Raw genomic sequence first — 57,671 nt, 5'->3', positions numbered from 1 at the left:
GCGAACATCGTGTTAGCCGATGAAATTAACCGGGCATCGCCCAGGGCGCAGTCTGCGCTGCTGGAAGCGATGGAGGAGGGCAGGGTCACCGTCGACGGCCGGACTTACCCGCTGCCGGCCCCATTCTTCCTGCTTGCAACCCAAAATCCCTATGAATATGAGGGGACGAGCCGGCTGCCGGAAGCCCAGCTCGACCGCTTCCTCATGAGAATGTCGCTGGGCTATCCCGATATGGAAGGTGAGATGGTGCTGCTGGATCGGAGGAGCAGCAGCGCCATGGCGGATAAATTGAAGCCATTAATGGCAGGTTCCGAGCTGATGGCGATGCAGCAGGCGGCGGCGCGGGTGTTCGTTGATGAGAGCATCAAACGCTACATGGTCAGCGTCGCTGATGCATCGCGCCGGCAGCGGGGAGTGGCGCTTGGCATCAGCCCGCGGGGCACCTTGGCCTGGTACCGGGCGTCCCAAGCATCAGCCTATATGGATGGGAGAATGTACGTCATTCCGGATGACTGCCTTCGCGTTGCCGTCCCGGTGCTTGCCCACCGGATTCATATGAATCATGAAGGACGGGCTGCGGGACTGACTCAGCAGGAGATGGTGAACGCCATCCTTGCCCAGTTCGAGCTCCCGCGCCAGCGCAGCCGGAAAGGCGGCTCGCGGTGAAGCGGGAGCTGGCGGATTGGATGAGAGCTTTGGCCATATGGCTCGTAGCGCTGGGTCTTTATGTTTGGCTGGGGGGCGAAGCTCTCCGGCTGCTGTGGCTCGCGTGCACGCTGGTTCTGATCGGAGGGGCCGCGCTCAGGCTGCTCGGACCGTCCCGGATTACCGTTAGCCGGACATGTACTCCGGCATGCATCTATAGGGGAGACTCCGCTCATGTCACAGTTCGGATTGATTATAAAACCGTGCTGCCGGTGCCTTGGATGATGGTTCAGGATACGATCGGAGGCTGCTCGCATCGGAAACTGCTGTTTCCCGGATTACGCAAAAATCTCACTTACAGCTATCAGCTTGACCGGCTTCCCCGTGGCATCTGGACGGAGGCATCCAGCGAAATTGCTTGGGGGGACCTGTTCGGATGGTTCTGGATCAGCCGTCAGCTTGCCAGTGAAATGACCGGGATCTCCGTACTTCCCCGGCCGGCGGCTGGCCCTGAGCTTCAAGCTGTCCCCCGCGGCGGGTCAGCCGATCGGGAGGATGAACGGACCTTCGCGAAGAGGCGGACGGACATTCGGGGCAGCGGCCTGCGGGATTATATTCCCGGGGATCCGATGAACCGGATTCACTGGAAAAATTCCGCCAAGCTGGGGCGTCTGCAATCGTTCCTGCCGCAGGAAGGGAGCGGCATCCGCCAATGTATCGTGTTGGATACGAAGCGCCAAGGTGTTTTTGGAAGAGAGGGAGGCACGTACGAGGAGGCCTTCGAGGATACGGTTGCTGTCGCAGCCGGGTTCCTCTGTCAGCTTCATGACCGCCGAGTACCTTACAAGCTATGGACAAGCGCGTACCAATCCCTGACGCCTGTGTCCGAATATAGAGGCGATAACGCTGCGCAAAGGCGGGATATCCTCCTTCCGCTGGCATCTGTCCGGATATCGGGCGGGGTGGAAGCGGCTGATCCTTATGAGGAATACGCGCGGATGTCGACGGATGTATTGGAGAGGGATACGGCTTGGACGATCATAACCGGGACCATGAATGAGCAAGCGGCCCTGCTTGGAATCAAACTGCTGAATAGCGGTGTTCGGGACGTTACGATATGCTGCTTGCGCAGCGGGCAGCAGCGGACAGCCATCCGCATTTCCGGGGATGGCGGGCATCCGATTCGTTCGACGGGACAGGAGCGGGCCGAGGAATTTTACCGCCTGGGAGGAAGGCTGGTTATTGCAGGCGGAATACCGGAAGCTCCGGCAGATGGATCGTTGAAGGGAGGGAATGGGAATGGATCCGGTCAGCTTGCACGATAAGGCGGAAGAACGCGTTGGGCCCGGGAGCCATCCCGCCGGGCATTTCCGTTCTTCCCTCGTTTCCAGAACGTTTCCCGGGACCCTGCTTCAGCGTGCGCTCATTACCCTGCCGGTAGCAGGACTGCTGTCGGAGTGGCTGCTCCCGCTGCAGGCCGTTAACGGGGCGGGCGGGGACCTGATTCTGCAAGCACTGGCTCTTCTTGCGGCGATTCTTCTCCTTCAAGGCCTGTCCACCTGGCGTGAATGGGTGTGGCTGCCGCTGAACGCTTTGCTGGTCATTTGGCTGTGCGCCCAATTGTTTAACTACGCCAATCCGCTGGAATGGCTGCACGAATATGCTTCGGTCATCCTTCCAGGGGATGCGGCGGGCGTCATAAACACGCGGGCGTTTACCGGGCTCAGCGAGGAGAGCAGAACGATGGTTCTCTTGATCGGCTGGGGCATCATGGTATCGGCCATTCATATGCTATCCCTTTACCGCCTGTCCGTCTGGCTGTTCGGAGGCTCGACGCTGGTCTATTTGGCCGTGCTTGCCTCCGTGTCGGAGCGAAGCTTGTATTCCGACATGGGGCTGGCTATGCTCTACCTTCTGATGGCTCAAGGGCTGATGCATATTGTGAGGCTGGGCCGGGAAGCCTCAGATGATGAAGCAAACCGGAGACGAGCTGTTCATTCTGATGGAGATGCAAACCAGAGACGAACTGTTCATTCGGGTACTTGTACAAACCTGAGGCCATCTGGTCAGTATGCGTCTCTGCCCATGCTGCGCTGGAGCATGGCCGTGATCGTGACGGCCGTACTGGCAATCGGGGCAGCCCGTCTTGGCGGATCCTTCAACGAGCCTTATGAAGGCGCAGGCTTGACGTTAACGGATCTCGCTGAGCGGATCTCGGGCATAGGGGAGCACGTCCGGGATGCGGCGGAGGATGCACTGCCTGCCGCGCGAATGATCGGATACTCACCTGTGATGGGCGATTTGGGAGGTCCGCTATCGATGAGCGATGAGGTGTTCTTCACGGCGAAGTCTCCGATTCCGACCTATTGGCGGGGCGAAGCCTATAGCTTGTACGACGGCCGGAAATGGGACCAGGATCGCGCCATCCGAACGACTGCTAAGCTGAGGGACAATTTAAGGGACAAGCTCCCCTTCTGGGAGCGGTCAGAAGGACGAACACTGGTGCAGACCCTGCAGTTTGAGGAGCCTTCCCAGGTGAAGCCGCTGCTGGCCGGAGGAATTATTTCCCGGGTATCTGATGTACAAACTGCCGGAGGGAAGCGGGAGCCGGGGCTCTCTGTGGAGCGGATGTCCGAGACCGTCTCCATGCAAGGGGAGGCTGCACTATCCCGCTATACCGTGGAATCCCTATATATCCAGCCGGATATGCAAGGTCTTCGTGCTTCAGCCGGCAAAGATCCGTCGTATATGAAAGAGCTGTATCTGCAGCTCCCTGATTCACTCCCCGGCAGGGTCCGTGATTTGGCGAAGACGGTTACGTCGGATGCTTCGAACAGGTATGAAATGGTCAAGGCTATCGAATCCTATTTGGAGCGGAACTATACGTATACGCTGCAGACGGCCATCCCCCCGGAGGGCAGCGACTTTACCGATCAGTTTCTGTTTGAGTCGAGAGAAGGGTACTGCGCGCATTTTGCAACGGCGATGACCGTCATGCTGCGAAGCGAAGGAATCCCCGCCCGTTACGTGACCGGATTTGCGCCGGGTGAACCGGTGGAGGGGAAGGAGCATACGTACCGCGTTGCCGAAAAGAACGCCCATGCCTGGGTGGAGGTATTTTTCCCCGGAACGGGCTGGGTGATGTTCGACCCTACCCCTGGATTCGGCACCGAGCCTTCCACGCCTCCAGCGACATCGGACGAGATTACGGCTTCGCATCTGCCGTGGTCCGGCTTATGGGATCGTATGCTGGATGCCGCCGCCAACGTGCTGATGCTGATCTCTACCCTTGGGCCTGTTTCTTTTGGAGCAGGGCTTTTGATCCTCGTTCCGACGGCTGCGGCAGCGATCTACTGCATTCCGTCCATTCGGGAGAGGCTTTTCTTCCTGATGCTGTCAAGCCGGATCGCGGTCTCTCCAAGGGAAGGGCTTGTCTCTGCCTCGGCTCCCGTATGGGAGAAAATCCAGCGCAGGTTCGGAGCGTTCGAGAGGGGCCAGACTGTCCGTCAATATATTTCGTCGTTATCGGTTACGGATGAGGCTTTCCGGCTTGAATTAATGCAGTTTGCCTGGCGCTGGGAGAGGGCGGCTTTTCAAAATGAACCGTGGACCCGGACGGAAAAGGTACACTTTTTACGCCAGTGTCTTCGAATTGTCAAAAAACTGGCATGAAAACGAAGGGGCCTCTTTCTTGACGGTATGAATTCGGGTTGCGTATAATTAATTTCATTAATCAAGGGAGGCCCGGTAATGAATAAGCCTAATGAAATCATCGTTGTTTTGGACTTCGGTGGACAGTATAACCAACTTATAGCACGACGGATCCGCGATCTTGGCGTATATAGCGAGCTTTTGCCTTATAATACGTCCGTGGAGAAGATTAAGGAATTGGCACCGCGCGGGATTGTTTTTTCGGGAGGCCCTATGAGCGTTTATTCCGAAAATGCCCCGCATGTCGATCCTGCCATTTATGACCTGGGTGTTCCGATTTTCGGAATTTGCTACGGCATGCAGTTGATGGCCCACCAGCTGGACGGTAAAGTAGAGCGTGCTTCCAAGCGCGAGTACGGAAAGGCTGAGCTGGAATTTAATCCGAACACCACGCTCGTTAAGGGTCTGGAGCAGAAGCAGACCGTATGGATGAGCCACGGCGATCATGTGGTATCACTGCCAACCGGCTTCAAGCTGGATGCAGGTACGGAATCCGCTCCGATTGCTGCGATGAGCAACGAGGACAAGAAGCTGTACGCCGTGCAGTTCCATCCGGAAGTACGCCACTCCGTGCACGGGAATGAAATGATCAAAAACTTCCTTTATGAAATATGTCAGTGCGAAGGCAACTGGAGCATGGAGACCTTTATCGACGACCAGGTTCGCGAAATCCGCGAAGTCGTCGGAGACCAGAAGGTGCTGTGTGCCCTGAGCGGCGGGGTTGACTCTTCCGTTGTGGCCATGCTGATTCATAAAGCGATCGGCGATCAGCTGACTTGCATGTTCATTGACCACGGCTTGCTGCGCAAGGGCGAGGCTGAGAGCGTGATGGAAACCTTCGTCGGCAAGTTCGATATGAAGGTCGTCAAGATCGATGCGCGCAACCGTTTTATGTCCAAGCTTAAGGGCGTGGATGATCCGGAGAAGAAGCGCAAAATTATCGGCAACGAGTTTATTTACGTATTTGACGAGGAATCCAGCAAATTCGACGATTTTGCATTCCTCGCTCAAGGCACGCTGTATACCGATATCGTTGAGAGCGGAACGGATACGGCGCATACCATCAAGTCCCACCATAACGTAGGCGGACTTCCTGAAGACATGAAGTTCAAGCTCATCGAGCCGCTGAAGGCCCTGTTTAAGGACGAGGTCCGCAAAGTCGGCGAGGAGCTTGGCCTGCCGGACGAGATCGTGCACCGTCAGCCGTTCCCGGGACCAGGACTCGCGATCCGCGTGCTTGGCGAAGTGACCGAGGAGAAGCTGAAGATTGTGCGGGATTCCGACTACATCCTGCGTGAAGAGATCGCGAAAGCCGGACTGGACCGCGAAATCTGGCAATATTTCACCGCGCTTCCGAACATGAAGAGCGTTGGCGTTATGGGCGACGCCCGTACGTATTCCTACACGGTCGGCATCCGTGCCGTAACCTCCATCGACGGCATGACGGCTGACTGGGCCCGCATTCCTTGGGATGTGCTCGAGAAGATTTCGGTGCGCATCGTCAACGAAGTGGAGAACGTCAACCGGATCGTGTATGACGTTACGTCCAAGCCGCCTGCAACGATCGAGTGGGAGTAGGAGTACTCCGGGAGATCGAACGATATAAACCGATTCGTTGAAGTCGAGAGACGAAAAGGATGAAAGTGAACACCTCTGCTACCGGGGATATCAGGTTATGATATGCCTTGATGGCAGGGGTGTTTTTTTACAAATAGTTCTGTCGACCCACAATGATTATGGATTTCTCCCCAAATCCCGAACATTACTTTAAATTAACAAGTGTAATATTCGTTTTTGTTATTGACAAGCTTGGGCATCTCGTCCTAGAATATGAGTAGAAATCGACACGACAACAACAAATAACGAGCTTTTTCGTATAATCCCGGGAATGGGCCCGGGAGTCTCTACAGGTCACCGTAATGATCTTGCTACGAAAAGAGGAGCGGCAATATAATGCGGACACGTACTGCGTTTCTAAAGCCGGCTGTCACTGTCAGGAAAGATGCTTTCCGGCAGTGCGCCCGGTTTTCACGAAGCGATTGTTAGCCTGTGTTCCGATGGCTATTGTTTTGCGGCTCTTTTTTCCAAGCAGCGGCCCTGGGGATTTATCCTTAGGGTCTATTTGTTGTTGCGGGTCATTAATTTTAAGGGGGATATCTCTATAATGGAGCGTTTCTTTAAGCTAAAGGAACACGGAACAACAGTAAGAACCGAGATTATCGCTGGCCTTACGACGTTTATGACGATGGCCTACATCCTGCTTGTTAACAACCTGTTTCTCGGTCCTAACGGGGCAGGCATTCCGCAGGAAGGCGTCTTCTTCGCGACTGCGGTCGGTGCGGGACTCGTAACGATGGCGATGGGCTTCTTCGTTAATATTCCGGTTGCGCTGGCGCCGGGTATGGGTTTGAATGCATATTTCATGACCGTCGTGCTGAGCTCGAATGGAGCCATTACATGGCAGGCTGCGCTCGGAGCCGTATTTATTTCAGGTATCGTCTTCATCATTCTGACGGTAACGAAGGTTCGCCAAATGCTGCTGACGGCCGTTCCGAATAACCTTAAAATTGCCATTACGGTCGGGATTGGCTTGTTTATTACCATTGTCGGATTGAAGCTCGGCAATCTGGTTACCGTGTCGATCAACCCGGGTACGGATGTTAGCCAGCCGGTACCGGGAGGCGCGTTTAATATGGGCCTTGGGAACTTCGTTGAGCACAAGGACACGCTGCTTGCTCTAATCGGGCTGTTCCTGATTGCGATTCTTATGGTGATGAAGCTGAAGGGCGCTTTGCTGATCGGTATCGTGCTGACAACATTGATCGGTATTCCGATGGGCGTAACCGACCTGTCCAGTCTTAGCACCGCAAGCTGGATTCCATCCTTTGATAATTTGGCCGTTGGCCAGATGGATCTGAAAGGCGCGCTCGGAATCGGGCTCATCGAGGTCATTTTTATCTTCACGTTCGTTGAACTGTTTGATACCTTCGGTACATTGGTCGGTACTGCAGGCCGTGCAGGATTGCTCAAGAATAAAGAAGAAGGCGAGAAAAAGCTGGGTAAAGCGATGCTCGTCGATGCGGGCGGCGTGAGTGCCGGCGCATTCCTTGGTACAAGTACAATTACGGCATTCGTAGAGAGCACCTCCGGTGTTGCCGAAGGCGGACGTACCGGTCTGACGGCCGTAACGACAGGCGTGCTGTTCATTCTTGCGCTGTTCCTGGCTCCACTTGCTCTGGTTGTTCCTTCTGCTGCTACGGCTCCGGCGCTTGTCGTTGTCGGCGTGCTGATGATGAGCCAGGTTCGTGATATTGAATGGGATGATTTCATGCAAGCCTTCCCTGCATTCCTGACCATCATCCTGATGCCGTTCACGGGCGGAATCGCCAACGGGATTTCGGCGGGGATCATTGCTTACGTCGTGCTTGCCGTATTCGGTAAGCTGACAGGGCGCACCGACACGAAGGTGCACTGGCTGATGTGGATTCTGTTCGTGATCATCTTGGTTCGTTACGCGTTCCTCGGGGCCGAATAATCATTCGTCAATTACGCATAATAAAACCGTCTCTTATATATAGAGGCGGTTTTTCGTTTGTATGCTTTTCAATAAATGTCATCAGGACCGGTTGCTTCTTCGCGCGTTTATTAATTAGCAGCGGTTCGATTCCTAAACGTTTGTTTTGCCGAGACATCACCATACGTTGGCTCTGTCCCCGATCCCGTTCATCATTTAAATAGAAGCTTAGCTGGTGGATGTGCGAACAAATCTTATTATTAATGAAGAGGTCAGGCTGTATTATATGCCGTATGATGAAGCGAAGGACGATTACTAATGATCGTCCATCTAGCCCAGTTGGCGGATTACTTTGTATCGGTATAGGTGTATTGAAACTCTATTTATAATTATTTTAAAAAAATGCTTGCATTCTTTCTTGAAGATGTGTTATATTCTAATTCCGGCCGAGAAAAAGGCAGGGACAACATTTGAATCACAAGCTGAAATGAATGAACGAAAAATTAAATTCAAAAAAAAGCTTGCAAAACTCAAATGGATGTGGTAAATTATAAGAGTTGCTGATGCGAACTAGATTCGCCGGTAACGAAAAGGTTGATCTTTGAAAACTGAACAACGAGTGAGTAAAAACAAACCGCTTCGGCGGGGAGTTACAATAGAGAATTGAACAAATTCTCGTCAGTTTTTCTAAATGAGCTTAATCGCTCTTTCAAGACTCACCAGATTTGATTCACTCATCCGAGTGGAACCCAAATCCGGCGAGGTCGATCGTCCTTCGGACGATCTTTATTGGAGAGTTTGATCCTGGCTCAGGACGAACGCTGGCGGCGTGCCTAATACATGCAAGTCGAGCGGACTTGAAGAGGAGCTTGCTTCTCTGAGAGTTAGCGGCGGACGGGTGAGTAACACGTAGGCAACCTGCCCTCAAGACTGGGATAACTACCGGAAACGGTAGCTAATACCGGATAATTAAATCTGCTGCATGGCAGAGTTATGAAAGGCGGAGCAATCTGTCACTTGAGGATGGGCCTGCGGCGCATTAGCTAGTTGGTGAGGTAACGGCTCACCAAGGCGACGATGCGTAGCCGACCTGAGAGGGTGAACGGCCACACTGGGACTGAGACACGGCCCAGACTCCTACGGGAGGCAGCAGTAGGGAATCTTCCGCAATGGGCGAAAGCCTGACGGAGCAACGCCGCGTGAGTGATGAAGGTTTTCGGATCGTAAAGCTCTGTTGCCAGGGAAGAACGTCTCATAGAGTAACTGCTATGAGAGTGACGGTACCTGAGAAGAAAGCCCCGGCTAACTACGTGCCAGCAGCCGCGGTAATACGTAGGGGGCAAGCGTTGTCCGGAATTATTGGGCGTAAAGCGCGCGCAGGCGGTTCTTTAAGTCTGGTGTTTAAACCCGAGGCTCAACTTCGGGACGCACTGGAAACTGGGGAACTTGAGTGCAGAAGAGGAGAGTGGAATTCCACGTGTAGCGGTGAAATGCGTAGATATGTGGAGGAACACCAGTGGCGAAGGCGACTCTCTGGGCTGTAACTGACGCTGAGGCGCGAAAGCGTGGGGAGCGAACAGGATTAGATACCCTGGTAGTCCACGCCGTAAACGATGAATGCTAGGTGTTAGGGGTTTCGATACCCTTGGTGCCGAAGTTAACACATTAAGCATTCCGCCTGGGGAGTACGGTCGCAAGACTGAAACTCAAAGGAATTGACGGGGACCCGCACAAGCAGTGGAGTATGTGGTTTAATTCGAAGCAACGCGAAGAACCTTACCAAGTCTTGACATCCCTCTGAATCCTCTAGAGATAGGGGCGGCCTTCGGGACAGAGGAGACAGGTGGTGCATGGTTGTCGTCAGCTCGTGTCGTGAGATGTTGGGTTAAGTCCCGCAACGAGCGCAACCCTTGATCTTAGTTGCCAGCACTTCGGGTGGGCACTCTAAGGTGACTGCCGGTGACAAACCGGAGGAAGGTGGGGATGACGTCAAATCATCATGCCCCTTATGACTTGGGCTACACACGTACTACAATGGCTGGTACAACGGGAAGCGAAGCCGCGAGGTGGAGCCAATCCTAAAAAGCCAGTCTCAGTTCGGATTGCAGGCTGCAACTCGCCTGCATGAAGTCGGAATTGCTAGTAATCGCGGATCAGCATGCCGCGGTGAATACGTTCCCGGGTCTTGTACACACCGCCCGTCACACCACGAGAGTTTACAACACCCGAAGTCGGTGGGGTAACCCGCAAGGGAGCCAGCCGCCGAAGGTGGGGTAGATGATTGGGGTGAAGTCGTAACAAGGTAGCCGTATCGGAAGGTGCGGCTGGATCACCTCCTTTCTATGGAGTACCTCGCTTCCGTAGCGAAGCGGTACAAATACGGTCAGCGTAAGCTGCCGGAATAGACTTTACGAAGTAAAGTCAACCAACTCACTCGTTGGTCAGTTTTGAGAGTTTAACCTCTCATTTGATCCTTGAAAACTAGATAACGAAACGAATTTGCGTTTTAGAAATATCCTTTTAGCTGAACTTGTGTCAAAACAAGTTTCAATAAAAGTAGCATAAGGTTAAGCTACTAAGAGCACACGGAGGATGCCTAGGCGCTAGGAGCCGATGAAGGACGTGGCGAACAACGATACTGCCTCGGGGAGCTGTAAGCAAGCTTCGATCCGGGGATGTCCGAATGGGGAAACCCGGCTGGTGTAATAGCCAGTCACTTCTGCCTGAATACATAGGGCAGCTAGAGGCATACCCAGGGAACTGAAACATCTAAGTACCTGGAGGAAGAGAAAACAAGAGTGATTCCGTCAGTAGCGGCGAGCGAACGCGGAACAGCCTAAACCAGAGAGCTTGCTCTCTGGGGTTGTGGGACGTCTCACATGGAGTTACAAAGGTTTAGATTAGACGAACAGGTCTGGAAAGGCCGGCCATAGAAGGTAAAAGCCCTGTAATCGAAAATGTGAACCCTCCGAGACGGATCCCGAGTAGTGCGGGGCACGTGAAACCCCGTATGAATCCAGCAGGACCATCTGCTAAGGCTAAATACTCCCTAGCGACCGATAGTGAAGCAGTACCGTGAGGGAAAGGTGAAAAGCACCCCGGAAGGGGAGTGAAATAGAACCTGAAACCGTGTGCTTACAAGAAGTCAGAGCCCATTATAGGGGTGATGGCGTGCCTTTTGTAGAATGAACCGGCGAGTTACGTTCCCATGCAAGGTTAAGGCGAGAAGCCGTAGCCGCAGCGAAAGCGAGTCTGAATAGGGCGTTTTAGTATGTGGACGTAGACCCGAAACCGTGTGATCTACCCCTGTCCAGGGTGAAGGTGCGGTAACACGCACTGGAGGCCCGAACCCACGTACGTTGAAAAGTGCGGGGATGAGGTGGGGGTAGCGGAGAAATTCCAATCGAACTCGGAGATAGCTGGTTCTCCCCGAAATAGCTTTAGGGCTAGCCTCGGAAATTAGAGTCGTGGAGGTAGAGCACTGATTGGGTGCGGGGCCCGCAAGGGTTACCAAGCTCAGTCAAACTCCGAATGCCATAGACTTATATCCGGGAGTCAGACAGTGAGTGCTAAGATCCATTGTCAAAAGGGAAACAGCCCAGACCATCAGCTAAGGTCCCCAAGTGTGTGTTAAGTGGGAAAGGATGTGGAGTTGCACAGACAACCAGGATGTTGGCTTAGAAGCAGCCACCATTTAAAGAGTGCGTAATAGCTCACTGGTCGAGTGACTCTGCGCCGAAAATGTAACGGGGCTAAACACACCACCGAAGCTATGGCTTGATGCTTGCATCAGGGGTAGGGGAGCGTTGTATGCAGGTTGAAGGTGTACCGTAAGGAGCGCTGGACAGCATACAAGTGAGAATGCCGGTATGAGTAACGAAAAGATCAGTGAGAATCTGATCCGCCGAAAGCCCAAGGTTTCCTGAGGAAGGCTCGTCCGCTCAGGGTAAGTCGGGACCTAAGGCGAGGCCGAAAGGCGTAGTCGAAGGACAACAGGTTGAAATTCCTGTACCACCGTAAACCGTTATGAACGATGGGGTGACGCAGGAGGGTAGTGACGCGGACTGATGGATGTCCGTCCAAGCAGTGAGGCTGATGTGTAGGCAAATCCGCACATCGTTAAGGCTGGGCTGTGATGGGGAGTGAAAATTACAGTAGCGAAGGTCATGATCTCACACTGCCAAGAAAAGCCTCTAGTCAGGTGAAGGTGCCCGTACCGCAAACCGACACAGGTAGGCGAGAAGAGAATTCTAAGGCGCGCGGAAGAACTCTCGTTAAGGAACTCGGCAAAATGACCCCGTAACTTCGGGAGAAGGGGTGCCTCGGTAGGGTGAATAGCCCGAGGGGGCCGCAGTGAAAAGGCCCAAGCGACTGTTTAGCAAAAACACAGGTCTGTGCGAAGCCGCAAGGCGAAGTATACGGGCTGACGCCTGCCCGGTGCTGGAAGGTTAAGGGGAGCGGTTAGGAGGTAACTCCGAAGCTGTGAACCGAAGCCCCAGTAAACGGCGGCCGTAACTATAACGGTCCTAAGGTAGCGAAATTCCTTGTCAGGTAAATTCTGACCCGCACGAATGGCGTAACGACTTGGGCGCTGTCTCAACGAGAGATCCGGTGAAATTTTAATACCTGTGAAGATGCAGGTTACCCGCGACAAGACGGAAAGACCCCATGGAGCTTTACTGCAGCTTGATATTGGATTTGGGTACGATCTGTACAGGATAGGTGGGAGCCTTTGAAGCATGAGCGCCAGCTTGTGTGGAGGCGACGTTGGGATACCACCCTGATCGTATCTAGGTTCTAACCTGGTACCGTGATCCGGTACGGGGACAGTGTCAGGCGGGCAGTTTGACTGGGGCGGTCGCCTCCTAAAGAGTAACGGAGGCGCCCCAAGGTTCCCTCAGAATGGTTGGAAATCATTCGAAGAGTGCAAAGGCATAAGGGAGCTTGACTGCGAGACCTACAAGTCGAGCAGGGACGAAAGTCGGGCTTAGTGATCCGGTGGTACCGCATGGAAGGGCCATCGCTCAACGGATAAAAGCTACCCTGGGGATAACAGGCTTATCTCCCCCAAGAGTCCACATCGACGGGGAGGTTTGGCACCTCGATGTCGGCTCATCGCATCCTGGGGCTGAAGTAGGTCCCAAGGGTTGGGCTGTTCGCCCATTAAAGCGGTACGCGAGCTGGGTTCAGAACGTCGTGAGACAGTTCGGTCCCTATCTGTCGTGGGCGTAGGAAATTTGAGAGGAGCTGTCCTTAGTACGAGAGGACCGGGATGGACGTACCGCTGGTGCACCAGTTGTTCCGCCAGGAGCATGGCTGGGTAGCTACGTACGGACGGGATAAGCGCTGAAAGCATCTAAGCGTGAAGCCCCCCTCAAGATGAGATTTCCCAGTATGTAAGACCCCTTGAAGACGACGAGGTAGATAGGTTGGAGGTGGAAGTGCAGCAATGCATGGAGCTGACCAATACTAATCGGTCGAGGGCTTATCCTAAAAGCTTTCTGAAAGAAAGCTCGCTACGGAAGCATAAACAAACCCACCAAAGTGAAGAAGAGCTTCGAAGCTGATTCCGATTACTTTGGCGGGGCCCGGAAAGATCTGAGGATCTGAAGGGACAATGCTACGGATTCTAAACAACGCAAAGACGTTTCGTATCTAGTTTTCAAGGTTCAAAAAATCTTGAAACGATTTTGAAGCTGCATGCCTTTTCTAAGGCTTGATATTTTGCTGGTGAGCAATCATGAAGCAAAGTGCAGCGCAAAAATCACGTTTGGTGGCGATGGCGGAAGGGTTCCACGCGTTCCCATACCGAACACGACCGTTAAGCCTTCCAGCGCCGATGGTACTTGGACCGAAGGGTCCCGGGAGAGTAGGACGCCGCCAAGCACAACCAACAAGCGCGTTATCGATATGTCGATAACGCGCTTGTTTTTTTGTATGGTTACACGCATAATCGGAGGTTTGCGATTCCTGCCACGTCAAAAGCGTGTGAATGCTCATAAGGTGCTCGTGGCACGCTCTGGGCACGCGCTGTTGAACGAGGGTGTCTGCCCGCTCGCCCGCTCATAATGGAGCTGCAGGCCGTCATGGAGCCTCCAGGCCACCATTTCGTAGCTGCAGGGGACGACGTATCGAAGACAGGACCGGATTTAGGGCATAGCCTTGTCCGGTCCTGTTTTTTTATTTATTCGGTGAATATCAGCGTATTACATCACTCCAAACGATCAAGGGCATTGCGGGAAACGTGAAAAGGCTTAGAATGAAAGGGTAAACAAAATCAAAATCTGAACCTTTGAAAGAGGAGGGATATAAATGGCATCAGCGGACGAAAATAAAGGGTGGCACACGGCGGAGGATCGCGAGCCGGGGATTCAGGAAGACACATGGCCTGAAGCGAACGATGAAAAGAAGATGAAGCTGCTGCACTACCAGAAGCTCAATCGATTGGCCCTGAAAGGGCAGGTGGTGATGGTGGGCTCATCGCTGATGGAATTTTTCCCGATCAATGAGCTGCAGCAGACGCTGGCACTCCCATATTGCATCTACAATCGCGGGATTGCGGGCTATGTCACTGCGGAATTATTAGCGTCGATGGAAACTTGTGTTTTTGACCTTGAGCCTTCCAACATCTTCATCAACATTGGGACCAATGATATCAGCGCGCCTGATTATAAGCTGGAGCGTCTGCTTGCAAACTATGACGAGATTTTGACCCGCATCGCTACAAGGCTGCCCGATTGTAGGGTATTTGTCATGGCCTACTATCCCGTTAATGCCAAAGACGACTTTCCGTTTGTGTCCAGAGCTTCGATGGAGGAGATTTTTCAGAGAAGAACGAATGAGGCGATTCGGGAAGCAAACGATGCGATCAAGCAGTTGGCGGCCAAGCACGGGTATACCTTTATTGACGTAAATGACGGGTTGACGGATGCCGAGGGCCATTTGTACAAGGAGTATGCCATTGACGGCATTCACATGTTTCCTGACGGATACGCGGTCGTGTTACAAAATTTGAAGAAATATCTTGAACATCTCGACGTCCCGAAGGACGGTTGACGCCCTTGCGGATAACCTTGATTTTCAGGAAGGGGAGTTCTAATGGCGCCTATCCAAATAAAATTAGTACCAAGTCCTAATACTTGGTGTTATAATAGACGTAAATAAAAATGGAGGTGTCATCATGAATCAATCCAAGTCAAAAATAACGGCCATCGGGACGTATGTTCCCGACCGCGTCCTGAGCAATGCGGATTTAGAAAAGATGGTGGATACGAGCGACGAATGGATCGTTCAGCGGACGGGGATGAGAGAGCGCCGCATCGCTGCGGAGGATCAATTTGTATCCGATCTGGCAATCAAGGCCGTGGAAGATATGGTCAATCGATACGGTGTTACCGTGAAGGATGCGGATATGATTCTTGTGGCAACCAGCACGCCGGAGTATTCCTTCCCGAGCACGGCTTCGAGAGTCCAGTCCAAGCTTGGCATCGTCAGTACGGGCGCCCTTGATGTGAATGCGGCATGCGCCGGCTTCGTCTATGCACTGCAGATGGCGGACGGGCTTATATCCGGCGGTGCCTACTCGAAAATTTTGGTCATTGGCGCCGAGACGCTCTCCAAAATTACGGATTACACCGACCGAACGACATGTGTCCTGTTCGGAGACGGGGCCGGCGCGGTGCTGCTGGAAGCGGATGAGAGCCGGCCGGGCATTCTGGCGTCCACGTCCGGCACATTCGGCGAAGGCGGCATTCATCTATATAAAACCGCGCTGTCCGAAAAGATGGACGGCGAGGAGCTAAAGAGCGGCTGTCTCGTGCAGAACGGCCGCGAAATTTATAAATGGGCCGTCCGCAATATTCCGGACGGCGTCCGCGAGCTTCTGGATAAAGGAGGCATGTCGCCGGAAGACATCGACTGGTTCGTCCCGCATAGCGCCAACCTCCGAATGATCGAAGCGATATGCGAACGTGGGCCGATGCCGCTCGACCGGACGCTGACAAGCGTCGAATACCGCGGGAACACATCGGCCGCATCCATCCCGTTGGCGCTGCAGCTGGCTATTGACGAAGGCCGGCTGAAGAGCGGGGACAACGTGCTGCTCTACGGCTTTGGCGGCGGCATGACTTATGCGGGATCCATCATTCGATGGATGATCTAAGGCGATGGCCGACAGTGAACCTTTTTTATTCGAGAAACGCAGAGTTAAATAGCTAGAGCTTTCCATAAATCCGTCAAGAAAATTCAAGTCAGGATGATTCGGTCCTGGCTTGTTTTTTTATTTGCCCAACCTCATGTTTACCTTGGTTTTACATAATTATTACACTGCATTGACCCTTGCGACCCAGCAACAGGCTAGACTGATTTCATATAGGGAAGTTGGGGAAACAGTGTCTTCGGAGCTGTGGAATACAGCACGTTTTTCCGGTCTTGATGCATGGCAGACAAACGACCGGTAGTCCCCGAGAGGAGATTGTTTGATGAAGAAGATTTGGCTGCTCATGATTTCGCTGGTTGTGCTGGTGGCAGCGACAGGCTGCGGAACGAATGGCGGTGCGTTACACGTAGCAGGGGCAGGGGCAGGCCCAAAATCCGAGGGCACGATAACCATCGCCTGGCTTCAAGGCGAATCCGGGGCCGTGGTGAAGGAAGCCCGTGATGAGCTGGGCAAAGTGATCGAGAAAGCGACGGGTAAACAAGTCGAGCATGCCATCTTTACGGAGGATACGGATGCCATCGATGCGATTGTGAACGGACAAGCCGATCTGGCATTCATCGGGACAGAGGGCTATGTCAGAGCGAACGCCGCAAATCCGATGGTCCAGCCGCTGGTCGTCGCAAGCGGGGAAACCGGAACGCTCGAAGACGCTTTCTATTTTAGCTGGGTGAGCGTGCGACAAGGCGAGGAGGGGGCGTATAAACGCGGAAACGGTTATGCTTTGGAGCCTATCGCCGGTAAAAAAATATCATTTGTGTCCGAAACCTCCATGTCCGGGTTTAAGATACCTGCCCATGAAATGATCGGATCTTTGGGCAGGATGGACAAGTATCAGGATTTGACAACGGATGACTTGCTTCAGGGCGGTAAGGATCAGGTTTTTCGTGAAGTGCTGTACGGGGGAACGCATCAGGGCTCGCTTGAGAATTTATTGACAGGTAAAGCTGATGCAGCGGCCTTCTGCGATCGATGCGTGTCTGACGATATCGAGCTGTCATCCGGAACGGCGAATATGCCAGGGGCCGTGTATAAGGTCAAGACAGATGCCGCAGAGCCCCTTCATGCGCTGGCCGGCAAAGCGTTTACGATTATATCGGTCACACCCGTGCTGAATCCTCCCTTTGCGATCAATACGGATACCGTTAGCAGCGAGGATCAGCAAAAGCTGCTGGATGCCTTTACTTCCGATGAAGTCAGCGGGAATCCGCACATTTTCCTGCCGGAAGACGCGGAGGGATCGGGACTGTTCAAGCAAACATCTGGAATGGAGCGATTTCTTCCCGTCGATGATGCATGGTTCCACCCGATTCGGGAGCTAATCGAATGAGGGAGGAAAGGATTGTGTCTCCCGGATTCTGGAGCTGTACCAATACGGCAAGAGGTAGCGTGGTTTCACAAAATGCGGGAACTGTCCCAAATTGGAAGCCAACGTGAACCCGCCAGATTCTATAGCCGTCCCGATCAGAGCGGGCGGTATTAGCAGTTGAAACAAGAAACCCAATCAAGACGTTATGCCTCTAGAGTGCATAAGGTCTTTTTTGTCGTGGATGAATTTCTTCCGGTTATCGAACTGAATCGTAATAAATTCAACCTGAATTCGGAAGTTTGCCTCCTCAAAATGTCGCCCGTCTCCCATTAGACTAAAAAAGAAAATAAGTTACATGAGAGGGGTAAAAGCATGAGTAGATTCAAAACATGGAGCGCCTTGCTCCTGAGCATCATCATGGTCTTCTCACTGGCTGCCTGCGGTGGCGGCAATTCTGCGGAATCGCCAGGAGGCGGTACCAACCAAGAGGGAGGAGGCAGCACGAACGAAGGCGGCTCGAACGAAGGGAACTCGAATGAGGGCAGCTCTACAGAGAAAATCGAGCTTTCCTTCTGGTCGCTGGGTACGACCAACTATGAGGATTTGGCCAAGGAGTATACGAAGGAGCATCCGAACGTCACCGTGAAGTTCCAGAACACGTCCGATCAGACGGCCCATCATAACAATCTGACGACAGCATTGTCCGCCGGCTCGGGCGCGCCTGACATTTTCATGCTTGAAATCGCCTTCATGGAGCGCATCATTAACAACCAGGACAAGTTCCACAACCTCTATGATCTCGGCGCGAAAGACATTGAAGGCAACTATCTCGACTGGAAATGGAAGCAGGCAACATCCGTGGACGGCTCCTTCCAGCTCGGCCTTCCAACGGATATCGGCCCTACGGTCGTGTATTATCGTACGGACCTGGCTGAGCAAGCGGGGCTGCCGACGGATCCGGAAGCCTTCAGCGCCGCAATCGATACGTGGGATAAGTTTGCAACCGTGGCGAAGCAGTTCAAGGATAAAACGGGCAAGCCGTTTGCCGACCTGACGGATCTGGTTTATAACGGCGTTCGCGACCAGTCGCCGGATCAAATCTATTTCAATAAAGAAGACGGCAGCTTTATCGGCGAGACCAACCCGCAAGTGAAGAAGGCCTATGATTTCACCGTCAAGGGCATCCAGGAAGGCTGGATCGGCAACTGGATTCTGTGGTCTCCGGAATGGCAGAAAGCGATTAATGACGGCGATTTCGGGGTCATGCTCGGCCCGGCTTGGATCGCAGGCACCATTCGCAATGCTGAGGACAGCGCAGGCAAGTGGAAAATCGCCCAATTGCCTGAAGGCGCAGGCAACTGGGGCGGCTCGTTCCTGACGCTGCCGAAGGAAGGGAAGCATCCGAAGGAAGCCTATGAATTCATCTCTTGGCTCGTCAGCAAAGAGAACCAGCTGAAATCGTTTAAAGACAGCGGGTTGTTCCCATCGATTCCGGCCGTTTACGACGAACCGACGTTCAAGGAAGACCAGGACGAATTTTTCGGCGGCCAGGTGATTGCGGAAGCTTACGCCCAATCCGCGGAGCGCGTCAAGCCGGTATACTACGGACCGCTGCATGACCAGACGGACACGATTATAAAAAATGCGCTCAAAAACGTGCTCGAGAAGAAGGCTGACCCGCAAAAGGAATGGGAGAGCGCCATGCAGCAAATCAAAACATTGGTTGAGCGCAGCTAGGGCAGCGGGAGGACTACCCACTCCCAACGCATGACAACCATATGAAACTTAAAGCGTCCGAATTCGAGAGGGGATCTTCTGAAGCATCCTCTCCCGGATTCGGATTTATCACTTACTTCCTGGAGGTGCATCCATGGCGGATACCGCTACAGCCGAACGGCCGCAGCCGCTGCCGCAAAAAAGGCGGTTTTTGACCGAGACCCGGCGCAGCCGTTTTACGGCGTATACATTCATTTCACCATTCTTTATTTTGTTCTCCATCTTTGGATTGTATCCCATCGTGTTTACCATCTATTTGTCATTCTATAAGTGGGACGCGCTGGGTCCGATGAAATATGTCGGCCTCAAAAACTATGAGTTTGTCACCGGGGATCCAACGTTCTGGATCGCATTCGGCAACACGCTGCTTATGGCGCTTATGGGTACCGTACCGCAGCTCATCGTGGCCTTGTTCGTTGCGGTCATGCTGAATTCTGCGCTGAACAAGTTCAAGAATACGTTCCGCGTCCTATATTTCATGCCGAATATTACGTCCATTGTGGCCGTTACGCTTGTCTTCAGCACGATGTTCGGCAACAACGGGATGGTCAACTGGATGCTGAACACGTTCGGCATGGAAAGCGTTCCGTTCAATTCCGGCTGGTGGGGCGTCAAAATCGCCATTTCGACCATGGTCATGTGGCGCTGGATGGGGTATAACGCCATTATTTTCTTGTCCGGGCTGCAGAGCATCCCCACCGACATTTACGAAGCCGCGAAGATCGACGGCGCCAGCCGCCGCCAGCAGTTTATATACATTACCATGCCGCTGCTTCGTCCTTTTATTCTATTCGTCACCCTGGTGTCCACGATCGGCGCGCTGCAGCTGTTCACGGAGCCGTATGTGTTCCTGGGGCAATCGGGTACAGGCTCCACGAGGCAGGAAGGGGTCACGATGGTCACCTATTTATACAATGAGGCGTTCAAGAACGGCTTCTTCGGAACCGCAGCTGCTACGGCCGTCCTTTTGTTTATCGCAACGATTGTGTTCTCCGTCCTGAATATGATGCTGTCGAGCCGGATGGGCGGAGATACGGGGAGGAAAAAAGCATGAGCACACTTTCAGTCACCCGCAAAAAGCCGGATGAACCCGGTATCGTCGCCAAGACGTTATTTTACGTATTCCTGATCCTCGGCGCCCTGGTTTCGATATTTCCGTTCTACTGGATGTTCGTCGTCGCAACCAACGGCAAGGATGCGGCCTTTCAAATTCCGCCGCTGCTTACGCCGGGAACGGCCTTTTTCGATAACTTCGCACGCGTGCTGGAGCGGACCGAGTTCTTCCGGGCGCTGCTCAATTCGGTCGTCGTATCGACGGCGGTTACCCTTTCGGTCGTATTTCTGTGCACGCTGGCCGGCTATGCCTTTGCCAAATATGAGTTTCCGCTGAAAAAAACGCTGTTCGTGTTCGTCATCGCGACCATGCTTGTGCCTGCCCAGCTCGGCGTCCTGCCGCAATATGTCATCATGGCCAAGCTGCAGTGGATCGACAGCTATAAAGCGCTGATCGTGCCCGCCATGGTCAACGCCTTCGGAATCTTCTGGATGCGGCAGTATATCGCCTCGGCCGTCCATACCGAGCTGATCGAGGCGGGCCGGATCGATGGCGGCGGCCATTTCCGCATCTTCTGGAACATAGCCATTCCGGTCGTTACGCCGGCGATGGCAACGCTTGGCATTCTGAACTTCATGAACGTGTGGAACGACTTCTTCTGGCCGCTCGTCGTGCTCAAGAACCGGGAAAACTATACGATCCAGATCGCGCTTCAGCAATTGTTCACGAACAAGGACGGCCTTGATTTTGGGATGATCATGTCCGCGACCTTCACGGCAACGCTGCCGCTACTGATCGTGTTCCTGCTGTTTAGCCGCTGGGTTATCGCCGGCCTGACATCAGGCGCCATAAAAAGTTAATCGACAAGAGGGCATTCGACAAGGAATGCCGCCCGGCGCGAAGAATAATAGAGATAGAGATTGGGGGGAGAACCGGCCATGAAGCTCCGCCGAAAAATATTGCTGGCTATTATTCTGCTTGTCTTCATCCCCGTCATTGCGCTGGGCGGCGTATCCTATTACAGCTTCTCCGCAGCCATGGAGAAGAAGTCGAACGATTTCTATTCGATATCGCTCTTGGAAACGGACAGCAAGCTGAAATTCGCATTAAGCGAGATTACGACGATTTCCAATTCGGCGATAACCCAGCAGACCGTTCAGCAGATGCTGAAGCAGCCGGATTATCCGATCACATACGAGCGGCGGCAGGAGATCAATAACCTCGTCAATCATCCGATGATTGCGTCGTTTGCGCTGTATTCGAACGAACAGCTTGTCTATCATACAAGCGGAGGCATGCCGCTTGCCGAGCTGAGAGGGCAGGATTGGTATAAGGCGGTCGGGGAGGCGGAAGGGCGCCCGCTGTGGGTCGGGCCCGGCGAGAACGGCTCGGCCGAATCGGGTGCCCCGGTCTTGATCCAGGCCAGGATGATCAAAGACTATTACTCGCTGGAGGATATCGGAACCTTCGTGATTTACGTGAAACCGGATCTGCTGGATCAGGTGTTCTGGGAAGCGGCAACGCTGAAGCAGGGGGACATCCTGCTGGTTAACAAGCAGGGCCGGATCGTCTTCAACAAGTCCGGGGAGCATATCGGGGAACGGGCGGAGTTTCCTTTTCTGGCCGAAGAGGGCGTGAACGGCAAAGGGCATTACGTCGACCGCTACTTAGGCGAGAAGTCGCTGATCACGTATATGCCTTCCCATAATAAGGACTGGTTTCTGGTCGCGATTACGCCGAGCAAGCTGATCGCCGCCGAATCGGTGTCCATCCGCAACCTTGCGCTGATCCTGGGGCTGATTTCATTGGTATCGGCTTTTTTATTCGACCGTTTTTTTGTCCGGCGCATGGTCCGAAGCATCATCAGCGCGGTGAACGGCATGAAGCGGGTGAAGCAGGGGATTTTCGTCCCGATTCCGCCGCATCACGGGGCGCAAGACGAGACGGGGCTCTTGATCGACGGCTTCAACCGGATGAGCACGCAGATTCAGGAGCTGCTGGCTCAAGTGGAGACCGAGCAGGCACGTAAGAAGGAAGCGGAGCTGCAGGCGCTGGTGGCGCAGATCAATCCGCATTTTATATACAATTCGCTGGAGTCGATTAACTCGATGGCTGTTCTGCAAGGAAACAAGGATATCAGCAAAATGGTGATCTCGCTCGGCAAGCTGCTGCGCATCAGCATCAGCGAGCACCATGAGCTCATTCCGCTCAGCATGGAGCTGGAGCATGTCCGGCATTATATGCGGATCCAGAAGTTCCGGTTTGAGGAGAAATTCGATTACGAGATCGAGCTTCCGGATTCGCTCAGGCACTTTGTCACCCAGAAGCTGATCGTGCAGCCGATTGTCGAGAACGCGCTGTATCACGGCATTGAGCCGATGGAGGAAAGCGGCTATATCAGCATCAAGGTATCCGAGCAGCGGGACGATATCGTCATTGATGTCACGGATAACGGACCGGGCTTCGACCCGGAAACGCTGATCGAGCTGTGGAACAAAGACCAGGGGCAGCTGAAAAAATACCGCGAGAACGGCGTCGGGCTCAAGAATGTCCACGAACGGCTCCGCATTCGGTTCGGAAGCCGATACGGCCTCATGATCTGCTCTTCGGCCGGCTACGGATCGATGATTCGTATTCGGATTCCGAAAATACTCACATGAAGGGGGAGCTCCACTTGAGATGGTTTTGGAATTGGGGCTGGATTGTTGTGTACGCCTCTCTTTTGGCGCTCTCCGTCGTGTGGATTACACTGCGGCAGCATGAGCCGGCACAGGAAGCCGCACCCGAGAAAATAACGCTGACGTTCCGCCACTTCTGGAACAAGGAGCATGACAAGCCGGTGCTGGATATTTTCGAATCCATCGTGCGCACGTATGAGAAAGCGCATCCAAACGTGAAAATAAACTTCGAGAGCATCGATCAGACGATCCACCGCGAGCAGAAGCTGAAGAGCGAGATGGTGACGGGAACGCCGCCGGATATGTTCGTGCTGTTCGGAGGTGCAGAGATCATCCCTTACGCGAGATCGAACCGGCTGATGGATTTGACGGACTTTTTAAAGGAGAACGGCCTCGCGGATCAATTTAAGGATCTTCATCACTGGACGCTGGACGGCAGGGTGTACGGTCTGCCGTTTGAAGGCCATGCGGAGCCGATTTATTACAACAGGACGTTGTTTCGGAAGCTGGGGCTTGAGCCTCCGGAGACGATGAGCGACTTGAGCGAGGCGATCCGGGTGCTGAGGGAGAACGGGCTGATTCCGTTTGCGCTAGGGAACGAGGACCGCTGGCCGGCCGGGATATTCGCGCAATATTTCATGGATCGCCATGCGGGTCCCGGGCTGATCGGCAGGCTGGTCGAGGGACAGGATGGGGTGAGCTTTCATAACGAGCCCTATCTTCAGGCGTTCCATGACCTTGAATCGTGGATCGGGCAAGGCGCTTTCAGCGAGGGAGCCAATGATCTTTCCACGGAAGAGGCGATCGCTTTGTTTACCGAAGGAAAGGCGGCGATGTATTTGAACGGCAGCTGGGACATCACGCTGTTTCAGAATGAGGACCGCCCTGAATTTCAGCAGGAGGTCGGCGTCATTCCGTTTCCGTCGCTCCGCCCGGGCGAAGCCCGCTCCTTGGCCGGCGGATATACGATCGGAATCGGTCTGTCCTCTAATCTGGATGAGCTGAAGAAGCAGGCAGCGCTGGAGCTGCTGCAAATGTTCTATACGCCGGAGGTCCAGACCCGCCTAGTGTATGAGGGACTGCGCGTCCCTTCGATGAAAATTACGTTTGACGCCAACGAGACGGGGCCGGTCTTCGCCCAGGTGATCGAGCTGATGGAGCAGTCGCCCAGCACCTTCATACCTTATGACAACCAGCTGTCGCCGGAGGTTACGCGGACCTTTCTTAAAGTGGTCGAGGAGATGATCGGCGGACGGATGGATGCTGCGGCGGCGCTGGAGGAAATTCAGGCGTCCTCGGTGCGGTATTGGCAGCTGCGAAGAAATGCGGTAATCGAATAATAGGGGGCAAGGGGGGACGGCTATGGGAGGGTCGGACGGAAAATTCAGAGTGATGCTGGTCGACGATGAACCGATGATACTGCGCAGCCTGAAGGCGGCGATTCCTTGGGATGAGCTCGACCTCGAGGTCGTTGGGGAAGCGAAGAGCGGTGACAGTGCGCTGAAGCTCGCGCGCGAGCTTTCGCCGCATTTGGTCATTAGCGATATCCGCATGCCGGGCATGGACGGGATTACGCTGATGAAAGAGCTGAAGGCCGACCAATCCAGGCGCCTCATTATCTTCATCAGCGGTTACGGCGAGTTCGAATACGCAAGGGAAGCACTCCGTGAGGGCGCCTTCGATTACTTGCTGAAGCCGATCGATCATGAGGAGCTGACCGAGACGATTGCCAGGGCCGCCAAGACGCTGGAGCGGCAAATGGCCGACGACCGGATGCTGCATTCGGTTAAGGTTCTGTCCTTGCTTGCCCGCGAGCGGATGCTGACGGAATTCATCGAGGGCAGCCGAAGCCCGCTCCAGCATATGCAGTGGCTCGAAGACAGCGAGCTCGAGGACGGCTATACAATGGCCGTGATTCAGCTGGATCACTATCCGCGGCTGAACCAGCAGTGGTCGATGGACGAGAAGCGGCTGTGGCTGTTTGCGGTGCGCAATGTGCTGGAGGAATGGTCGGTGATGAATGGAGGCCTAACGGTATTTCCGTTCCGCAGCGGGGAGTGGGTGCTGCTGCTCCCAAGCTTGACCCGCGACCGGCAGGAGACAATCGGGCGGGATCTGGTCGGGCTGATCAAGCGATATACGAAGCTGTCCTGCTCCGTCGGCTTCAGCGGCGGCATGGCCGGTATCGACCGGCTCGGCGTGGCGTACGAAACGGCGGTGAGGGCTTTGTACCGGCGGTTTTATACGGGAGCGGAGGGCGTGTTCCCGGGAGGAGGGGAATCCGAAGCGGAGCAGTCAGGCGGATTGAAATATCCCAAGCAGCTGGAGTCGCTCATGGTGGAAAGCATCCGTACGCTCAACAAGGAGCGTCTGCTTGAGCTCTTGGACGAAACCAAGGCGTATATCGGCGAGCATGCCATCAGCCGCGAAATGGCGGAACGTTTGCTGTTTGAGCTGAGCGTCGTGCTGTATCGGCAATTCGAGCATATGAAGGTGACGTTCGAATGGTCTCTGGAGGAACTGCTGCAGCAGTTCCAATCATCCCAGACGCTGCAGGAGCTGATGGATGTCATGAAATCGCGTTTCGGCCAATGGATGACCGATAGCCGAACCGGCCACTCCCGGGACAACGTCCAGGCTGTCATCGGCAAAGCCAAGGCGTACATTGCCGAGCATTACCAGAAGGATCTCAGCATCGAGGAAGTATCCGAGCTGTCCGATTTGAGCATTGGCCATTTTTGCACGCTGTTCAAGCAGACGACGGGGTATACCTTCCTGGAGTATTTGACGGAGTGCCGGATCGAGAAGGCCAAGAGCATCCTGCGTAATACCAATGTTAAGGTGTATCAGGTTGCGCCGCTTGTCGGCTATCAGGATCCGAGGTATTTTACGCAGGTGTTCAAGAAAATAACGGGCAAGACGCCTTCCGAATACCGTGAGGAGGCCACAACGGCTATGTAAGTCGGGGCTTCAGGCGGCTGTAACGAAGTATGGTGTAACGAAGTATGGTGTAACGAAGTATGGTATGAAGAAGTGCGGTATGAAATAGAATGCGAGGGTGCATTAACAGGTGTGTTTTTCCTAACGATAAGGGAGGGGCACCTGTTTTGATGTTTATGTTGTTAATATGGATGCCTTTTACACCGAATATATCTTTATTTTATAAATCTTAAAATTAAGACTTGACGTTCATTCCTTTTGGGTCTAAACTGATTCCACAAGCACCTCAAAACTCAAATAAGAGCAAGGCGTTGTTTCGAAGGAGCCGGGCGTCAATTTTACAACGGCATCGTTACGAGTCAAGGAGTCGTTCCGTCCCGCGAACCGCAAGGCTGAACGAACAGGAGAACCGCTGAACCTGTCCCGAATTCACGGCAATCAAGATCAAGCCAGATCACCCAAGGAGGTAATCATCATGGAGTTTAAAGGCATTCACCACGTTTCCGCACTGACCGCGTCGGCTTCCAATAATTTTGACTTTTATACCGAAATTATGGGGATGAGACTCGTCAAGAAGACGGTCAATCAGGACGACGTGTCGGTATATCATTTATTTTACGGCGATGAGAAGGGGAATCCCGGAACAGAGCTTACCTTCTTCGAAATTCCGATGGCGGGACGGACGCGTGAGGGAAACAACAGCATTTCCGCCACTTCGCTGCGGGTGCCGAGCGATCAAGCGCTGACCTATTGGGCGGAGCGTCTGGATCAGCACGGCGTTGAGCGCGAGGACGTGAAGGAACGCGCCGGGAGACTTACCTTGGCGTTCAGGGACTTTGAGGGACAGCGGATCATACTTGTGTCCGATGAGAACAATGAGGGCGTAGCCGGGGGCCGTCCGTGGGCAAAAGGGCCGGTGCCGCCGGAATACGCGATTATCGGCCTGGGTCCCGTTCAGCTGACCGTACCGAACGCGCAGCCAACGGTGCAGGTGCTCACAGAGCTGATGGGCTTCCGGCGCAAAGGCCAGTACGCCTCCCCGGCCCAGGGTCAGCCGGACATTGTCGTATTCGAGACCGGAGAAGGGGGGACCGGTGCCGAGGTTCATGTGGAAGAGCGGACTGACCTCCCTCGGGAGCGCCTCGGACGCGGGGGCGTTCACCACGTAGCCTTCCGGGTAGAGGACGAGGAGGAGCTGAAGGCATGGATTCAGCAGATCGGCGCCGTCGGTTTCCCGAATTCGGGATATGTCGACCGATACTACTTCCGTTCCCTGTATTTCAGGGAGCCGAACGGCATCTTGTTCGAAGTGGCTACCGACGGCCCGGGATTCGATACCGATGAGCATGTCGACCACCTGGGAGAAACCCTCGCCTTGCCGCCGTTCCTCGAAGGGAAGCGTGAAGCGATCGAAGCGAATTTAAAGCCGTTAAACACCAAACGATAAATTCATGCCCTATCATATTGACCCCATAAAATGATCCTCTTAAAACGCCGGCCGCTCTCTGTTCATCGAGAGTCGGCCGGCTTTCGTCTTGCCCATGCCTTTACTCGTACAGCCGGCATATCGCTTTCGCGGCCGAGCTTACATGATCGCGGAGCTCCTGAGGGGCGAGCACTTTAATCTCCGCGCCGCAGCTTAACAGGAAGGCCGAAGCGGATTCCAGCGTTTCAAGCTCCAGATCGGCTTCGATCCAGCCTTCCTGTGCGAGGGGCTCTTGATGGAGGATTTTGACATACCGCTCTCTTTCAAAGCGCTTGATCAGGGACTTCGTCATCTCGACCCGTGCGGTGTAGCTGGGCAAATTCCGCTTAAAGCTCGCGACCGACTCTTCCCAATAACGACCGAGATCGAAGCCCTCCGGCCGGATGAACGTATCCTCAAGCACCAAGGCATCGGCTATTCTTGAGACGCGGTATGTCCGGAGTTCCTCCTGCGTTTCGGCCGCAAGATACCAGGTATTTCGTTTGGCGACAAGGCCGAGCGGATGTACGATGCGCTCTACCTGTTCGTCTCCCTTCATATAATGGATCCGCAGTTTGCGGTTCTCCCACAGCGCCTCCTGAATGACCGTTAAGTATGGATGCGATTGATTGAAGGAGTGCCAGCCAGCGCCATCGATATGGATTTTCTCCCGGATCATCTCGGCGTCCTGCCGAATGGACCGTGGAGAAGACGCCAGCAGCTTCTGATAGGCGGCATCAAATTGCTTGCCGATCTCCAGGTCGCCGATCAGCGGGCTGTGGCTTGATATGAGAAGCGAAATCAGCTCCTCCCGCGTCATCCCCGTCAGATTCGTCCGATAGCTTTCCTCGAGCATCCATCCCCCTGCCTGGCCCCGCTCGGCATATACCGGAATGCCGGCTGCGCTAAGGCTCTCCATATCGCGGATGATGGTCCGCTCCGAAACCTCCAGCTGCTCGGCCAGATAACGCGTATTCTTTTTCCCCCCGTTCTGTAGCATCAGCATGATCGACAGCAGACGGTCAGCTCGCATGAAGGCGTCACCCCGATTTCGATAATTTCATTCATTGTAGCATGGATATAAGACAATGGATGTCATATATGAAGGATAAAATAATGGCCGTAAGCATGCGAATTTCGAAATCAAACATGCGGGAGGTATTATCCATGGAAACCTTGGAAACGAAGCCATTGAAGGGGAAGGTTGCGGTCGTAGCAGGCTCAACCCGTGGAGCGGGCCGGGCGATTGCGGTTATGCTCGGAGCAGCGGGAGCGACCGTTTATTGCACCGGCCGCAGCGTCCGAGGACAGAAATCGGACATAAATCGTCCCGAGACCATTGAGGATACGGCGGACATGGTGACGGAGCGCGGCGGCGTCGGCATTCCGGTAAAATGCGACCATACAGTCGAGGCGCAGGTAAAGGCTTTGTTTGAGCGCGTGAGCGAAGAACAAAACGGTCAATTGGACATTCTCGTGAACGATGTATGGGGCGGCGAGCATCTGACGCATTGGAACGTTCCCTTCTGGGAGCAGTTCCTGTCGGACGGCCTGCTTATGCAGGAGCGGGCCGTTACCTCCCATCTCATGACCAGTTATTACGGCGTGCCGCTTATGGTCCAGCAAGGGAGCGGACTTGTCATTGAAATCACGGACGGCTCCACTTATCGTTACCGGGGCAATCTATATTACAGCCTTGCGAAAATATCGGGCATCCACCTGGCGGAAGCAATGGCGGCCGAGCTTAGTCCCTATAACGTGACGGCGTTGTCGGTTACCCCGGGGTTCCTCCGATCCGAGCAAATGCTTGCGCATTTCGGGGTCGGCGAGGATAATTGGCAGGATGCCGTGGCGAAGGATCCGCATTTCATCGAGTCGGAGACGCCCTACTTGATCGGACAGGCGGTGGCGGCGCTTGCCGCAGATCCGAAGGTGTCGGAGAAGAGCGGGAGAGCGCTGACCAGCTGGGATTTATCGGATGAATACGGCTTCTCCGATATCGACGGCCGCAAGCCTCATTGGGGGAACTACGCTAAGAAGCACGGATTGCCCCTCCCCTAAAGGAGTGGACTTCAATCGCAGCAAAACAGGGTGCCAAGCAAGCTGAAGGCTTGCGGCACCCTGTTTCTGCATCTTTTAACGTATACCCAATATTGAAGGGCTGGAGCTATTCATTGGTCCCTTATGTTTGCACGCAAAGGAACGTTCTCCATGCCCGCGCCAATGGGGTTTAACCCGAGGCAAAGATTAGGAACGGTTACGTCTCATCGAGCCCATGATCAGGCTGACGATAAAGACGAGCACCACGGCACCAATCAATGCAGGCACGAGGTAGAAGCCGCCCATCTCAGGGCCCCACTCGCCCAGCAGCAGGCCGCCGAGCCATGCGCCGACAAAGCCGGCGATGATGTTACCGATAATACCGCCAGGGATGTCTCTTCCCATAATCAAGCCCGCGATCCATCCGATAATACCGCCTACGATTAATGACCACAGAAAACTCATGTTTATCACCTCGTATAAGTTATAGTTGTTTGTGCCTTACTATTAACCAAAGAAGTGACTTTTAAACCGGGTAACCCCAAAACTCGAATGTATTACTTTATTCCAGCAGCCTCAACCTTTGGGAGTACTGCTTTGAAAAACGGACGGGAATTGATATCCTTGAAATGTTGCAGCGGGCTTAGGCTAATAAAAGGAGATGGAGTTAAGGCTATGGTAGAGAAATGGACCGAGACGTATACGATTCAATCCGTGGATGCGGATTTCAGGGGAGACTGCCGCTGGTCATCGCTGCTGAGCATTATGCAAAGAGCGGCGGACAAGCATATCGAGGCGCTGGGAATCGATCGCGAGGAGATGATTGAGCGGGGACTCGGCTGGATGCTCATTACGCTTGAAGCGGATATGACAAGCATTCCACGCGATATGGAAACCATACATGTGGAGACCTGGAGCCGCGGCTCCAAAGGGGTGCTCTGGCACCGGGATTACCGGATTATGAACGATCATGGGGAGCAGGTGGGCGGCGCCCGTTCGGTATGGACGCTGGTGGATATTCAGAAACGGAAAATTTTGCGTCCATCCATGTTTCCGTATGACGTTCCCATCGGGCAGGATTCCGTAGGGGAGCTGCCGAGCAAGGCGGTATTGCCGGAAGGCATCGAGCTCGGGGAAGCCTATACGACCGTGGTCCGATACAGCGGAATCGACGTGAATGGTCATTTGAATAACGCACGCTATGCCGACTTGTGCATGGACGTGCTGGATGAGCCGGAGCTGCAGGGCGATAAGGTCACCGGATTCAAAATTACCTACAACCACGAGGCAAGGCTGAAGGACACGATCATCGTCCGGCGCTCCGGCGAAACCGGAGGGCGGATTTTTGTGCAGGGCGTTTCCCCGGAGGGAACAAACTTTTTCGAAGCCGCGCTCGTTAAAAGGAAACAGTAAAAGACGAAACAGTAAAAGACGAGGTGAAGCGATAATTACGCTTCTGGCCTTGCATGCCATGAGGGGGAAGGATGATGTACAAAATCATGATCGTGGAGGATGATCCGAAGCTGGCGGGTTTGCTTGAATCGCAGATCGCAAGGTACGGAAATGAAGGCATCATCATCCGGGAGTTCGATCATGTGCTTGAGCGGTTCCGGGAAATCAAGCCGCATCTCGTATTGCTGGATGTCAATCTGCCCAGCTATGACGGGTATTTCTGGTGCCGCCAGATCCGGTCGATGTCCACGTGCCCGATTATATTTATTTCCGCAAGAAACGGAACCCCCGACCAGCTGCGGGCGCTGGAGAACGGAGCCGACGATTACATTACGAAGCCGTTCGCGTATGACATCGTCATTGCCAAGATCCACAGCCAGCTGCGGCGGGTATACGGCGACTATGCCCCCGGCTCCGGCGAACGAACGGTGGAGAAGGAAGGGCTGGTCCTTTACCCTGAACGGATGGAGCTCCAGCTGAACGGACAAACGTCGCCGCTTACGAAGAAGGAAACGATCCTGCTGGAGACGCTGCTGGCCCGGAGCCCGCGCCTTGTCACCCGCGAGACGATCCTGGAGAAGCTGTGGGACGATACATTCGTGGATGACAATACGCTCAGCGTAAACATTAACCGGGTACGAAAACGGTTGATGGAGCTGGGCATCGAAGGCGCGTTAGAAACGGTACGGGGCTCCGGGTACAGGCTGCATCCCGTCTGGCAGAGGCCGCAATGAAGAGGCTGTTCTGGCGCGAGCATCTGCCGCTGATCCTGTTTACGGCCGCGGAGCTGTTGGTGGTGCTCCTCGTATTCTGGTACGACGGCTATGATCATCCCGTGACGGCCTCGTACGCGGTGCTGCTGGGGCTTTCCGTGATGGGGGGATATTTGGCATTCCGGTTTTACACCCACCGGGACTTCTATGAGCGTTTATCGCAGCCCCTAATCTCGCTGGAGGAATCCATCAAGCACAACGAATCGGCCCCGCTGCCGACCGCTCTCAGCGAGCTCATGGAGGAGCAATACCGCCAATACCGGAACCAGATGGAGGAATGGGAGCGCCGGCGGCGGGAGCATCTCATATTTATGAACCAATGGGTGCATCAGATGAAAACGCCGCTCTCCGTCATCGAGATGATTACCCAGGAGGACGACAACGACGGCTACAGGAGCATCTCCGAGGAGTCCGACCGCATTCGGCGCGGCCTGGATATGGTGCTGTACATGTCGCGGCTGGAAACCTTCGAACAGGATTTCAGCGTGGAGCCGGTCAAGCTTCACCAGGCTGCGGTGGACGCAGTGCATGAGAACAAGCGCTATTTCATTCACAGCCATGTCTACCCGGAGGTGATCATCGATCCCGCTCTCACTGTTCAGACGGATGCAAAATGGCTCCGCTTCATTCTCATGCAGCTGCTGTCCAATGCCATCAAGTATTCGTCCGGTTCCGGGCTAAAGGTTACGGTCCAGGCGTTCTACTCCAAGGATCGGCGCCAAGTGGTGTTGGAGGTGACGGACCGGGGGATGGGCATTCCGAAATCCGATATCAAGCGGGTATTCGATCCGTTCTATACGGGGGAGAACGGCAGGAAGCTGAAGGAGTCGACCGGGATGGGCCTTTACCTGGTCAGCGAGGTCGTTCGGAAAATGAACCATCGAATCGAGCTGGAATCCGAGCCCGGGCAGGGGACGACCATAAGGCTCCTGTTTCTGCAGTGATTCGGATTATAAGGCGGAAGAAGGATCCAGCCGCGAACCTTATCCCGATGATCATGATGATCCCCCTGCGGACATCTTGAACCCGGCGATAAGGTTTTTTTGTGTCCGCAAGGCGTTCTTGAACGTTGTGCCGGGATGATGCACGGGCACTAAAAACGAATCTTACATCGATGTAAGATTCGTGAAAGACGGATCGATAGGAGCTTAGAGGGGCATGCGCTACACTAGCCTTACGAGCGAAAGCCAATTTTTGAAAGCGAGGTTTATTTCATGGAAATTCTATCCGTGCGCAATCTGGGCAAAGTCTATAAGGCGGCCGTGTCCCACGAAGCGCTGTCGAATATTAATTTAAGCATCGAGGAAGGGGAGTTCGTCGGCATTATGGGGCCGTCTGGCAGCGGGAAAACAACCCTGCTCAACATGATCTCGACGATCGACCGGCCTACCTCCGGAGAGATCCGGATCGGCGGAGAAGATCCGTTCCGGCTGTCGCAGGATCAGCTGGCGATGTTCCGCCGCCGCGAGCTCGGTTTCGTCTTTCAGTCCTTCAATCTGCTCAATACGCTCACGGTGAAGGAGAACATTGTGCTCCCGCTTGCACTTGACGGTATCGAACTTGAGGAAATGAACCGCCGTGTCGAAGTGCTGGCCGATAAGCTCGGCATTACCTCCATCCTGAACAAACGGACCTACGAGATTTCGGGCGGGCAGGCGCAGCGGACGGCCGTCGCCCGCGCGATGATCCACGTGCCGAAGCTGGTGCTCGCGGATGAGCCGACCGGCAACCTGGATTCCAAGTCGGCGCGGGACGTGATGGAGATCATGGACCGCCGAAACAAAGAGGACAAGGTCACGATGCTCCTGGTCACGCATGACCCGGTAGCGGCGAGCTATTGCAATCGGGTCATTTTTATCAAGGACGGCCAGCTGTATAACGAGATAACGAGCGGGGACAATCAGTCCGCCTTTTATCAGAAAATTATTAATGTGCTGTCACTGCTGGGAGGTTCGGGACATGAATTTTCGCCAGTTCGCCATTAATAACGTTCTGCGGAGCAAGCGGACCTATATTGCGCATTTTCTGAGCAGCGCCTTCTCCGTGATGATTTTCTTCACCTACGGCCTGCTAGCGTTTCACCCCGAGCTCAAGGACGGGATCGTTTCCTCCAGCGGCACGATGAGCGAGCTCGGAACGATAGGCATGACGGTGTCGCAATATATCGTATTCATCTTTTCATTCTTCTTCCTGCTGTACTCCGTCGGGGCCTTCATCAAGGTCCGCAAGCGGGAGTTCGGGATTCTGCTGATCCTGGGCATGTCCCGGAAGCAGCTGAACCGGATGCTGTTCATCGAGAACCTCCTGATCGGGGCGGCGGCGATCGTGGCAGGTATTGGAACCGGCGTGCTGTTCTCCAAGCTCATTCTGTTGATTAGCGCCAAGGTGCTGGCGGTGGATAACGGGCTGCCGTTTTATTTTCCGCTAAAGGCGCTCCTGCTGACGGCGGCGGCTTATGCGGTGCTGTTCCTCCTGATCGCCTTGTTCTCCTCGGTCATGCTTCGAAAGGGAACGCTGCTTGCGCTGGTTAAGGCGGAGGAGAGTCCCAAGCCGCAGCCGAAGGCTTCGCCTTGGCTGGCTGTCCTGGCGGTGCTGCTGATCGCTGCAGGATACGGCGTGGTTATGGCGTTTGCCGTACTGCAAATCTTCAACTTCCTGCTCCTGTTCGGTGGGGTAGCGCTGGTCATTCTGGGAACGTATTTCCTCTTCACCCAGTTCAGCGTTTATTTTATGCGGTATCTGCAGAAGAAGGAGAGATTTTTCTTCCGCAAAACCAATCTGCTGACCATTTCCGAGCTGATGTACCGGATCAAGGATAACGCCGTCATGTTCTTCCTCGTGTCGATCATCTCGGCTTCAGCCTTTACGGGAATCGGAACAACGCTGGCGATCGGGGATCCGGGGCTGTCGGCCATGGAAAATCCATATGCTTATACGTATCCCTATTTCGAGGAGGAAGCGAAGCTTGGGAATCAGCATTTGTCGATCATCAGGGAGGAGCTGGAGAAGGGCGGATTCGACTATAACGAAACGTCGGTGCAGCCGATTTTCTCGGCGAACGGCATGAAGCTGGTCAAGCTTAGCGAGTATAATGAGCTGATCCGATCCCTCGGGTACCCGGCGGAGACTTTAGGCGAGCATGAGGCGATTCTGACGCCCAGCACCGTTACGGAAAAAAACAGCTACAGAATCCATGGGCCAGCGTATGAGGAGATCGAGCTTGAGACCGGCAAAGAGGCGGTCACGCTTCAGATAGCCAAAGCGGAAACGTTTATCGCCGTGCCTCAGGGCTATGGCGAGCAGTTTGTCGTATCGGACAGCCTGTACGAGAAGGTGAAAAAAACACAGGAGGAGCAGGGGGAGTACGGCTTCGTCATCTTCCATGCGTTTTACGTTAAAAACTGGAAGGATACCGGGGATGCGACAAGAGCGATGGTGGAGCGGTTCAACGAAAGCGGCGATTACAGCTATTACCTGAACTCCTTGTACATTGATTGGAAAAGCGCCCAGCAGAAAAACGGCATTTTGCTGATGGTCAGCGGCCTGGTCGGCATCGTCTTCTTCACCTTTGCGGCAAGCTTTGTTTATTTCCGTCTGTATGCCGATCTGGCACGGGATGAGCAGCAGTACCAAATGATCGCGAAGGTGGGATTGAGCCGTAAGGAGCTTGGAACCATCGTGACCAGGCAGTTACTGATCATGTTTTTCCTGCCGATGCTTATCGCGCTTATACACAGCGGGGTTGCGTTCGTCGCGCTTCAGCAGCTCGTCGATTTCTCGATTGTGGGCCACAGCCTCAAGATTTTCTTGTTCTTCCTGACCGTCCAGATCGTGTATTTCTTTATAACGCGCTGGCGTTATCTGGAACGATTGAACAAAATCATTCAATAACCGCTCCCTTCTCACGTTGAAATGCGCGAAAACGGGTATGTTATAACCAAGAGCGCATTAACGGAAAAAAGGAGGCGTTAGAAGCATGAACGAACACAGCATGCTGAATACAGGAGCGGTGGATACCGAAGAGGTGCTGCCCGATCTTATCAATCTTCGCACGATGATCGTCAATCTTCAGATGGTCGGTTCGCCCGGCTCGGGCGACTGGGTGCTGGTGGATACCGGCATCGGTAATTTTGAAGGCTCGATTGCCGAGGCGGCGGAGAAGCGGTTTGGGCGGCCGCCTGTAAGTATCGTGCTAACGCATGGCCATTTCGATCATGTCGGCAATGTGAAGGAGCTGGCGGACCGCTGGGATGTGCCCGTTTATGCCCATGAAATAGAGCTGCCGTATTTGACAGGGCGCGAAGACTATCCTCCCGGCGATCCGAGCGTAGGCGGCGGCTTGATGGCGCGGTTAGCGCCAATGTATCCGAACCGGGCGATCGATCTCGGCTCGCGGATCCACCCGCTGCCGATGGACGGCACGGTGCCAGGCTTGCCGGAATGGCGCTGGATTCCTACGCCGGGGCACAGCCCGGGGCATATCTCGCTGTTCCGCGAACGGGACCGTACGCTGATTGCGGGAGACGCGATCATTACGGTCCAGCAGGAATCCGCGCTGGCGGTGATCAGCCAGGAGAAGGAGCTTCACGGACCGCCGATGTATTTTACCCCGGATTGGGATGCGGCAAGGGAATCGGTGCGCCGGCTGGAAGCGCTGAATCCTGCACTTGCGGTGACGGGGCATGGGGTGCCGATGTCGGGAGATGAACTGTCGGTATCGCTGAAGCGCCTGGCCCGGGATTTTGACGAGCTGGCTGTGCCGGAGCAAGGGCGTTACGTGGAAGAGAATCAGAAGCAATAGAGGAACCGATAGGACGAAAAATTCTCCTAACCTAACTCTTCATGAGGTTAATCGTTAACGGGCTGGTGTAATATCGGCTAGCCTTGGATGTTATCAGAGCTTGTCCTTGCGATTGCAGGACATGAGGAGTATGGGGTTAGCGAAGTATCGGATAAGTGATATGAGGCCGTTTTGCTGCCGCCTTAAGGTGGAGCCAAAGCGCGCCTCTTTTTTTGTGGAAAATACGGGGAGGAGGTTATAATAGGGATACAGAGGAAGGGGAGAGCTATGAAAGTATTGGTATTGGCGGAGAAGCCGTCCGTGGCTAAGGAAATTGCCCGGGTGATGGGCAGCCGCGAGAAGCATAAGAGCTATTTCGAAGGACCGAAATACGTCGTAACCTGGGCGCTCGGGCATTTGATCGGCCTGGCGGAGCCGGAGGACTATGATAAAAAATATCAGACCTGGGCGCTGGAGGATTTGCCGATTCTGCCGGATTCCATGCGGCTTAAAGTGCTCAGAGAGACCAGCCATCAATACAAGAACGTGCAGCATCTGATGAAACGCCAGGATATCGGCGAGCTGATCATTGCGACGGATGCCGCCCGCGAGGGCGAGCTGCTGGCGCGCTGGATTCTGAAAATGGCGAAGTGGAACAAGCCCTTCAAGCGGCTGTGGATATCATCCCAGACGGATAAGGCGATCAAGGAAGGCTTTGCTTCCCTGAAGCCGGGCCAGCAGTTCGACCGCCTGTACGAGTCGGCGCGGTGCCGGGCGGAGGCGGATTGGATGGTCGGGCTGAACGTGACGCGGGCGCTGACCACGAAATTTAATGCCCAGCTCTCGGCGGGCCGGGTTCAGACGCCGACGCTTGGCATGATTATGGACCGGGAGAAGGAAATCATAAACTTCCGCTCCCAGGAATATGAGACGCTGCAGGTCGATCTCGGCAGCTTCGAGGCTTCCTGGCGGGCAGCCGGGGGAGACGGCCGTCTGTTCGAGAAGGAGCGCGCAGCGAAGCTCAAGCAGAAGCTGGAGGGCGCCTCGGGGAAGATTGTCAGCGTGAAAAAGAGCGAGAAGAACGAGCCGCATCCGTTAGCGTACGATTTGACCGAGCTGCAGCGGGATGCGAACCGCCGGTTCGGCTTCTCGGCCAAGCAGACGTCGAACGTCCTGCAGCGGCTGTACGAGCAGCATAAGCTCGTGACCTATCCGCGTACGGACAGCCGTTATTTGACCTCCGACATGGTCGGAACGCTGAAGGAGCGGCTGTCGAGCATCGCGGTGGGGCCCTATGCGGCGCTGGCCCGTCCGCTGCTCCGCAAGAGCCTGTCGCCGGGCAAGCGGGTCGTAGACGACAGCAAGGTAACGGATCACCATGCGATTATCCCGACGGAGCAGACGGTGCTGCTGAACCAGCTCACGGCGGATGAGCGTAAGCTGTACGACCTTATCGTCCGCCGCTTCATCAGCCTGTTCTATCCGCCGGCACGGTACGATCAAGTCGCCGTCACCGTTCAGATCGAAGGCGAGACGTTTCATGCGAAAGGGACGACGGTCAAAGACAGCGGGTGGCGCGAGGTGTACGGCGGCGATTATGACGATGACGCTGATGGCGAGGATGACGACGCACAAGGTTCGGCTCCGGGAGGCAAGCTGCTGCCCGAGCTGAAGGAAGGCCAGCCGGTGAAGGTTGCCCGCTGCATCCTGAAGCCGGGGCGCACCCAGCCGCCGAAGCGCTACACGGAGGCGGCGCTCCTGTCGCAGATGGAGAAGCACGGCCTCGGCACGCCGGCGACGCGGGCGGACATCATCGAGAAGCTGGTCAGCTCGGATACGATCGAGCGCCAGGGCTCGTCCCTGCATCCGACCGGGAAGGGCAAGCAGCTCATCGAGCTGGTGGCGCCGGAGCTGCGGACGCCGGAGCTGACCGCCCGCTGGGAAGCCGAGCTGGAGCGGATCGCGAAGGGGCAGGGCAAGCCCGAGCCGTTCCTGCGGGGCATCCGGGATATGACGAAGAAGCTGGTAACCGAGGTCAAGGGAAGCGATGTGGAATACAAGCCGCATAACGTCTCGAACAGCCACTGCCCGGACTGTGGCACGCGTCTGCTCGAGAAGAAGACGAAGCGCGGCAAGCTGCTCGTCTGCCCGAGCGAGGACTGCGGCTACAAGCGCTCCGGCGAGAAGCGGCTGTCGAACCGGCGCTGCCCGCAGTGCCATAAGAAGATGGAGCTGAAGGAAGGCAAGGCCGGCATGTATGTCCAGTGCCTTGGCTGCGGCATTACCGAAACGCTCAAAAAGGACGCGAAGCATGTGAACAAGCGCGAGGAACGGAAGCTGCTCCAGCAATACAGCAAGCCGGAGTCGATCGGCTCGAACCTCGGCGAACTGCTGAAGGCTGCGCTTGAGCAGAAGGGGAAGGAATAGGTACGGAGCGCAAGGCACGGCAAAACGTATTTCGTTAATCTTTGCTCCTGTCCGCATAACCTCCGGGACAATAGCCCATTCTACGGACAGGAGGTGAAGGGCATGCCGAACCATAAAGCAAGAAAAACGGAGAACCAGCAAAACAAGGCAAGCATTCTCGAAGAGAGCAAAACCTTGAAACCGAAGAAGGCTGCGGACTATGTTCCGAGCCTGAATGAGATTCCGAAGGGTGAATCGTAAGCTTTGGGACGGGACAGACCCTTTAATCATTCTTTTTTTGCCGTCTTATAAGAAGGCCCGGCGCTTTATTCGGCCGGCGTCGCTCTTATGGGCGGCTTCTTACGCTTTTCGTCTGCATATCCCGCCAAGGAATTATGCGATCGCTGCGACGGCATGGATCTTCAACACATGCGATCGTGTCACAACGTCACACACGCTATCCCTCACTCACCAAGGAGGGGAGTTTTCCGGTGTACTTCTATATCATGCAGATTTATAATATGGTGAGAACGTTAGTATACAGGCCGGGGTCGTGCGTAAAAGACCGATTGAACCGGCTGGTCATGGGGGGCGGGAGCATTCGTGAGAACCGCGTTGATTGTATGGTTTATATTCATTAATGCGGTTGCCTATCTGGTGATGTCCGAGGACAAGCGGCGTGCCAGGCTGGGACGGGACCGCGTTCCGGAACGGACGCTGTTTCTGCTGGCTGCGGTCGGCGGCGCTTTAGGCGCATGGATAGCGATGTATCGGAAGCGTCATAAAACAAGGCATTTATCGTTCAAGATCGGCATACCGCTGCTGTTGTTTTTGAACGCGGTGCTGTACGGGTATTTCTGGAGGTAATCTTAGTCGGTTCCTACATACGAGATTACACTTAAAGCAAGTTAGACGGCTCGGTTCAAACAGAGGCATTATGGGTAAATAAATAATATTACAGTAGGTCTTCAGTCTTATCACATAGGAAAGAGGTGGCCTGTATGCTGTTTACGAACATTCTACTGGCTTACGACGGCTCCAAAGCGGCAAATAAAGCACTCGGACGCGCGGTCGAGCTGACCCAGGCGAATCCGGACGCTACGCTGCATGTGGTTCATGCTTATGATTTTCCGCGTTTTTTTGTCGGGGAAGGACTGGCTCCGATTCCGGCTTCACTGAATAAAGACGTTTACGATATTGCGGTGCAGACGACAGAAGAAATCAAGGAGCGCATCGAGCATTCGGGTGTGAACGGCCAGGTCAACATGATACAGGGAGCCCCTGCCGAAGTGATTCTGGAATATGCCAAACAGAACGACATCGATCTTATCGTGATCGGCAGCCGCGGCTTAGGCGGCATTCGCGAGTTCGTGCTCGGGAGCGTAAGCCACAATGTTGTCCAGCATGCAACCATCCCGGTGCTTGTTGTGAAATAGAGGCTGGTTCAATCAAATGTGAGACATACAATAATAGAGGCACTCTAGCAGATCATGGATCTTGCGAGAGTGCCTTCTTTTTTTCATTTGAGATGCGAAGTGTTGTTATGTGGGCGTTCCTCCCGATGGCTTGTGGTCGGTATGCATGGTTCAATCCCCGCGCAGGGATTCTGTTTACATGTTAACGCAGCCATGATGATATGTTTGGTTAAATACGAACATTATATTTTCAATATTTGAGAATGTTCGGGTTTAGGTTGACATGGGGTGTTAGAGATTGATAAACTGAGGATGTTGAGGTTCAAAAGAACTTATTTAGTGTGATTAATGATTGAGCAAGATTAATGAAATTGTGGGTTTTACAAAAATTCTAGAATTAAATATTTCTCGTATAAAGCCGGGGATATGGCCCGGAAGTCTCTACCCGGAAACCGTAAATTTTCGGACTACGAGGGAGTACACACGGTGCGGCAGGATGAGCGGGCCAGGGCTTCAAAGCTTGATGACCGCTTCTTGGGCGGGTCAGCTTGATCGTTAAGCTCGTTTTCCCACCATGTCTTTTTTGACATCGGGCGGCAGCGTCGTATTCCTTGATTGTCCGAGACCTGCACAGCTTTGTGTTTACGGGATCGGACTTTTTTCATCTGTATCGAATGCGCGTGACTGGCTTCCCGCAAAGATTTTCGAGGAAACAGCGGTTAGCGCCGGAGGCTTTGCAGGGAATTTCAATGTTACCGAGATTAATCATGAGAAAGCGGGGGTACTCATGGCAGCACAAGTTGGAGTCATTATGGGCAGCAAGTCGGATTGGGCGACGATGTCCGAGGCATGCAAGGTGTTAGATGAATTGGAAATTCCGTATGAGAAAAAGGTCGTATCCGCGCATCGCACGCCGGACCTGATGTTCCGGTACGCCGAAGAGGCGGAGGGCCGGGGAATTCGCGTCATTATCGCCGGCGCCGGCGGCGCGGCGCATCTTCCGGGAATGGTGGCCTCGAAGACGGTGCTGCCGGTCATCGGCGTGCCGGTGCAATCCAAATCGCTGAACGGACTGGATTCGCTCCTGTCGATCGTGCAGATGCCTGGTGGCATTCCCGTCGCTACCGTCGCGATCGGTACGGCGGGTGCCGTCAACGCAGGGCTGCTCGCCGCGCAAATATTGGGCGCTTCGGATGCGGATATCCGTGCCAGAGTGCAGGCACGCCGGGATCGGATTCGCGACGAAGTACTGGAAAGCGGCGATAGCCTATGACGGAGCGTCAGACATTGCAGCAGACGGCTGCCGGGAGACGGCTTCTGCCGGGCTCGGTGATCGGCGTCCTCGGCGGCGGCCAGCTGGGCCGCATGATGGCGCTGGACGGAGTCAAAATGGGGTATTCGTTCGTCACCCTCGACCCGACTCCAAATTCGCCGCTCGGACAGATTTCCGAGCAGATTACGGCAGGCTATGACGATGTGGAAGCCGCACGCAAACTAGCGGAGCAGGCGGATGTCATTACGTACGAATTCGAGAATGTGGATGCGGGCGTGGCCAAGCTGCTGGAGGAGCAGTCTTACGTGCCCCAGGGCAGCAAGCTTCTGTATACGACGCAGCATCGGCTGCGCGAGAAGGCGGCGATTGAAGCGGCAGGCGTGCCGGTCGCCCCGTATCGTGAGATCAACAGTTTGGAAGATTTACAATCCGCAGCAGCCGAGCTTGGACTTCCATGCGTGCTAAAGACGGCTACCGGAGGTTATGATGGTAAGGGGCAAGCCGTTCTTCGCAGCGAGGAGCAATTGCAGCCGGCGTACGAGACGCTGGCGGTCGGCGGGGCTGAGCTTGTGCTGGAGAAGTTCGTGAAGTTCGCCTGCGAGATTTCCGTTATCGCGGCGCGCACGCCAAGCGGCAGCGTCAAGAGCTTCCCGCCGGCGGAGAACGTGCATGTCAACAATATACTGCATCTATCCATCGTCCCTGCGAGAGTGCCAAGCGATATTCAGCTCAGGGCCCGCCAGCTTGCCGAACGCGTGGCAGAGGGCTTGAACGCGGTAGGGCTCCTGGCCGTGGAGATGTTCGTGACGGAGGAAGGGGAGCTGTACGTGAACGAGCTTGCGCCCCGTCCGCACAACTCCGGCCACTATACGATGGAGGCCTCTGCAACGTCGCAATTCGAGCAGCATGTCAGAGCGATCTGCGATCTGCCGCTAGGTGATACGACATTGCTGAGCCCTGTGGTCATGGTGAACGTGCTGGGTCAGCATTTGGAAGCAGCGGTGCAGCGCTTCGGCGAACATGACGAGCTCGCCGAGTCGCTTGGCGTCGTGCCGAAGCTTCATCTGTACGGCAAGAGCGAGGCAAAGGCCAATCGCAAGATGGGACACATCAACCTGTTATGCGGGGATGTCAGGGACGCCTTGGAGTGGGTAGAGAAAACTAATATTTGGAGGCAGGATTAAACGATGATTGAACGTTACAGCAGACCGGAAATGCGGGCGATCTGGACCGAGGAGAACAAATTCAGAGCATGGCTGGAGGTTGAGCTTTGCGCATGCGAGGCTTGGGCCGAGCTCGGGGTAATCCCGAAGGAAGATACGGTGAAGCTTCGCCAGAATGCATCCTTTGATATCGAACGGATCTATGAAATCGAGCAGGAAACGCGGCATGACGTGATCGCCTTTACCCGCGCCGTATCGGAGACTCTTGGCGACGAGCGGAAATGGGTTCATTACGGGCTGACCTCCACGGACGTGGTGGATACCGCGATGGGTTATCTGCTGAAGCAGGCAAATGAAATTCTGGAGCAGGACATTCTTCGGTTTATCGGTATTTTGAAGGAGAAAGCCATTGCCTACAAATACACGCCGATGATGGGCAGAACGCATGGCGTTCACGCAGAGCCGACCACGTTCGGTCTGAAAATGGCGCTGTGGCACGAGGAAATGATCCGCAACCTGGAGCGCTTCCGCCATGCTGCCGACGGCGTGCAGTACGGCAAAATTTCCGGAGCGGTCGGCACCTATGCCAACATCGACCCGTACGTTGAGGAATTCGTCTGCCGCAAGCTGGGCACAAAGCCTGCGCCGATCTCCACGCAGACGCTGCAGCGTGACCGCCATGCGGAATATATGGCGACGCTGGCGCTGATCGCGACATCGCTGGAGAAGTTTGCAACCGAAGTGCGCGCGCTGCAGAAGAGCGAGGTGCGTGAGGTGGAGGAAGCTTTTGCAAAAGGGCAAAAGGGCTCCTCGGCTATGCCGCATAAGCGCAACCCGATCGGCTCGGAGAACATCTCCGGTCTGGCTCGCGTGATCCGGGGCCACATGGTATCCGCTTACGAGAATGTGTCGCTGTGGCACGAGCGGGATATTTCCCACTCCTCCGTGGAACGCATCATCCTGCCGGACGCCACGATGCTGCTGAACTATATGCTGAACCGTTTCGGCAATATCGTGAAGAACCTGACGGTCTTCCCTGAGAACATGAAGCGCAACATGGCCCGTACGTACGGCGTGCCATTCTCCGGCCGCCTTCTGACGAAGCTGATCGACAAGGGCTTCAGCCGCGAGCAGGCGTACGATACCGTACAGCCGCGTGCCATGCAGGCATGGGAGGAGCAGCGTCAATTCCGCGAAATCGTAGAGGCGACTCCCGCTATTACGGAAGTGCTCAGTCCCGAGGAAATCGAGGATGCCTTTAATCCAAGCTGGCATCTGAAGCATGTCGATACGATTTTTGCCAAGCTCGGCCTGGAATAGTTTAAGGCGCGGATTTATCCGCTTTTTACAATAAGCATGGAGAAGATCGATTTCTGCAAATCAGAATGATTTAGAAGTGCAGCAGTCTCCTGAATAAAAGCCTTCCAAACGGAATGCTGGCATTGCAAGCATAGGCCGTCCCCGGATTTCAACGAGCAATTGCGGGAATCCGGGGACTGTGCCCCGAAGCGCTGGAAACGAATTTTGCAAGATCGTGTAATAAACAGGCAGACAATCTGTAGTCTAATGGGAGGATCCTATGACATTACCGGCATTATCGACCGCCGCCCACCTGATCAACGCACCGCTGCTTTATAAGGGCAAGGTCCGTGAGCTTTATGATTTGGGTGAGCATGTACTCATCGTAGTAACCGACCGCATTTCCGCTTTTGACTATGTCCTGGAGCCGCCCGTACCGGCTAAGGGAACCGTGCTGAATAAGCTGAGCGCCTTCTGGTTTGAACAGACGAAGGACCTGATCGCCAACCATATGGTGCATACCGACGTGAACCGGCTCGGGGATGCCGTGAAGGACAAAACGCTGCTGGACGGACGGATCATGGTATGCCGCAAGGCCGAGCGCATTGATATCGAATGCGTAGTCCGGGGATATATTACCGGCGGTGGCTGGCGGCAATATCAGTCCACGGGCGAGGTTAACGGCATTAAGCTGCCGGAGGGCCTGCGCAAGAACGAGGCGTTTCCGGAGCCGATCTTCACGCCGGCTGCGAAGAACGATGTCGGTCACGACGAAGACATCTCGCTCGGCCGGATGAAGGAGCTTGTGGGTGAGGAGCTGGCTCTGCAGCTGCAGGACAAAAGCTTGATGCTCTACACATTCGCCCGCGACTACTGCCGGAAGCACGGCATCATTCTTGCCGATTGCAAGTTCGAGTTCGGATTGATCGACGGCGAGATCGTCCTGATCGACGAAATTTTCACGCCGGATTCCTCCCGTTTCTGGGATGAAGCGAACTATGCGCTGGACATTGAGATCGACAGCATGGACAAGGAGCCTGTACGCACGTACCTCGCTTCTTCCGATTGGGACAAGAACAGCGAGCCGGATCCGCTTCCGCTGCATGTGGTGGAGGAGACGATACGCCGTTATACCGATATTTACCGCCGGCTGACGGCAGCAAGCTTGTAATACGAGCAGTCCTTTATACCATTTATTATTTCGAGGAGGAGCAGGAGAACATGTTGAAAGCTAAGGTCTACGTCACGATTAAACAGAGCGTTTTGGATCCGCAAGGGGTCGCGGTGCAGGGGGCGCTTCATTCGATCGGCTACAAGGAAGTGGAGAGCCTGCGGATCGGTAAGTATATGGAGCTTGAGCTGAATACGGATAACCGTGAAGAGGCTGAGCAGCGCGTCAAGGAAATGTGCGAGAAGCTTCTGGCGAATACGGTGGTCGAGAACTACCGTTATGAATTGGAGGGCTAAAACCATGAGATTTGCAGTGCTGGTCTTTCCTGGCTCCAATTGTGATATTGACTGTTACAAAGCGGTGGAAGAGACAATCGGGCAGCCGGTGGATTATGTATGGCATACGGCAACGGATTTATCCGCGTACGATTGCATCTTGGTGCCCGGCGGGTTCTCCTATGGGGATTACCTGCGGTGTGGTGCGATTTCCCGGTTCGCCCCGGTTATGAACGAGGTGGCGAAGGCGGCAGAAGAGGGCAAATATATTCTTGGCATCTGCAACGGATTTCAGATTTTAACGGAGGCGGGGCTCCTTCCGGGGGCGCTGCGCCGCAACGAAACGATGAAATTCCGCTGCCATGACAGTGTCCTGAAAGTGGTCAACAACTCAACGCCGTTCACGCGCGAGTATGCGGAAGGTCAGGAGATCGTCATTCCGATCGCGCACGGCGAGGGCAACTATTACTGTGATGAAGAAACGCTGAAAAAGCTTCGGGACAACCGGCAAATCGTATTTACGTATCAAGATAATCCGAACGGCTCCGTCGCGGATATCGCAGGCATCTGCAACGAACGCGGCAACGTGATCGGCATGATGCCGCATCCGGAGCGGGCGGTAAGCAGCCTGCTCGGTTCGGAGGACGGCAAGGCAATGTTCACATCCATATTACAGGCATGGAGGGATACTCATGGCGCAGCAAACGTCCGTTAAGGAACCGACGGCAGAACAGATTGCAGAGCATCAGATTTACAAACAGATGGGAGTTTCGGACAGCGAGTACGAGTTGATCTGTTCCTTCATGGGACGCAAGCCAAACTATACCGAGATCGGCGTGTTCAGCGTCATGTGGTCCGAGCACTGCGCATACAAAAACTCCAAGCCGCTGCTGCGCCGCTTCCCGACCAGCGGACCACGCGTTCTGATGGGACCCGGCGAAGGCGCGGGCATCGTCGATATCGGCGACAACCAGGCGGTTGTATTCAAAATCGAGAGCCATAACCACCCTTCGGCCGTTGAGCCATACCAAGGCGCTGCTACTGGCGTGGGCGGCATTATCCGCGATATTTTCTCCATGGGTGCAAGACCTGTTGCGATCCTGAACTCCCTTCGCTTCGGCAAGCTGGAGAGCGATCGCGTGAAGTACTTGTTTGAGCATGTTGTATCCGGGATTGCCGGCTACGGCAACTGCATCGGAATTCCGACGGTCGGAGGCGAGGTTGTCTTCGACGAGAGCTATGAAGGCAATCCGCTGGTCAACGCGATGTGCGTCGGCATTATCGATCATGACAAAATCCAGCGCGGTGTAGCTAAAGGGGTCGGCAATCCGGTCTTCTACGTCGGACCGCCGACCGGACGCGACGGCATTCACGGGGCAACGTTCGCTTCCGTCGAATTGACGGAGGAGTCCGAAGCGAACCGCACGGCCGTTCAGGTTGGCGATCCGTTCATGGAGAAGCTCGTCATGGAAGCCTGCCTTGAGCTGATCGACTCCGGCATCGTGCTCGGCATTCAAGATATGGGCGCGGCAGGCCTGACCTGCTCCAGCGCGGAAATGGCAAGCAAAGCGGGTAACGGGCTTGAGCTGTATCTGGATCAAGTTCCGCAGCGCGAGGAAGGCATGACGCCTTACGAAATGATGCTGTCGGAATCGCAGGAGCGGATGCTGTTCGTTGTCGAGCCTCAGCATGAAGCGCAGGCGCGTGAAATTTTTGAACGCTGGGGCGTGATTTGCGCCAAGGTCGGAAAGGTGACCGATGACGGCCGTCTGAAGCTGTTCCACCACGGCGAAGTCGTCGGCGACATGCCGGTTACGGCTCTCGTCGACGAGTGCCCTGTATATAATAAACCGTCCGAGGTGCCTGCTTATTACAAAGAGCAAGCCTCGGTCGACACGCTCCGATATGACGAAGTGAAGGATCTGGGAGGAGCGCTGAAGCAAGTGCTCGGCTCGCCAAGCCTTGCAAGCAAAGCATGGGTGTATAACCAATACGATTATATGGTCCGTACCAGCACCGCCGTTCGTCCGGGCTCGGATGCGGCCGTCGTGACCGTTCACGGCACGCGCAAGGCGCTGGCGATGACAACAGACTGCAACGGACGTTATGTATATCTTGACCCAGAGCTCGGCGGCAAGATCGCCGTCAGCGAAGCGGCGCGCAATATCGTATGCTCCGGCGCCGAGCCGCTGGCGATCACGGACAACTTGAACTTCGGAAGTCCGGAGAAGCCGGATATTTTCTGGCAGATGGAGAAGGCCGTGGACGGCATGGCGGAAGCCTGCCGCGAGCTGGGGACGCCGGTGATCGGCGGCAACGTTAGCTTGTATAACGAGAACGCCAAAGGCGCGATTTACCCGACGCCGGTTGTCGGCATGGTCGGCCTGATCCACGACACGGATCATATTACGACGCAAGGCTTCAAGAACGAAGGCGACCTGATTTATGTACTCGGCGAAACCTATGCCGAGCTTGGCGGCAGCGAGTTCCAGGCCGTGGTGCATGGCGTGTCCGAGGGACGGCCGCCGCAGCTCGATTTGGAGAAAGAAAAGAAGCTGCTTAGCGGCGTGCTGAAAGCGATCCAAGCCGGCCTCGTTCAATCGGCGCATGACGTGTCGGAAGGCGGACTTGCCGCAGCGCTTGCGGAGAGCTGCATCAGCGGCAATGTCGGCGCGACGATCGAATGGTCGACCGACCTTCGCAGCGATATCGCTCTCTTCAGCGAAAGCCAATCCCGGATCGTATTGTCCGTATCCCCGGACCATAAAAATGCGCTGGAGAACCTCCTTCAAGAGTCCGGCGTTCCATTCCACGCGCTTGGCGTTGTTGGCGGAAGCAAGCTCAGCATGAACATTAACGGTGCTTCTGCGCTGAATGAATCCGTGGAGGCTTTGAAATCCGTCTGGGAGGATGCCATTCCATGTCTCATGAACTGATACCCGAAGGATTATGGACAGGGGATTACTACAATGAGGGAACAGGTAAGAGCGATATATTCGATACACTAAAAGAAGAGTGCGGCGTATTCGGAGTGTTTGGTCATCCCGATGCCGCCTCCCTATCCTATTACGGGCTGCATGCCCTGCAGCACCGGGGAGAGGAAAGCGCAGGCATCTGCGTGGCCGACGGGGACAGTTTCAATTATCACCGCGACATGGGCCTCGTGAAGGAAGTATTCGACAAGGATAAGCTGGAATCGCTCAAGGGAAACATGTCGATCGGGCATGTACGTTATTCCACCAGCGGAGACAGCCGGATTACCAACGCACAGCCCCTTGTCTTCAAATACCGGGAAGGCAATCTGGCGATTGCCACGAACGGCAATATCGTGAATGAGCCGATGCTCCGGCGCGAATTGGAGAAGGCAGGCTCGATCTTCCAGACGACGAGCGATACCGAAGTCATTGCGCACTTGATCGCGCGTTCGCCGAAGGATTTCGTCGAAGCGGCGAAGGACGCGCTGCAGCGTCTAGTCGGCGGCTTTGCATTCCTGCTGATGACCAATGACAAGCTGCTGGTTGCCTCCGATCCAAACGGACTGCGTCCGCTGACGATGGGACGCCTCGGCGACGCGTATATTTTCACATCCGAGACGTGTGCTCTCGAAGTGATCGGCGCGGAGACGATTCGCGATGTCGCTCCGGGGGAACTGCTCATTCTTGACCGCGAAGGCTTGCGTGAGGAGCGTTATACGGCGCCGGGCCGCAAAGCGCTGTGCGCGATGGAATACATTTATTTCTCCCGCCCGGACAGCGACCTGAACGGCTCGAATCTGCATTCGGCCCGCAAGCGGATGGGAAGCCGGATGGCATTGGAGTCTTTTATCGACGCGGACGTCGTGACAGGCGTTCCCGATTCCAGCATATCGGCAGCCATCGGCTACGCCGAGCAGACCGGCATTCCTTATGAGCTGGGTCTGATCAAGAATAAATACACGGGCCGGACGTTCATCCAGCCGAGCCAGGAGCTGCGGGAGCAGGGCGTGAAGATGAAGCTTAGCGCCGTGCGCCGCGTGGTCGAAGGCAAACGGGTCGTCATGATTGACGATTCGATCGTGCGGGGAACCACCTCCCGCCGGATCGTCAACCTGCTTCGCGAAGCGGGGGCAACCGAGGTGCATGTCCGGATTACTTCGCCGCCGTTCAAAAATCCCTGCTTCTACGGCATCGACACGCCGGACCGCAGGGAGCTGATCGCTTCTTCCAAGAGCATCGAGGAAATTTGCCAGGAGATCAATGCCGACTCCTTGTCGTTCCTTAGTGTGGAGGGGCTGATCTCGGCCATCGGCGGTTACGACGAGCAGAGCTATAAAGGCGGTTTATGCCTTGCTTGCTTCGACAATGATTACCCGACACCAATTGATTTTGACGGGGAAGAGAAGATGGGCTGCAGCTGTTAAGGGTTAGCTGCTAAGTACTAAGTGCTGAGTTAAGTGCTATGAGCTAGAGTGCTGTGAGCTCAGTGCTCAGTGCTCAGTGCTCAGTCTTGGGCCAAGTGCTATGAGCTATGAGCTATGAGCTATGAGCTATGAGCTAAGTGTTCAGACTGCGGTTGCTAAGGGGGGCGTCACTAGCCTTCATGGCCAACGATAACAATCCTATCTTCCTCCTGTCTTTTCTTTCTTAGTGGCGTTCTCGGGAAGCGGGACCTCATGAGCCGACTTTTCGTACAAAACCATGGAGATACCTGGTATGAGGCCCAAGATACGTCACGTCATTCCTATTGAGTATCGACGCAGGGACTTGAGACCAAGGGGAATGGCGAACAGGACTTATCTCCGTATTTGGCTGTTGTGTTGCACCGTTTAGCGGATGATTGATTAAGGCCATAAATGATTAGTGCACTGATTCTTTCTTTTAAATGAAAAGGAGTGTTAGACGCGTGTCGGATACTTACAAACAAGCAGGCGTAGATATCGCAGCAGGCAACGAAGCGGTAGAGCGGATGAAAAAGCATGTCAAAACGACATTCAGACCTGAAGTCATGACGGATCTCGGCGGTTTCGGCGCCCTGTTCAAGCTGAATAAAGAACAATATGAAGAGCCGGTACTCGTCTCGGGCACCGATGGCGTTGGCACGAAGCTGAAGCTTGCATTCGCGATGGACCAGCATGACACCATCGGAATCGATGCGGTAGCCATGTGCGTGAACGACATTGTGGTGCAAGGCGCGGAACCGCTCTTTTTTCTCGACTATTTGGCCTGCGATAAGGTGATTCCTGCCAAAATCGAATCGATCGTCAAAGGCATTGCCGATGGCTGCAACCAAGCCGGCTGCTCCCTGATCGGCGGGGAGACGGCGGAAATGCCGGGCATGTACAGCGAGGGGGAGTATGACATTGCCGGCTTCACGGTGGGCATTGTCGACAAGCCCAAAATGATTAACGGCTCGAATATCGCGGCGGGCGATACCGTGATCGGCCTGGCTTCCAGCGGGGTGCACAGCAATGGGTTCTCGCTCGTGCGGAAGCTGCTTCTGGAGGATTCCGGGTACTCGCTGCAGCAGGAGATTCCCGAATTGGGGGGACGCCTTGGCGACGTGCTGCTGGCACCGACCAAAATCTACGTCAAACCGCTGCTGGGCTTGCTGAAAGAGATCGAAGTGAAGGGCATGGCACATATTACGGGCGGCGGATTCATCGAGAACATTCCGCGTATGCTGCCGGATGGCGTCAATGTCGACATTGAGTACGGAACCTGGCCGATTCTGCCGATCTTCAAGCTGATGCAGGAGAAGGGCAGCATCTCCAATAAAGACATGTTTACGACATTCAATATGGGGATCGGCATGGTTCTTGTCGTGAACGAGAGCGATGCGGATCAAGCGCTGGCGTATCTCCGCTCGGCGGGTGAAGAGCCTTACGTGATCGGCCGCGTTACGGAAGGCGAGCGTGTCGTCACCTTTACGGGGGCTAAAGTGTAATGAAGGCCAATCGGATTGCGGTATTCGCTTCCGGGAGAGGCAGTAATTTTCAGGCTTTGGTGGAGGCTCAGCGAAAGGGCTTGCTGGGAGCGGAAATCCGGCTGCTAGTCTGCGACAAGCCGGAGGCTCCCGTCGTAGAGCTGGCGAAGGCAGCGGATGTTGACGTGTTTGTTTTTCAACCGAAAGCTTATGCCTCGAAGGAAGCGTATGAGCGCGAAATTGTGACGGAGCTGGACCGCCGGGACGTGGATTTGCTCGTGCTTGCCGGATACATGCGGCTGCTCAGTCCATCGTTTGTCGAAACGTACAGCGGGCGAATCGTCAATATCCATCCGTCCCTGCTGCCGGCTTTCCCTGGCAAGGATGCCATCGGCCAGGCAATCGAGTACGGCGTGAAGATGACGGGGGTAACCGTGCATTTTGTAGACGGAGGCATGGATACAGGTCCCGTCATTGCCCAGCGGGCTGTCGAAGTACGGGAAGGCGATGACGCGGCTGCGCTGGCGGAACGGATCCATGAGGTCGAACAGAAGCTGTATTATGAAGTCGTATCGTGGTTCGCCGAGGGCCGGGTTTCGCTGAACGGGCGGCATGTGACTATAGCTGATAAAGTACAGGAAGTCGAACATTAGGTTGCGTAAAATCTAACTTAGGGCTAGTAAATCTAGTATGTTGGTATTCTGGCAGGTTCGCTGTAGGCTCGCTACAGGTTCGTGCAGGTTCGATGCCGATGATTTGTTCCTTTAACGCGAGTGCTGACGGATATGGATGGATTATTTCCGGGCGGTTTTCTTCTAAAAGAGGACAAGCTTGCACAGCCAATCGACATGTTCGATATTTCTCGGGAAATAATTTGGAATTATCGTGTATCGACAGCATCTTCGGATTCAAGACAGGCCGTTTTTGCAGAACGAGGCGACAGAAAACGTTGTGTTGAGTAGGACAGGCATTTCTCGGACCGCGCAGCGGGGCGAGGTGAAGAGTAGCCGCCAACAAGACCCTTTTAAGTACTTGTTGGGCCGAAAAGGAGCCGAAAGCCGCCAACAAGTCCCTTTTAGGCACTTGTTGAGTCGAAAAGGCACCGAAAACCGCACACAAGACCCTTTTAAGTATTTGTTGAGCCGAAGTCGCAGTGCGGCTAGGATGCGACGGACGATCCCTTTTTCAAGGGGAAAAAGGGATTGAGCAGTTTCTCGCAAGATGGCGGATGTCGTAAGGTAAGAGTTTTTTTCATTCAAATGAGGGGGTATGGACGTGGGTATCAAAAGAGCATTGGTCAGCGTTTCGGATAAAACCGGCATCGTGGAATTTTGCCGTGAGTTGTCTTCATTGGGTGTAGAGATTATTTCGACAGGAGGAACCAAGAGTCTGCTCGCCAAAGAAGGCGTTCCTGTCATCGGCATTTCGGATGTGACAGGCTTCCCTGAAATTTTAGACGGCCGCGTAAAGACGCTCCATCCTGCGGTGCACAGCGGGCTGCTCGCGATTCGCGACAGTGAAGATCATCAGCGTCAGATGAAGGAGCTGGGCCTGGATTACATTGACCTCGTGGTCGTGAATCTGTATCCGTTCCAGGAGACGATTGCCAAGCCGGATGTCGAGTATGAGGATGCCATCGAGAATATCGACATTGGCGGACCGACGATGCTGCGCTCGGCTGCGAAAAACCATGCATTCGTAAGCGTTGTTGTCGACGCAGCGGACTACGGCCAGGTGATCGAGGAGGTCCGTGCAGGCGGAGATACGACATTGGAAACACGCAAACGGCTTGCAGCCAAGGTGTTCCGCCACACGGCCGCTTACGACACATTAATCTCCGAATATTTGTCGAACGTAACCGGCGATCCGCTCCCTGAACGCTTCAGCGTCACTTATGAAAAAATCCAGGATCTTCGTTACGGCGAAAATCCCCATCAAAAGGCGGCATTTTACCGCAAGCCGCTGGCACCTGCCGGTACGCTTACGACAGCCGAGCAGCTGCACGGCAAGGAGCTGTCCTACAATAACATCAATGACGCGAACGCCGCGCTGCAGATCGTTAAGGAATTCGACGAGCCTGCGGTCGTTGCCGTGAAGCACATGAATCCGTGCGGCGTCGGAATTGGCGCAAATGTATTGGAAGCTTACAAAAAAGCGTACGACGCGGACCCAACCTCCATCTTCGGCGGGATCGTAGCCGCGAACCGGACGATCGATGCGCCTACGGCCGAGCTGCTTAAGGAAATTTTCCTTGAAATTATCCTGGCCCCGGATTTTACGCCGGAAGCGCTCGAAATTCTGACGAAGAAGAAAAACATCCGCCTGCTGAAAATGGGCGAGTTCGGTTCGGCGAAGGAGCGTCAAAGCACGCTCGCCGTTACGACGATTGAAGGCGGCATGATCGTTCAGGAGAGCGACGTGCATTCCCTGGATCCGGTTGACCTGAAGGTTGTGACCGACCGCGAGCCGACCGAAGCGGAGCTGAAGCAGCTGCTCTTCGGATGGAAGGTCGTAAAGCACGTGAAGTCCAACGCCATCGTATTGGCGGCAGACGATATGACCGTGGGCGTCGGCGCAGGACAAATGAACCGCGTAGGCTCGGCGCGCATTGCGGTTGAGCAGGCAGGCGAGAAAGCAAAGGGCGCTGTCCTGGCATCGGATGCGTTCTTCCCGATGGGAGATACGGTTGAACTGGCCGCGAAAGCAGGAATTACCGCCATCATTCAGCCGGGCGGCTCCATTAAGGATGAGGAGTCCATCAAGGCTGCAAACGAGCATGGCATCGCGATGGTATTCACCGGCGTAAGACACTTCAAACATTAATAACACCAGGAGCCCGGGCCCATCGCTGCTCGGGTTCTCACATCATTTGTGGGATAAACGATTTACGGAGTGAAATGATACGAACTTGTGTGGGATAACGATACCGTAGTAGATGATACGGACTCGTGCGGAGTAGACGATTTACCCAGTGAACCGATAGGGGCTTTTCCAAAATGGATAGGAATATGAGGAGGGGTAGCATGGATATTCTGGTCATCGGCGGCGGCGGCAGGGAGCATGCCATCGTATGGGCACTGGCGAAGAGCCCGAAGGCAGGCAAGATTTATTGCGCGCCCGGCAATGCAGGAATCGGCCAGTTGGCCGAGTGCGTGCCGATCGCTGTTTCGGAGTTTGACAAGCTGACGGCTTTTGCGGTGGAGAAGCAGGTGGGTCTCGTTGTGGTAGGACCGGACGACCCGCTGGCGGACGGCATCGTGGATGCGTTTGACAGCACGGGCATCCCGGTATTCGGTCCGCGCAAAAACGCCGCTGAAATCGAGGGCAGCAAGACGTTCATGAAGGATCTGCTTCATAAGTACGGCATTCCGACGGCAGCTTATGCGAAATTCGACGACTACGAGGAGGCGCTGGTCTACCTGCGCCGCCAAGGGGCGCCGATTGTGGTGAAAGCCGACGGGCTCGCAGCCGGCAAAGGCGTAACCGTGGCACGGACGCTGGAAGAAGCGGAGAAGGCGCTCAGCGACATTATGCAATCCAAGGTGTTCGGGGAAGCTGGCAGCCGGGTCGTGATCGAGGAGTTTCTTGAGGGCCAGGAGATGTCGATTTTGGCTTTTGTCGACGGGGAAACCGTCAAACCGATGTCTGCCGCCCAAGATCATAAGCCGGTATATGACGGCGACCAAGGACCGAATACCGGGGGCATGGGGACCTATTCCCCGCTGCCGCATATCGATCCTTCCATCATCGAGGAAGCGGTCGAAACGATCATCAAGCCGACGGCGAAAGCGATGGTAGCCGAGGGTCGTCCGTTCCGCGGCGTATTGTTTGCCGGCTTGATGATTACGCCGGACGGCAAGCCGAAAACGATCGAGTTCAATGCAAGATTCGGCGATCCGGAGACCCAGGTCGTGCTGCCTCGCCTCCAAACGGATTTGCTCGAGGTGTTCCTTGCGACCGTGAACGGAAAGCTTGCCGATCTGGAGCTCGAATGGAGCGAAGACGCAGCGGTATGCGTCATCCTGGCTTCCGGCGGATATCCTGCATCCTATCCGAAAGGCCTTGCCATCACTGGCCTGGACGAAGAGCAGGAAGGGACGATTGTATTCCATGCAGGAACCTCCCGCGATACCGATGGAACCTGGAGAACGAATGGCGGGCGTGTGCTCGGCGTGGTCGGTCTTGGAGCGGATATCGCTGCGGCACGGGCGAAGGCTTATGCACGGGCGGAGTCAATTGCGTTCGAAGGGAAGCATAACCGGACGGATATCGCGTTGAAGGCGCTGGTATAGAGCTTCTTTACAGTTGCTTGTTACAACATCATATGAGCAGGATCAAGAAAGGAGTCTTCGCGTATGAAGACTCCTTTTGCAATTCCCGGAGATTTAAAGAAGAACTCCCTCAACATTAATTTACGCGTTGTTCAACTCCTGTTTACCTAATATTAACTTTAAACAGGTAGGATATATTTATTAAATGGAAATTTAACCCTATTTCTTCTGACAAATTCAAGTGCAAGGAGGGATTACGATTCTAAGTGTATGGAGAAATTATGAATTCAGATGTAAGAAGTGATCATAAATTCAAATAAAAGGAGGGATTATGAAAGCATGAGCAAATAATCCCAATCGCTAGGTTCTGCTTTTCCTACGTCGAGCAGTGTGGCAGCAATTCCTGCAGCTCCTTCAAGAAGCCCGGCTTTGGTAAGCCATCGCATACGATTTGCCGTCCCTGGTTCCGCATCTTTATAGCCAAGAGGGGAGCTGGAGTCGAATCGTTGAAGCAGTCCGGCCATGAGCTGATCGATTAATGGCTCGATTCCCGGATCTTTGGTGGAGCTCCCCATTCGCAAGCACATAAGGAGAAGCCCGGACAGACCATGACATAACGAAGGGGAATCCATGCGATTCCTTTCGCATTCGTAGGAGACCGCATTGATAAAAGATTGGAGGGCAGTCTGTGCTAGGGTCGGGTTATTCAGGCTAATGGAAGAAAGATATAAGGCAGATGCTACACCAGGTGTTCCATAACACCAGGCTTCTCTTTGGCGAAGCAGCTTGTTATCGGTCATTAGCTCTTCGAAAGGAATGATATGCGGCCAATAGCATCCCCATTCATCCTCTAATTGTGAATCTAGTAACCATTCGGTGATATATTCGATTGCACGGTACTGCCCTGACACTTCAATTCCGTTGTTGTAAGCGACGGATAACAACGCTAGAGGCCCCGGAATCCCGTGTGCCATTCCACAGTTGAAGCTGCCTACTGGAAAATTGCGCTTATTGCCGGCAGAGGAGTCGAATTTAATGGGGGTAAACCAGCCTGGAACAATCTTGCCATCTGCACATATGGGTTCCGTAAGCTCGACAAGAAAGCGAAGGATGGGTTCAATTAACGGAACGATAATAGGGTCCGTTGCGTTCTTCAACAAGTATCTTCCAATGCCGCTCGCACCTGATATCGTGTCGTACAGCTCGACAGGTACCCCGTTCTTCTGATGCAGCAATTCCGTGCTTTCTCGCAGCCACCGCTCGACGACAGGTGACATCCAGCGATGGATCTGATTCAGGAATTGATTATAAAATTCTCCATGGTTCGAAGCAGCGAATACAGCAGATGCGATTCCAGCCCAGCCGCTATAGAGGGAAATATCTTGTGTTCCGTGCCTGGCAAGGTATGACTGGATTTCAACCAAATTGGAATGGATTGCCTGATTCCAATTTCCGGATCTATCGATGGTACGCCATAGTGATAAAAGATGAATATTGCCCGGGTAGCCGTGCGATAAGGAAACGCCTCCCCAAGGGAAGAATTCGGTGTCCGTCATAACGTTGTCTGCCGTATGAACAGATTCATATACGAATTTGGGATCACTCAAGCGAATCGCAATTTCTTTGCTGATCTCCATTCCCTTTTCATTTATGTACGATGAGCCTTGCTCTTTGACAAATAACATATCTTCTTTCACGCGCGTCTCCTCCTTATTGTTGCCTCAGAATTTTGCAGAATCCACACCTATCTAAATTATCGTAGAAGGTTCGATTGCCTGTCCTTAAAATCTATTTAATTATTCATTAATAATCGTTAAGGAGAGTCCAATAAATAAAGTTATATTTAAGATAATTATAAAGATTATTTAATATATGGATTGATATTATTTAATTGTAAATTAAAGGAGGTGAGATGATTGAACAACCAATTCGATCTGGACCTGCAAGTTGCGCAAAATGAGGTTGCACCAAATGAAGTACAACCTGCCAGCGGTCTTATTTGTACGCCATCATGCCTGACAGGAACATTGAATTGCAAAATCAGCTTGTCTTTCTGCAGAACCTGTTAATCATAGCATACGGGCAACAAAAGACACGGTTATTTTAAACCGTGTCTTTTCTCACGTATTTATATTTGAAGGGAGA

42 protein-coding genes, 3 rRNA genes and 2 riboswitches (1 of these 47 running past the window's edge) are annotated in these 57,671 nt (G+C 54.4%); of the genes, 42 read left to right on the top strand and 3 right to left on the bottom strand.

The genetic code is table 11. The annotated features are described in order from the left end of the window. The 18 genes from NST44_RS01145 to NST44_RS01060 form a co-directional block, all read left to right on the top strand. Positions 1–666 carry the 3' portion of an AAA family ATPase gene (locus NST44_RS01145; protein WP_085978431.1) on the top strand. The gene continues 342 nt to the left of window position 1, outside the view, so only the last 666 of its 1,008 coding nucleotides appear in the window; its start codon lies off the left edge, out of view; its stop codon occupies positions 664–666. Continuing rightward, positions 663–1,970 carry a DUF58 domain-containing protein gene (locus tag NST44_RS01140; RefSeq protein ID WP_340897419.1) on the top strand — a complete coding sequence of 436 codons (1,308 nt, stop codon included), beginning with the start codon at positions 663–665 and terminating at the stop codon, positions 1,968–1,970. Before NST44_RS01145 ends, NST44_RS01140 begins: the two co-directional genes overlap by 4 nt. Then, complete coding sequence (locus tag NST44_RS01135; protein ID WP_340897417.1) at positions 1,945–4,317, top strand: transglutaminase-like domain-containing protein; 2,373 nt, start codon at positions 1,945–1,947, stop codon at positions 4,315–4,317. The genes NST44_RS01140 and NST44_RS01135 overlap by 26 nt, the downstream gene beginning before the upstream one ends. Before the next feature lie 78 nt (positions 4,318–4,395). Beyond that, complete coding sequence (gene guaA, locus NST44_RS01130) at positions 4,396–5,934, top strand: glutamine-hydrolyzing GMP synthase (protein ID WP_007133021.1); 1,539 nt, start codon at positions 4,396–4,398, stop codon at positions 5,932–5,934. A gap of 274 nt (positions 5,935–6,208) precedes the next feature. Further along, positions 6,209–6,307: riboswitch (purine riboswitch) on the top strand. A 213-nt stretch (positions 6,308–6,520) separates the two neighbouring features. Then, entirely contained in the window at positions 6,521–7,891 is a 1,371-nt protein-coding gene (locus NST44_RS01125; RefSeq protein ID WP_007133020.1) for an NCS2 family permease, read from the top strand. A gap of 765 nt (positions 7,892–8,656) precedes the next feature. Then, a 16S ribosomal RNA gene (locus tag NST44_RS01120) occupies positions 8,657–10,210 on the top strand. Between the two features lie 225 nt (positions 10,211–10,435). Further along, positions 10,436–13,363 (top strand): 23S ribosomal RNA (locus NST44_RS01115). 276 nt (positions 13,364–13,639) lie between these two features. Beyond that, positions 13,640–13,756, top strand: a 5S ribosomal RNA gene (rrf, locus tag NST44_RS01110). Together the 16S, 23S and 5S rRNA genes form the textbook arrangement of a ribosomal RNA operon. 426 nt (positions 13,757–14,182) lie before the next feature. Then, positions 14,183–14,926 (top strand): GDSL-type esterase/lipase family protein, encoded by a 744-nt coding sequence (locus tag NST44_RS01105; protein WP_007132758.1) that lies wholly within the window; start codon positions 14,183–14,185, stop codon positions 14,924–14,926. 124 nt (positions 14,927–15,050) lie between these two features. Next, the gene (locus tag NST44_RS01100) at positions 15,051–16,031 is read left to right on the top strand and encodes a ketoacyl-ACP synthase III (RefSeq protein ID WP_007132757.1); all 981 of its coding nucleotides are present in this window, start codon (positions 15,051–15,053) and stop codon (positions 16,029–16,031) included. Between the two features lie 319 nt (positions 16,032–16,350). Beyond that, the gene (locus tag NST44_RS01095; RefSeq protein WP_340897410.1) at positions 16,351–17,415 is read left to right on the top strand and encodes a PhnD/SsuA/transferrin family substrate-binding protein; all 1,065 of its coding nucleotides are present in this window, start codon (positions 16,351–16,353) and stop codon (positions 17,413–17,415) included. 351 nt (positions 17,416–17,766) lie between these two features. Then, positions 17,767–19,131, top strand: a complete 1,365-nt coding sequence (locus NST44_RS01090) for an ABC transporter substrate-binding protein (RefSeq protein ID WP_340897409.1) — start codon at positions 17,767–17,769, stop codon at positions 19,129–19,131. A 133-nt stretch (positions 19,132–19,264) separates the two neighbouring features. Then, positions 19,265–20,224: a carbohydrate ABC transporter permease gene (locus NST44_RS01085; protein WP_007132754.1), complete on the top strand. Its 960-nt coding sequence runs from the start codon at positions 19,265–19,267 to the stop codon at positions 20,222–20,224. Next, complete coding sequence (locus tag NST44_RS01080; RefSeq protein WP_007132753.1) at positions 20,221–21,084, top strand: carbohydrate ABC transporter permease; 864 nt, start codon at positions 20,221–20,223, stop codon at positions 21,082–21,084. Before NST44_RS01085 ends, NST44_RS01080 begins: the two co-directional genes overlap by 4 nt. A 78-nt stretch (positions 21,085–21,162) precedes the next feature. Continuing rightward, a complete protein-coding gene (locus tag NST44_RS01075; protein ID WP_077569770.1) occupies positions 21,163–22,884 on the top strand; it encodes a cache domain-containing sensor histidine kinase in 1,722 nt (573 codons plus the stop codon). Positions 22,885–22,898: 14 nt separating this feature from the next. Then, positions 22,899–24,242: an extracellular solute-binding protein gene (locus NST44_RS01070; RefSeq protein WP_340897406.1), complete on the top strand. Its 1,344-nt coding sequence runs from the start codon at positions 22,899–22,901 to the stop codon at positions 24,240–24,242. Positions 24,243–24,264: 22 nt separating this feature from the next. After that, positions 24,265–25,863, top strand: coding sequence for a response regulator transcription factor (locus tag NST44_RS01065; RefSeq protein WP_007132750.1), 1,599 nt, complete (start codon positions 24,265–24,267; stop codon positions 25,861–25,863). Between the two features lie 454 nt (positions 25,864–26,317). Beyond that, a complete protein-coding gene (locus NST44_RS01060) occupies positions 26,318–27,289 on the top strand; it encodes a ring-cleaving dioxygenase (RefSeq protein WP_007132749.1) in 972 nt (323 codons plus the stop codon). A gap of 100 nt (positions 27,290–27,389) precedes the next feature. Here NST44_RS01060 and NST44_RS01055 read toward each other — a convergent pair whose 3' ends face one another. Then, entirely contained in the window at positions 27,390–28,340 is a 951-nt protein-coding gene (locus NST44_RS01055; RefSeq protein ID WP_340897404.1) for a helix-turn-helix transcriptional regulator, read from the bottom strand. A 134-nt stretch (positions 28,341–28,474) separates the two neighbouring features. On the opposite strand from NST44_RS01055, the gene NST44_RS01050 reads away from it, so the two are divergent. Continuing rightward, on the top strand, positions 28,475–29,368 hold the full coding sequence (locus tag NST44_RS01050) for an SDR family oxidoreductase (protein WP_007132747.1): 894 nt from the start codon (positions 28,475–28,477) through the stop codon (positions 29,366–29,368). A gap of 186 nt (positions 29,369–29,554) precedes the next feature. Here the strand turns inward: NST44_RS01050 and NST44_RS01045 are convergent, their stop codons facing one another. Continuing rightward, complete coding sequence (locus NST44_RS01045; RefSeq protein ID WP_007132746.1) at positions 29,555–29,812, bottom strand: GlsB/YeaQ/YmgE family stress response membrane protein; 258 nt, start codon at positions 29,810–29,812, stop codon at positions 29,555–29,557. A 210-nt stretch (positions 29,813–30,022) separates the two neighbouring features. Between NST44_RS01045 and NST44_RS01040 the strand changes: the two genes are divergently transcribed. From NST44_RS01040 to purD, 22 genes are all read left to right on the top strand, one after another. Then, on the top strand, positions 30,023–30,760 hold the full coding sequence (locus NST44_RS01040) for an acyl-[acyl-carrier-protein] thioesterase (protein WP_028406389.1): 738 nt from the start codon (positions 30,023–30,025) through the stop codon (positions 30,758–30,760). 74 nt (positions 30,761–30,834) lie between these two features. Beyond that, complete coding sequence (locus NST44_RS01035; RefSeq protein ID WP_251537871.1) at positions 30,835–31,533, top strand: response regulator transcription factor; 699 nt, start codon at positions 30,835–30,837, stop codon at positions 31,531–31,533. Then, the gene (locus tag NST44_RS01030) at positions 31,530–32,516 is read left to right on the top strand and encodes a sensor histidine kinase (RefSeq protein ID WP_028406387.1); all 987 of its coding nucleotides are present in this window, start codon (positions 31,530–31,532) and stop codon (positions 32,514–32,516) included. The genes NST44_RS01035 and NST44_RS01030 overlap by 4 nt, the downstream gene beginning before the upstream one ends. A 270-nt stretch (positions 32,517–32,786) precedes the next feature. Beyond that, positions 32,787–33,557 carry an ABC transporter ATP-binding protein gene (locus NST44_RS01025; RefSeq protein WP_007132742.1) on the top strand — a complete coding sequence of 257 codons (771 nt, stop codon included), beginning with the start codon at positions 32,787–32,789 and terminating at the stop codon, positions 33,555–33,557. Then, positions 33,532–35,463, top strand: a complete 1,932-nt coding sequence (locus NST44_RS01020) for an ABC transporter permease (RefSeq protein WP_028406386.1) — start codon at positions 33,532–33,534, stop codon at positions 35,461–35,463. The genes NST44_RS01025 and NST44_RS01020 overlap by 26 nt, the downstream gene beginning before the upstream one ends. An 85-nt stretch (positions 35,464–35,548) precedes the next feature. Next, complete coding sequence (locus NST44_RS01015; RefSeq protein WP_340897398.1) at positions 35,549–36,373, top strand: MBL fold metallo-hydrolase; 825 nt, start codon at positions 35,549–35,551, stop codon at positions 36,371–36,373. A 267-nt stretch (positions 36,374–36,640) separates the two neighbouring features. Then, positions 36,641–38,779, top strand: coding sequence for a DNA topoisomerase III (locus NST44_RS01010; protein WP_007132739.1), 2,139 nt, complete (start codon positions 36,641–36,643; stop codon positions 38,777–38,779). A 102-nt stretch (positions 38,780–38,881) separates the two neighbouring features. Beyond that, positions 38,882–39,019: a hypothetical protein gene (locus NST44_RS01005; RefSeq protein WP_007132738.1), complete on the top strand. Its 138-nt coding sequence runs from the start codon at positions 38,882–38,884 to the stop codon at positions 39,017–39,019. Positions 39,020–39,361: 342 nt separating this feature from the next. Next, on the top strand, positions 39,362–39,625 hold the full coding sequence (locus tag NST44_RS01000; protein ID WP_007132736.1) for a DUF1294 domain-containing protein: 264 nt from the start codon (positions 39,362–39,364) through the stop codon (positions 39,623–39,625). A gap of 134 nt (positions 39,626–39,759) precedes the next feature. Continuing rightward, positions 39,760–40,194 carry a universal stress protein gene (locus tag NST44_RS00995; protein WP_007132735.1) on the top strand — a complete coding sequence of 145 codons (435 nt, stop codon included), beginning with the start codon at positions 39,760–39,762 and terminating at the stop codon, positions 40,192–40,194. Between the two features lie 367 nt (positions 40,195–40,561). Next, a riboswitch (purine riboswitch) is annotated at positions 40,562–40,663 on the top strand. 297 nt (positions 40,664–40,960) lie between these two features. Next, positions 40,961–41,446, top strand: coding sequence for a 5-(carboxyamino)imidazole ribonucleotide mutase (gene purE, locus NST44_RS00990; protein WP_007132734.1), 486 nt, complete (start codon positions 40,961–40,963; stop codon positions 41,444–41,446). Then, complete coding sequence (gene purK, locus NST44_RS00985; protein WP_007132733.1) at positions 41,443–42,630, top strand: 5-(carboxyamino)imidazole ribonucleotide synthase; 1,188 nt, start codon at positions 41,443–41,445, stop codon at positions 42,628–42,630. Before purE ends, purK begins: the two co-directional genes overlap by 4 nt. A 3-nt stretch (positions 42,631–42,633) precedes the next feature. Continuing rightward, positions 42,634–43,929: an adenylosuccinate lyase gene (gene purB, locus NST44_RS00980; protein ID WP_007132732.1), complete on the top strand. Its 1,296-nt coding sequence runs from the start codon at positions 42,634–42,636 to the stop codon at positions 43,927–43,929. A gap of 259 nt (positions 43,930–44,188) precedes the next feature. Continuing rightward, positions 44,189–45,079, top strand: a complete 891-nt coding sequence (locus tag NST44_RS00975) for a phosphoribosylaminoimidazolesuccinocarboxamide synthase (RefSeq protein WP_007132731.1) — start codon at positions 44,189–44,191, stop codon at positions 45,077–45,079. A 50-nt stretch (positions 45,080–45,129) separates the two neighbouring features. Next, a complete protein-coding gene (purS, locus tag NST44_RS00970) occupies positions 45,130–45,375 on the top strand; it encodes a phosphoribosylformylglycinamidine synthase subunit PurS (RefSeq protein WP_007132730.1) in 246 nt (81 codons plus the stop codon). Positions 45,376–45,379: 4 nt separating this feature from the next. Continuing rightward, positions 45,380–46,069, top strand: a complete 690-nt coding sequence (purQ, locus tag NST44_RS00965; protein ID WP_007132729.1) for a phosphoribosylformylglycinamidine synthase subunit PurQ — start codon at positions 45,380–45,382, stop codon at positions 46,067–46,069. Beyond that, the gene (gene purL, locus NST44_RS00960; protein ID WP_007132728.1) at positions 46,047–48,290 is read left to right on the top strand and encodes a phosphoribosylformylglycinamidine synthase subunit PurL; all 2,244 of its coding nucleotides are present in this window, start codon (positions 46,047–46,049) and stop codon (positions 48,288–48,290) included. The genes purQ and purL overlap by 23 nt, the downstream gene beginning before the upstream one ends. After that, complete coding sequence (gene purF / locus NST44_RS00955; RefSeq protein ID WP_007132727.1) at positions 48,275–49,753, top strand: amidophosphoribosyltransferase; 1,479 nt, start codon at positions 48,275–48,277, stop codon at positions 49,751–49,753. The genes purL and purF overlap by 16 nt, the downstream gene beginning before the upstream one ends. A 482-nt stretch (positions 49,754–50,235) precedes the next feature. Next, positions 50,236–51,276: a phosphoribosylformylglycinamidine cyclo-ligase gene (purM, locus tag NST44_RS00950; RefSeq protein WP_007132726.1), complete on the top strand. Its 1,041-nt coding sequence runs from the start codon at positions 50,236–50,238 to the stop codon at positions 51,274–51,276. Then, positions 51,276–51,908 (top strand): phosphoribosylglycinamide formyltransferase, encoded by a 633-nt coding sequence (purN, locus tag NST44_RS00945; protein WP_007132725.1) that lies wholly within the window; start codon positions 51,276–51,278, stop codon positions 51,906–51,908. Before purM ends, purN begins: the two co-directional genes overlap by 1 nt. A 622-nt stretch (positions 51,909–52,530) precedes the next feature. Beyond that, on the top strand, positions 52,531–54,078 hold the full coding sequence (purH, locus tag NST44_RS00940) for a bifunctional phosphoribosylaminoimidazolecarboxamide formyltransferase/IMP cyclohydrolase (protein WP_007132724.1): 1,548 nt from the start codon (positions 52,531–52,533) through the stop codon (positions 54,076–54,078). A gap of 200 nt (positions 54,079–54,278) precedes the next feature. Beyond that, the gene (gene purD, locus NST44_RS00935) at positions 54,279–55,547 is read left to right on the top strand and encodes a phosphoribosylamine--glycine ligase (RefSeq protein ID WP_340897391.1); all 1,269 of its coding nucleotides are present in this window, start codon (positions 54,279–54,281) and stop codon (positions 55,545–55,547) included. Between the two features lie 308 nt (positions 55,548–55,855). On the opposite strand, the gene NST44_RS00930 is transcribed toward purD, so the two are convergent. Next, a complete protein-coding gene (locus NST44_RS00930; RefSeq protein ID WP_340897390.1) occupies positions 55,856–57,223 on the bottom strand; it encodes a lanthionine synthetase C family protein in 1,368 nt (455 codons plus the stop codon). 219 nt (positions 57,224–57,442) lie between these two features. Between NST44_RS00930 and NST44_RS00925 the strand changes: the two genes are divergently transcribed. Next, positions 57,443–57,595 carry an FDLD family class I lanthipeptide gene (locus NST44_RS00925; protein ID WP_220686521.1) on the top strand — a complete coding sequence of 51 codons (153 nt, stop codon included), beginning with the start codon at positions 57,443–57,445 and terminating at the stop codon, positions 57,593–57,595. Positions 57,596–57,671 lie beyond the last annotated feature (76 nt).

Source organism: Paenibacillus sp. FSL W8-0919, from assembly GCF_038003785.1.
In the GTDB taxonomy this organism is placed as follows: Bacteria; Bacillota; Bacilli; order Paenibacillales; family Paenibacillaceae; genus Paenibacillus_AQ; species Paenibacillus_AQ lactis.
Note: the sequence above shows the minus strand (reverse complement) of the source record. Positions and strands in the feature narration are given on the sequence as shown.

What these genes read in the sequence shown, in the direction of transcription:
- NST44_RS01135 (WP_340897417.1), top strand. Translation starts at nt 1,945, where the DNA reads ATGGATCCGGTCAGCTTGCACGATAAGGCGGAAGAACGCGTTGGGCCC.
- guaA (WP_007133021.1), top strand. Translation starts at nt 4,396, where the DNA reads ATGAATAAGCCTAATGAAATCATCGTTGTTTTGGACTTCGGTGGACAG.
- NST44_RS01125 (WP_007133020.1), top strand. Translation starts at nt 6,521, where the DNA reads ATGGAGCGTTTCTTTAAGCTAAAGGAACACGGAACAACAGTAAGAACC.
- NST44_RS01105 (WP_007132758.1), top strand. Translation starts at nt 14,183, where the DNA reads ATGGCATCAGCGGACGAAAATAAAGGGTGGCACACGGCGGAGGATCGC.
- NST44_RS01100 (WP_007132757.1), top strand. Translation starts at nt 15,051, where the DNA reads ATGAATCAATCCAAGTCAAAAATAACGGCCATCGGGACGTATGTTCCC.
- NST44_RS01095 (WP_340897410.1), top strand. Translation starts at nt 16,351, where the DNA reads ATGAAGAAGATTTGGCTGCTCATGATTTCGCTGGTTGTGCTGGTGGCA.
- NST44_RS01090 (WP_340897409.1), top strand. Translation starts at nt 17,767, where the DNA reads ATGAGTAGATTCAAAACATGGAGCGCCTTGCTCCTGAGCATCATCATG.
- NST44_RS01085 (WP_007132754.1), top strand. Translation starts at nt 19,265, where the DNA reads ATGGCGGATACCGCTACAGCCGAACGGCCGCAGCCGCTGCCGCAAAAA.
- NST44_RS01080 (WP_007132753.1), top strand. Translation starts at nt 20,221, where the DNA reads ATGAGCACACTTTCAGTCACCCGCAAAAAGCCGGATGAACCCGGTATC.
- NST44_RS01075 (WP_077569770.1), top strand. Translation starts at nt 21,163, where the DNA reads ATGAAGCTCCGCCGAAAAATATTGCTGGCTATTATTCTGCTTGTCTTC.
- NST44_RS01065 (WP_007132750.1), top strand. Translation starts at nt 24,265, where the DNA reads ATGGGAGGGTCGGACGGAAAATTCAGAGTGATGCTGGTCGACGATGAA.
- NST44_RS01060 (WP_007132749.1), top strand. Translation starts at nt 26,318, where the DNA reads ATGGAGTTTAAAGGCATTCACCACGTTTCCGCACTGACCGCGTCGGCT.
- NST44_RS01055 (WP_340897404.1), bottom strand. Translation starts at nt 28,340, where the DNA reads ATGCGAGCTGACCGTCTGCTGTCGATCATGCTGATGCTACAGAACGGG.
- NST44_RS01050 (WP_007132747.1), top strand. Translation starts at nt 28,475, where the DNA reads ATGGAAACCTTGGAAACGAAGCCATTGAAGGGGAAGGTTGCGGTCGTA.
- NST44_RS01045 (WP_007132746.1), bottom strand. Translation starts at nt 29,812, where the DNA reads ATGAGTTTTCTGTGGTCATTAATCGTAGGCGGTATTATCGGATGGATC.
- NST44_RS01040 (WP_028406389.1), top strand. Translation starts at nt 30,023, where the DNA reads ATGGTAGAGAAATGGACCGAGACGTATACGATTCAATCCGTGGATGCG.
- NST44_RS01035 (WP_251537871.1), top strand. Translation starts at nt 30,835, where the DNA reads ATGTACAAAATCATGATCGTGGAGGATGATCCGAAGCTGGCGGGTTTG.
- NST44_RS01030 (WP_028406387.1), top strand. Translation starts at nt 31,530, where the DNA reads ATGAAGAGGCTGTTCTGGCGCGAGCATCTGCCGCTGATCCTGTTTACG.
- NST44_RS01025 (WP_007132742.1), top strand. Translation starts at nt 32,787, where the DNA reads ATGGAAATTCTATCCGTGCGCAATCTGGGCAAAGTCTATAAGGCGGCC.
- NST44_RS01020 (WP_028406386.1), top strand. Translation starts at nt 33,532, where the DNA reads ATGAATTTTCGCCAGTTCGCCATTAATAACGTTCTGCGGAGCAAGCGG.
- NST44_RS01015 (WP_340897398.1), top strand. Translation starts at nt 35,549, where the DNA reads ATGAACGAACACAGCATGCTGAATACAGGAGCGGTGGATACCGAAGAG.
- NST44_RS01010 (WP_007132739.1), top strand. Translation starts at nt 36,641, where the DNA reads ATGAAAGTATTGGTATTGGCGGAGAAGCCGTCCGTGGCTAAGGAAATT.
- NST44_RS01005 (WP_007132738.1), top strand. Translation starts at nt 38,882, where the DNA reads ATGCCGAACCATAAAGCAAGAAAAACGGAGAACCAGCAAAACAAGGCA.
- NST44_RS00995 (WP_007132735.1), top strand. Translation starts at nt 39,760, where the DNA reads ATGCTGTTTACGAACATTCTACTGGCTTACGACGGCTCCAAAGCGGCA.
- purE (WP_007132734.1), top strand. Translation starts at nt 40,961, where the DNA reads ATGGCAGCACAAGTTGGAGTCATTATGGGCAGCAAGTCGGATTGGGCG.
- purK (WP_007132733.1), top strand. Translation starts at nt 41,443, where the DNA reads ATGACGGAGCGTCAGACATTGCAGCAGACGGCTGCCGGGAGACGGCTT.
- purB (WP_007132732.1), top strand. Translation starts at nt 42,634, where the DNA reads ATGATTGAACGTTACAGCAGACCGGAAATGCGGGCGATCTGGACCGAG.
- NST44_RS00975 (WP_007132731.1), top strand. Translation starts at nt 44,189, where the DNA reads ATGACATTACCGGCATTATCGACCGCCGCCCACCTGATCAACGCACCG.
- purS (WP_007132730.1), top strand. Translation starts at nt 45,130, where the DNA reads ATGTTGAAAGCTAAGGTCTACGTCACGATTAAACAGAGCGTTTTGGAT.
- purQ (WP_007132729.1), top strand. Translation starts at nt 45,380, where the DNA reads ATGAGATTTGCAGTGCTGGTCTTTCCTGGCTCCAATTGTGATATTGAC.
- purL (WP_007132728.1), top strand. Translation starts at nt 46,047, where the DNA reads ATGGCGCAGCAAACGTCCGTTAAGGAACCGACGGCAGAACAGATTGCA.
- purF (WP_007132727.1), top strand. Translation starts at nt 48,275, where the DNA reads ATGTCTCATGAACTGATACCCGAAGGATTATGGACAGGGGATTACTAC.
- purN (WP_007132725.1), top strand. Translation starts at nt 51,276, where the DNA reads ATGAAGGCCAATCGGATTGCGGTATTCGCTTCCGGGAGAGGCAGTAAT.
- purD (WP_340897391.1), top strand. Translation starts at nt 54,279, where the DNA reads ATGGATATTCTGGTCATCGGCGGCGGCGGCAGGGAGCATGCCATCGTA.